Raw genomic sequence first — 57,671 nt, forward strand, 5'->3', positions numbered from 1 at the left:
AGACTGTCACTGGTGTCCGGCATGTGGCTGTTCGGCCTCCAAAATCGGTGCATTGTTCAGAACTATAGCAGAACCCGGGCCCCCTGCATATCGCAGGTGGACCCGGGCACACTTCTTAACCCGACCTCAACTGAATCAAGTGAATAGCCCATGCGCCGGAGCTATGCGCGCAACTCGACTGGGATCCCCTTCTCAGAGGGTAGGATTGTCGAAAAAGCCGCTCGAAAGCAGGGCGATTTTCGACATTCCTACCCTCAATGGAAAACGAAAGCGCTGTTACCCCTACTTGACCTCGATGAGCTCGTAGTTGCTCGTACCGAGGCCGATCTTCTCGCCGTGCTCAATCATAGAGCGCCAGTTGGTGTCGGGATGCGTCATGTTGAAGTGGTCGTGCGCGCAGTGCTCGGGCACGCCACCAGCGGCGTCGAGCTTATCGCGCATCTCGGTGAGCTCAGTGTTGGGCATGGCGGGCATCTTGAGCGCCGCATCGATGCAGGCCTGGTCGATCGCCACGGGATCGAAGCTCGCGAACATACCGATATCGGGCACGATGGGCGTATCGTTCTCGGCATGACAGTCGCAGTTGGGGCTGACGTCGATGGCGAGCGAAATGTGGAAGCTCGGACGATCCTGCACGACAGCTTGCGTGTACTCGGCAATCTTGCAGTTGAGCACATCGACCGCAGCGCCGTAGTCGGGCTTGACGGCGTCCTGGTTGCACGCGCCCACGCAGCGGCCGCAGCCCAAGCATCGGTCGTGGTCGATGTGGGCGACGGGCGTCTCCACCACCTTGCCGTTCTTGAGCGTGCGCTCGCGCGTGGTGGGGAAGCTCACCGCGCCGTGGGCGCAGATGCGCTCGCACGCGCGACACCCGATGCACGCGCCCTTGTGCACGCTGGGCTTGCCGGCGGCGTGCTGCTCCATCTTGCCGGCACGGCTACCGCCACCCATCCCGAGATTCTTCATGCAGCCGCCGAAACCGGCCTGCTCATGCCCCTTGAAGTGCGTGAGGCTGATGACGATGTCGGCGTCCATGAGGGCGTGGCCGATCTTGGCCTCCTGCACGTACTCGCCGTTCTTGACTGGAACGAGCGTCTCGTCCGTACCTTTGAGGCCGTCGGCGATGATGACCTGGCAGCCCGTGGCATACGGGGTGAAGCCGTTTTGGTACGCGCAGTCGATATGCTCGAGCGCGTTCTTGCGGCTGCCCACGTACAGCGTGTTGCAGTCGGTGAGGAAGGGCATGCCGCCCAGCTCCTTAACCACGTCGGCAACGGCGCGGGCATAGTTGGGGCGCAGGAAGGAGAGGTTGCCCAGCTCGCCAAAGTGAATCTTGATGGCAACAAACTTGTTCTCGAAGTCGATCTGCTCGATGCCCGCGCGACGGATGAGACGCTTGAGCTTGTCGAGCTGGCTCTCGCGCCCATGCGTGCGCAGGTTGGTGTAATAGACCTTGGCGGGTGCAGTAGCGGACACAGCGCTCATGGTTCCTCTTTCTCGCTCACGGACACCTTTTGGCTCAAGATTCTACGACCTTGAGTTAGCTTCAACGCAAGAGAGTTCTCGCGTTGCGCTCACAGTCGCGCTGCATCTATCGGAAAGAAATGGCTGTTTTTTTCTTTTAGGCCCCTCTTTCCCGTCCTATCGGAAAAAATCGCTCAATTTGGAGGACGTCATGGCCGAACGAGCCTCTTTGAGCTCGCCAAGGGACGCGGCAGCATCGTAGGCGATTGCAAATACGCAAATGTTGGGCTTTTTCGCCGAAGGAGAAGTACTCGAAAAAACGCCACTTCATCTAGCAGGGCTTTTGCAACCAGATCTACCCGGTCTACTTCAAGTTTGCGAAAATGCCTCAACATTTGCGTATTTGTATCGCGTACGCACTGCAAGAGCCCCCGTCAGCACGGACGCCATGTCTAGTAGCGCGTGCAGACGCCACGCCTACCCTTCGAGCACCTCACGAGCAATCGCGAGATCACTCTTTACCTCGGGATACTCGTCGCCGCGATGCTGTCGTGTCTCATCGCCCTTTGCAAGCAGCAGAACCACGGATCGTTCCGCCGCGGCGAGCACGCTCGCAAGCACCTGCCTCACAGCCTGCTCGCGGTCGAGGATGACCTCGTGGGAAACGCCTGCCGGCGTATTGGAGGCCAACTCGGCGCAGATATCCTCGACGCGCTCGTGCGCGGGGTCATCCTCGGTATACACAATATGGTCCGCATAGGCTCCGGCAACGCGCGGCAGGGCCTCGCGGCGCTCCTGCGCCTTGCCGCCGGGGGCGCCGAACAGGGCAACCACACGACGGTCGGGATACTCGGCCTTCACGGACTTGAACAGGGTCTCAAAAGAGAGCTCGTTGTGTGCGTAATCGACGATTGCCAGCACCTTGCCGTCCGCAGACGACACGAGCTCCATGCGCCCAGGAACGCGAATCTGGGCAAGGCCCGCACGAATGGAGTCGTAGTCCACGCCGAGCAGGCGCGCCATGACCACTGCTGCCAACGCGTTGTCCACGTTGAACAAACCGGGCATGCCGAGTTCGACACGCTCGGCGCACGCCGTCTGCCCACTTGAGGCGCGCTCACGCACGGTGAACGCCAGACCACCCGTGGGCAGCTGGGCAATGTCGGTTGCACTGAACTGCACCTCGACTGTACGGCGATCGTCGGGCTGCCCTTGCGCATGCTCCACTGCGAAGGTGACCACCTGGTCGGCATGCGCGGCGGCGGCAAGCACGCGGTCGACGTGCTCGGTTCGCGCGTTCACCACCGCAATGGAGCACTGATCGAAGATGCGCAGCTTCGAGGTGAAGTAATCTTCGAAATCGGGGTGCTCCACGCCAGAGATGTGATCGCGGCCGATGTTGAGGAAGCAACCGATTTCAAGCGGAAGCCCCAGCACGCGGTCGTACTTGAGGCCCTGGCTCGAGACCTCCATCACCATGTGATCTCGACCGGCGCGCGTAGTGTTATACAGGTGGCGCCACAAATCCGGAGCCTCGGGCGTGGTGTTGTGGCTCTCCTCGTGGACAAAGCCGTCGTCCGTTTCGATGGAACCCAAGATAGAGGCGTCGATTCCAGCTGCCGAGAAGATGGACCTTAGCATATACGCCACCGTGGATTTTCCCTTGGTGCCCGTAATGCCCACGATATGCAGCCCCTTCTCGGGGTTCCCATACACGGTAGGCGCCACGATCGCCATGGCACGGCGAACATCGGACACGACGAGCGCAGGGGTCAATGGAGACACGGCGAGCAACTCCGAAGGGACCCCGAGTTCGGCGCCAACGCCCTCGCACATATATGCGGCGGCACCGTCCTCGATGGCACCGCCGAGAAATGCAGGGCGAAACGCAGCGCCTTTGCACACGAACAGATTGCCCGGCTCAACTATGCGGGAGTCAATGGCCATGCCCGAGACAACGCGCGAAGGATCGCCCACGATCCGCACGGAGATGTCCTGCGCCTCCAAGGCGAGCACCAACTGTTCCAGCGTCAACAGGGGCAACGCCGTAGAGCACTTGTCCGAGGGAGCAAGGGAATCTTTAGGCATGGTGTCTCCTCACTATGCGAATGCGGGCGGAGTTGATGCAACGTCCGCCCGCAGCTTTAGTTCAATCGTTTGCGGATGACAGTCCGCATGGGCGCTACGCGGCGGCGGCAGGCGCGTCCTCGTCGATGAAGTAGCGCTTGTACCAGATGAGGAACGTGAGCGCGGTATAGATCTTGCGCTGGTTGAGCGCGCGGCCCTCGAAATGATCGTCGAGCATCGCCATGAGCTTCCCGGTGTCGAAGAACTCCTCGGCCCACGGGGCGGTGAAGTACTCCTTTACGTAGTCGTAGTACTTCTGCTCGCGCAGCCAGAACTTGAGCGGGACCGGGAAGCCCTTCTTGGGGCGTGTGGCCCACTCGTCGGGCAGGATACGATTGGCGGCGTGACGGACAACCTGCTTGTTGCCGTTCTCGTTCACGCGGAAGCGCGCCGGGATATGCTCGGCGAACTCCATGACCTTCTTGTCGAGGAACGGGACGCGGAGCTCGAGCGAATGGGCCATGCACATCTTGTCGGCCTTGAGCAGGATGTCGCCGGGCAGCCACATGTTCATATCGAGGTACTGGCGCTTGGACAGGTCGCAGAAATTCTGGACGCGGCTGTAGACGGGGGCGCACAGTTCGAACGCGTCGGGGCCGCCGGCGTACTCGGGTCTCACGACGTCGTCGATCTCGTCGGGGCGGTACACGAAGGCCTGGCCCGTGAACCACTTCTCGGGCATCTCCGCCGCCTTGAGCAGGAAGTTCCTGCCCTTGAAGTACGGCTTATCGGCCACGAAGTTTCCCAGGGCGCGACGGATGCCGCGGGGGATAATCCGCTTGAAGCGAGCGATCGAGGGCACGTCCTCGTAGTAGGCGTACCCCGCGAACAGCTCGTCGGCACCCTCGCCGGAAAGCACGACCGTGACCTGCTCGGCCGCGAGCTGGGCGAGGAACCACAGCGGCACGCTCGACAGATTGCTCTGCGGCTCATCCATGTGGTACTGGATCTGGGGGAGCACCTCGAAGAACTCGTCCGCCGTCACCATCTTGCGGTAGTTTTCGATCCCAAGCTTGTCGGAAAGCTCCTTGGCGTAATTCGTCTCGTTGAAGTCCTTGTAGTCAAAGCCCACCGAGAACGTCTTGTCGGGCATGAGGCACGCGGCGATATAACTGGAATCCACACCGCCAGAGAGGAACGAGCCGACCTTGACGTCGGCGATGCGGTGCGCGGCGACGCTCTCGTGGACCACCTGGTCGCATTCCTCCACGTACTCGTCGAACGTCTTGGAATTGTCGTCCGAGAAATCGGCATCCCAGTAGCGGCGCACGTCCATGCGCGCCGCGGCGATGTCGTAGGTGAAGCAGTGCGCCGCCGGCAACTTGAAGACGCCGGCGAAGAAGGTCTCGTCGGTCGCGGGGAACTGCATGGTGAGATACGGACGCAGTGCCTGCTTGTTCACGGCCTTCTTGAAATGCGGATGCTCGAGGAAGCTCTTGATCTCGGAGCCGAACATCAAGTCGCCCTCGTCGGACTGGTAGTAGTAGAACGGCTTGATGCCGAAGATGTCGCGCGCGCCAAAGAGCTTGCCGGAGCGCATGTCGTGCACCACGAAGCCGTACATACCGCGCAGGCGCTCGACCAGGCCCTCACCCCACTCCTCATAGCCGTGCACGAGGACCTCGGTGTCGGCGTTGCAGTGGAACGTGTGACCCGCGGCCTCGAGCTCGGCGCGGAGCTCTTGGAAGTTGTAGATCTCGCCGTTGAACACCACAAAGACCGAGCCGTCCTCGTTGCCCATGGGCTGGGCTCCCGCCTCGGTGAGGTCGAGAATGGACAGGCGGCGGAAACCCAACGCCACGCCATCTTTGATATGGGTTCCGCCCATGTCGGGACCGCGGTGGACAATGCGGTCCATCATCGCCGTGAGAACGCGCTCGTCGTCCTCGACATGGCCGGTAAAACCTACGAATCCGCACATGGACAAACCTTTCTTGCGCAGTTTCCTTAGCAAAAATCACGTATGTCCAAAATTGTATAACGAAGGGCGGGCCGCAACCCACCCTTCAATAAAACAGCGTTGTCAGCGTAAACGATGTGCAGAAGAGGGACTGCCCCTTTTTACACATCCGCCTTCGCGGCTTCCTTGGCGGCCTTGCGTGCGCGGGCCGCGGCGACACGCGCCTCCTGCTCGGGCGTGAGCTGCACCTTCTTGCGAGCGGGCTTCTCCGCCCCGGCACCAGACGCGCCTTCACCCGTGGCGGGCTTCTCCTCAACAGGCTTATGCAGCGTGGTCACCGTCAGCTCCGTGGTGGCAGGCGCGCACGCGGCACCCATGGACAGGCAGTCCTTGGGACATTCGTGCGTGCAGCATGCACACTGAACGCAACGGTACGGATCGATGGACCACGTCCCGCCCTTGCGATCGACCGCGATGGCACCCACGGGACATGCGCGCTGGCACATGCCGCATAGAATGCACGCGTCGATGTCGCACGCCACATGACCGCGCATGTGCTCGTAGGACATGGCCGGCACCTGCTCGGCGGGATATTGGACCGTCGCCGGCTTGCCAAACAGCGAGCGCAGCGTCATTTTGCCTAGTTTGAAGCTACCCATGGAGCGCCTACCTTTCCGTGCAGGAGATGCACGGGTCGATCGTGAGGATGATCATGGGCACGTCCGCGACGTCCACGCCCTGCATAGCGCGCACCATGCCGGCAAGGTTCTGCGAGGTGGGCGTGCGCAGGCGGAAGCGGTCCAGGTACTTGGTGCCGTTACCGCGCACGTAGTAGAAGGCCTCGCCGCGGGGCTGCTCAATGAGCACGTGGGACTGACTGTTCTCCGGCGGGAGCACCTTGGGAAGCGGACGCGAGCCAATGCCGTCATGCGGAATCTTAGCCACGAGCTCCTTGATGATCGCGATGGACTGGAACACCTCCTCGCAACGCACCTTACAACGGGCGAAGCAGTCGCCCTCGGTGGCGATGATGGGCTCGAAGTGCTCCAAGTCGCCGTAGGCGCCAAAGCCGGTGGTGCGCATGTCATGCTCAACGCCGGAGCCCTTCGCGAACGGACCGACCATGGAGAGCTCGAGCGCATCCTCGAAGCTGATGGTGCCCACGCCTTCCAGGCGGCTGCGCACCGAGGAATCGTTCAACATGGTGTCCACGATCTCGCGATAGTCGCGCTGGATGCCGTCGAGCTTCTCACACACACGGCGCAGCATGGCGTCGTCGATGTCGTGAGCCATGCCGCCCACGATGGTGATCGACAAGATGATGCGACCGCCACACGTCTCTTGGAAGATGTCGAGGATCGTCTCGCGCAGGCGCCAGCAGTGGTTGAAGAGGCTCTCAAAGCCAAACGCATCGGCGAGCAGGCCGAGCCACAGCAGGTGCGAATGGATGCGGGAGAGCTCCTCGAGGATGGCGCGCAGGTAGTCGGCACGGCGGGGGATCTCAATACCCAGCAGCTTCTCCGTGGCGCTGGCGTAGCCATAACCATGGCCAAAGCTGCAGATGCCGCACACGCGCTCGGCAATGTAGACGAACTGGTTGTAGTCGCGCTTTTCCACGAGCTTCTCAAGGCCGCGGTGCACAAATCCAATCTGGGGAATGGCCTCGATGACATGCTCGTCTTCAACGACGAGATCGAGGTGCACGGGCTCGGGAAGCACCGGGTGCTGCGGACCGAACGGGATAACGGAACGAGTCGCCATGCCTACTCACCGTCCTTTCCTGCAGCGGCGTCCTTCGCGGCCTTCGCGGCGAGCGCCGCGCGGATCTTCGCCGCCTTCTCGGGATCCATGTTTGCGAGCTTGGCCTCCATCTTGGCGGCGCGCTCCTCTGCCGTCATGGCGGGCTTGGCGGCAGGCGCGGGCGTCGGTGCAGGCGCAGCCGCGTTCACCGCGGCGACGGCGGCGGAATCTGCCTCGGCGGCACTCGTGCCCAGAGCGCGCTCGGCCTGAGCGGCTTCGGCGGCTTCACGGGCCTTCTTTGCCGCAGCCTCGGCCTTTGCCGCGGCGGCAGCCTTCTTCTTGGCGAGCTTCTCGCGCTCGGCCTTCATCTCGGGCGTGATGATCGTCATGGGCTCGGAGGTGGCCAAATTGAAGAAATGGCCGCCAAAATCGAGCTTCATGTTCACGAACCGCACGCCATACAGGTCGTGGGCCTCGTTTTCATACGAGAATGCGGCGAAGTAGAGACCTTGGATCGAGGGGACGCGGCTCGACTCGTCAATACCGTAGACGCACAGGTTGAGCGCGTTTTGCGTGGTCTCGTCATAGAACGTGTACAGCAGGTCGATACCCCGCTCAGTGGTCTCGGCGCACATCTGCACAAAGCGTATGCCCTCGTGCTTGAGCGTTTGCACACGCGTGAGCAGCTCCTCGAGCGGCAGGTCCACAAAGGACGTCGTGTACATCTACGCCTCCTTCTTTTCGTCGGTCTTCGCGGCGGTGGAATTTGCGGTGGAGCCATCGGCATCCTGAGCGCAGGCGCAACCCTTGGGAGGCAGGATGCCCGCGCGCGGCGCGGTGGCGGGATCCTTGCCCTCCGCCATCAGTTTGGCCTTCTCGTCCAAGATCTTCACGGCCTGCAGCACCGCGTCGATGATCGTTTCAGGACGCACGGCGCAACCAGGCGCATACACGTCGACCGGAATGGCCTTGTCCACGCCGCCGATCACGTTGTAGCAATCGCGGAACACGCCGCCGGTGCAGGCGCAGATTCCGCAGGCCACCACGACCTTGGGTTCGAGCATCTGATCGTAGATATGGCGCACGACCTCGATGTTCTGCGCGTTCACAGAGCCGGTCACCAAGAAGATGTCGGCGTGCTTGGGGTTGCCCGTGTTGATAATGCCAAAGCGCTCGATGTCGTAGAGCGGCATCATGGAGTCGAGCACCTCGATGTCGCAGCCGTTGCAGCTCGACCCATCGTAATGGATGAGCCACGGCGATTTCGAAGAGTATCCCATCTCATAGCTCCCTTAGATAAACGGCGTGATGAGCACGTAGAACAGGTTGACGACGCCCATCACGAGCGCCACGAGCCACGCGAGCTTGAGGCAGAGCTGCCACTTGACGCGGGCGAAGTTGTTATCAATCCATACCTCGAAGAACCACACGAGCGCCATCACGATGGCGGCGACTGCGAACGAGATGGGGTTATCCCAAATGAAGAACATGCCGACCCACATGAGGAACAGCACGCTCTCGCACCAGTGCATCACGTCCACGATGGCGAGCGTACGGCCGCTCATCTCGGTGGTGATGCCCTTGACGATCTCCTGGTGCGCGTGATGGCTGTAGGAGAGGTCGAACGGGGACTTACGCAGCTTGATAGTGAGGATGAACAGCAGGCCGATGAAGATCGGCACAAGTACGCAGATGATGGGGCTCTCGAGCGTGGTGAGCGATGCGATGTCGAAGGACTGCGTGGCGGTGAAGAAGCCCACCGTCATGATGAGCAGCATGGGCTCGTAGCTCATGACCTGCAGGCACTCGCGGTCGGCGCCCGTATCGGAATAGGGGGAGCGTGACGAGTACGCCGCCACGATCACGAAGAGCGTGCCGAGCGTGACCAGGAACACGCACATGAGCAGGTTGGAGCCGGAGATGAACAGGCCACCGGCGAGGACCACGAAAATCAGTCCGCACGTGACGTACGCCTCGTCCACCGCATTGACCGTCGCCTGCTCCTTGACGAGGAGCTTGCGCAGATCGTAGTAGGGCTGCAGCAGGCGGGGACCCACACGGCCCTGCATGCCGGCACTCACCTTGCGGTCAAGGCCGTCAAGCAGGCAACCGGCAATAGGTGCGCACACGCCAAAGACCACAACACCCACGGCGATGCCGCCCAGCCCCGGACCCACCAGACGCACGGTGCGCTCGACCAGGAAGCTGCCGCCGGCGAGTACGGCGGGGTCGAAGATGAAGCAAGCGGCGAACCCCATAAGGATCACGGCGGTGCACAGGATGAGGCCGATCGTGCTCAGCGCACCCTCGGGGAAGATGTCGGCCATGTACCAGTTGCGCTTGGACGACGTCATGGTGCGGCCCATCGAGCCGTGGTAGCGACGGCTATCGGGATCGGTGCAGGTGCCGCCCAGATAAACGGCCATACGGCGCTTATTGGTGGCGCGGCCCCACGGCGTGAGCAGCACAATGGCGATGAACACCACGATCACGGCCATGATGAGCATATTGTCCATGTCGATGAGCTGCGGCGCGTCGCCGAACGCAAAGGTGAGGTACGGGGCAACCACGCCCTGGGAGATCAAGGGCAGGCACACGCAGCAGACGAGCAGCAGCGCGGAGATAAAACCGATGGCCGCCCACTCGCTCTTGTGGACACCCGCCTCCTGGTTCTCGGCCTTCTGGGAAACACCCGAGAGCTTGCCCAGCCACTTGGCCCAATAGAAGAAGGTAGCAGCGGAACCGAACGCCAACATGATGAGAAAGAGCACGTTGCCCGTCTCGGCGAAGGACACCAGCGTCGCCCACTTGGAGACAAGCATGCCAAAGGGCGCCACGAACATGCCCATGATGCCGAGCATCATGAAGCGCGTGAGATGGGGCAGGCGGCTGAAAAGGCCATCCATGTCCTCGATGTTGCGGCTGCCAATGCGGTGCTCCACCGTGCCCACGCACAAGAACAAGGTGGACTTGGACACCGTATGGAAGATCATGAGGAAGATGGCGGCCCAAACGGCCTCGGCGGTGCCCACACCCGCGCATGCGGACATGAGGCCCAGGTTGGCGATGGTCGAGTACGCGAGTACGCGCTTGGCGTTGCTCTGCGTGATGGCCATGAAGCTGCACAGCACGAAGGTGATGCCACCCACGAGCACCACCATCGTCGATGCCGCCGGGAACACCAGATACAGGGGGGCAAGCTTGACCAGCAGGAACACGCCCGCCTTGACCATGGTGGAGGAGTGGAGCAGCGCGCTCGTGGGAGTGGGGGCGACCATGGCTCCCAGCAGCCAGCGATGGAACGGCATCTGCGCAGCCTTGGTGAGGCCGGCAACCGAGAGCAGCATGAGGGGCACGATGAGCAGATCCGCCTGGGTGCCCTTCCCCGCCGCAATCAGACTCGTGAGCGACATGGGCAGCCCCGCCGCGTGCACGAGGATGAGCGCGGCGAGGAACGCCAGACCGCCCACCATGTTGAGGTTGATCTGCGTGAACGAGTTCTTAATCGCCTCGGGCGTGCGGGTGTAGCCGATCATGAGGAAGGAGCAGACCGTGGTAATTTCCCATCCGGTGAACAGCCACTCCAGGTTATCCGAAACCACGATCACGAACATGGCCGACAAGAAGGTGAACATGAGCGCCGCGAAGACATGGCGGCGATCGGGGGCATCGGCGGGCTGATGGTGCTGGAAGTCATGCATGTAACCCAACGCGTACACGCAGATGGCGCTACCGACCAGGCCCACGATCAAGATCATGATAAGTGAAAGCGTATCCACATATACGGGCACGGCAAGCATGTGGCTCGGGCCGGCTCCCAAGGTCATTTGGGCAAAGAGCACGATGCCCACCGTCTGAATCAGGCCAAGCGCGAGCGCGATGCGATTCTTGTAGCGAATGGCACTCCACAAGATCACCGCGCACAGCACGATGTCGACTGCCGTCATGACCCAGGAGATCACATAGCTCGTCGACTGCGAAAACTCAAAGCTTGCAATGGCATGCAGGGCACCCGCCTCAACGGTGAACGTCTGCGCGGCAACGAGCACCGACATCGCCGCCGTCACCGCCGCTCCACCAATCGTGATGGGTCGACGCGCCCGCTCGCCCTTAAAGACGAGCAACAGTGCGGCCGTGATCAACGGCACCGCGATCAAACACCAAATCAGTCCCATAGGTCCCTCTCCTCCATTGGGCTGTCGCTCACACGCAAAGCGGCAGGTGTACTGCGGCAGACTATGTCAGACGTATAAGTTTAGTCCTTTCAATCGGCAAGCGGCGTGAGATCGCCAATTGTGCCGTCATTGCCCCATGGCGCCGTCATTCGTGGGACTCCCGCAAGGCGCGATAAAAAATGGGGGTCTACTCGGTCGTTCCGAATAAACCCCACACATATTGTTTTATGACGCCCCATCACGGTGAACATGTCGCTCGATTGCATAATCGTGCGCGCATGACCAATCGTGCGCGCTACGCGCGGGCGGCCTCGATCATCTTGCGGACCGTGTCCTGCAGCTCGGAGAGGTTCTCCTCGCTCGGAATCCACTGCTGGGCAACCACGGGCACCGGCAGCTGGAACTTCGCGTTCTCGAGCTCGGCGTACACCTGCTTGGGGCCGAGCGGAGCCCAACCGTAGGAGCCAAAGGCAAGGCCGATACGCTGGTCGTTCTTGGGCGAAAGACCGCGCATGTAGGTGAGGAAGCTCGCCACGGTGGGCAGCATGTTGGAATTGAGGGTGGGCGAACCGACCGCAACGTACCTGGCATCGCACATGTAGAGCATGATGTCGGAGATGTGCGTGTTCTTGACATCGATAAGCTGGGCGGAAACACCCTCTGCGATAAACGCGTCGCAGATCTCGCGCGCCATGGACTCGGTCGAATGCCACATCGAATCGAAGACCACCACGGCCTTCTCCTCGGTCTGATACGTGGTCCAAGCCTCGTAGCGCTCGAGGATCTCGGGGATATGCGAACGCCAGATGCAGCCGTGGCTGGGGGCGATCATCTTGAGCTCGAGGGCCTTGACCGCCTCGAGGGCCTTGTGTGCCTGCATACCGTAGGGCCACACGATGTTCGCGTAGTACTTCTTGGCCTGCTTGAAGATCTCGCAGAGGTCGTTCTCGTCGTCGAAGCGCTTGGTAGTGGCGTAGTGCTGGCCAAACGCATCGTTGGAGAACAGGATCTGGTCGACGTCGGAATACGTAACCATGTTGTCGGGCCAATGAACCATGGGAGTGGTCACAAAGGTGAGCGTGCGCTCGCCAATGCACAGGGTGTCGCCGCTCTTGACCGGAGTCGCCTCGATGCCAAAATGCGCGCGGACCTCGTTGACGCCCGCCCCAGCGCTGGCATAGATCTGCGCATTCGGGGCGATCTTGTGAATCACCGGCAGGGAGCCGGAGTGATCCATCTCAACATGGTTGGTGATGACCACGTCGATCTTGGCGGGATCGACCACCTGGGAAATGCGCTGGACGAGCTCGTCCGCGAACGTTGCCTTGCACGTGTCGATGAGGGTGATCTTCTCATCCATGATGAGATAAGCGTTATACGTGATACCGCGTTCGGTGGTATAGCCGTGGAACAGTCGCTCGTTCCAGTCGATGCCGCCAACCCACCAGACCTTAGGGGAGATCTCGATTGCATTCAGCATGTTGAATCCTTTCTGCCATGTTTGCAGCCGCTGATTCGAGACAGCATTCTAGCATGTGCGCAAAAAGAGGGCGCGGCATGGGAACATAACCCCATGCCGCGCTCTAACAGCGGAGCGATTAGTCAAGGGGGCGGTTCTTTGGCTTGACGCCGCGGGGCTTATTCACCAAAGCCTCGGCACCATGCTCCCGATACTGGCGGCACCACGTCTTGACGGAGGACTCGCTCGGGATGCCATGCTTGATCATGACCTCGCGCACGGTCATGCCGTTCTCCAAGCGATCCTTCACGGCAGAAAGCTTGAGCTCATAGGGATACACCCGATGGCGCGAACCGGCGTTGAGCACTGCGGCCCTACCGCCAACCGCGTAGGCGCGCGCCCACTGACGTGCGGTCGCATCGGGTATCCCCAACTTCGAGGCAAGGGCGCGATGACCTGCACCCTCCGAAAGCGCGGCGACCGCCTGACGGCGCACCTTAGCACTGTACACTCGTCCTGTTTTTTGATCCACCACGGGGTTCACCTCTCGAGTCGCTCGTTTCTGTTACGTTGATCGGCATATCGGGTATATCGGATTCGTGCCAGTATAGATTGCCCTCATACGTAAGCCCACTTAAAAAACAGGTATATGTCGAAGCGCACAGAGAGAGCACATCTGTGAGTTTATGGACATATGTTACTTCCAAACGAACAGTCCGCAGACCTTCGCGGACGCCCCTCCCCACCTTCTATGCGGAACAGGATTCGCATTCCTCGACCTCGAGTGACTTGCTCCGCACGTAATAGATGGTCTTGACGCCCCGTCGCCAGGCCTCGAGGTACAAATTGAGCACCTGGCGCAGCGTGTAATCGTTCGTGATGTACAGGTTCATCGATTGGGCCTGGTCGATATGACGCTGGCGCACACCCGCCGCCCGCACACTCCACTGCTGATCGATATAGTGCGCCGGCTTGTAGTACCAATACGTGCGAGGCGAAAGGTCCGGGGCAACACGAGGCAGCATCGCGCCCTTCTTTTCTTCCAGGAAGAACTTCCGCATGATGGGATCGATGCCCGGGGTGGTGCCCGAAAGGATCGACGTCGAGCTGGTGGGGGCCACGGCAAGCAGATAGGCGTTGCGCACGCCGTGCTCGCGTACGCGCGCAGCGAGCTCGCGCCAGCGCCCAACGCCCAGACTCGGCTCTCCATCCAGGTACCCGCGCTTCTCGAAGTATGCACCGCTCTGCCAGTCGCTACCCTCAAAGACCCCGTTCGCGCCGCGCTCCTCCGCCAAACGCTCGCTCGCGCTGATCGCGTGGTAGTTGATGCGCTCGAACACCTCGTCCACAAAACGCAGATGCTCATCGCTCTCCCAGCTCACACCGCGTTTGGCGAGCATATGGTGGTACCCCGATACGCCCAAGCCGATCGAACGGTAGCGATGGTTGGTGAGCCGGGCGTAGGGAAGCGCGTAGAAGTTGAGGTCGATGACGTTGTCGAGCGCGCGCACGGCCGTCTCGATCACCCGCTCCATGACGGCGTCGTCCTCCACGGGCAGGCGTCCGAGCGAAAGGCTCGCGAGGTTGCAGACCACAAAGTCGCCCGGACGCGCGGTGGTCACCACCACCGTGTCGCCATCCTCCGTGACAACCTCGCGGGAAACCTCCTGGATTGCACTTGTGTTCTGCGCGATCTCGGTGCAGAGATTGGAGCAGTAGATGATGCCCTCATGCGGATTGGGGTTGGCCCGGTTGACCGCATCGCGCATAAACGCGAACGGGGTACCCGTCTCGACGGCACTCTTGAGGATGAGGCGAACCATATCCTTGATGAGAATGGTGCGTTTGGGGATGCGGGGGTCGGCGACGCAGTCACGGTACCGACGCTCCCACTCCTCGCCGTAGCTGTCCTCCAGCGCGTAGCCTTTCACCATCAAGATGTCGTGCGGGCACATGAGGTGCCAATCCTGATCAAGGCTCTCCTCCGCCATGCGCCAGAACAGGTCCGGATAGCATACGGCGGGGAAAACATCATGCGCTTTCATGCGGTCGTCGCCGTTGTTCGTGCGCAGGTTCAAGAACTCGGGCAGGTCGCGGTGCCAGGCGTCGAGGTAGACGGCCACGGCGCCCTGACGCATGCCGAGCTGGTCGACGGCAACGGCGGTGTCGTTGATCACGCGAATCCAGCGGATAACGCCGCCGGCAACACCCTCGAAGCCGCGGATGGATCCACCCGTGGCGCGGACCTTGCCAAGATACATGCCCATGCCGCCACCGTACTTGCTCACCTGGGCAAAGTTGTCGATGCTGCGGTAGATGCCCACCAGGCTGTCGGGCACGGTGTCGATAAAGCAGCTGGAGAGCTGGTGATCGGGCTTGCGGGCGTTGCTCATGGTAGGCGTGGCCATGGTGACCTCGAGCTTGCTGAGCATGTCGTAGAAACGGCGAACCCATTCGAGGCGCGTCTGGGAGTCCTCGTTCATGGCAAGGTGCAGGGCGATGCCAAGGAACATCTCCTGCGGGCTCTCGAGCGGCGTGTGGTCGTGGGCGTGGATCACGTAGCGCTGAATGAGCAAATCGAGGCCGGAGTAGGTGAACAGCTCATCGCGCGCGGGCTCGAGAAACGACGCGGCCCGATCGAGCTCAGCGACCGAATAGGCCGTGAGGATATACGCCCCATACAGGCCCTGGTCGGTGAGATGGCGGATGAGTTGGCCGAACGTGTCGATGCCGAGCGCGCGGCGCGTCGATATGAGCTCACGGCTGAACGCGAACCCGTGCAGGCGCGCCGCGATGAACTCCCAGCGAGGCGCCTCTTGGCTCGTGAGCTCAACCGCGCCACGGACCAAGGCGGCCATACGGTCCGACGCGGTGGCGTCCGCACCGATGAGGGCGCGGTAGCGCGCGGCAAGCATGGCAAGGTCGTAGACGGGGTCATCGAAGTCCCGCTGGATGCGGGAAAGGGCATCGTCCAATCCGGAGGCAAGGTCGGCGTCTCCCGCAGCGACCGCATTCGCCACATCGGAGCGGACGGAACGCCTCTCGGCACGCTCGTGACGGTACAGGATGTAGCTCTTCGCCACGTCGAAGTGTCCCCGCTCCATGAGGGCGCGTTCGACAAGGTCCTGAATCCCCTCGACGGTCGTGACCTGTTCACGCGCCATTGCCGACTCCACATGCGACAGCAGCGCCGCCAGCTCGTCGGCCGAAACCGCAGGGACAGAGGACGCGCCCGCCTTCCCCAGCGCGACCTCCTCGAAAGCACGACGCATCGCCTCGACGATCTTGCGGCCCTCGTAGGCCTCCATACGCCCATCGCGTTTTTTGATGACGTCCGCTGCGTGCACCATGGCATCTCCTTGCGTTCTCGGTGAAAACACTATATATAGACATCTGAGTGATACGTTCTATCAATATGTCGGGTATATAAGCATAGCCTAACTGTTTCTATTTTTGTATCGTATACTAAAACCACTAAGGATCATACGTGCGCCCAACGGGAAGGAAGGAATTCGCCATGACCATCGAAGATCGCCAGGCACTCGTTAAGAAACCGTTGTTCAACCCCAATGGCGACATCGATGTGCGCGACCGCCGCTTGATCGGCGGCAACACCACCAACCTCAACGACTTCAACAACATGAAGTACCCCTGGGTCTCAAGCTGGTACCGCCAGGCGATGAACAACTTTTGGATCCCCGAGGAAATCAACCTCACCCAGGACGTTAAAGATTACCCGCGCCTCTCCCCCGCCGAGCGCGCCGCCTATGACAAAATCCTGTCGTTCCTCGTGTTCCTCGACTCCCTTCAGTCGGCGAACCTTCCCAACATCGCCGAGTACATCACGGCCAACGAGGTGAATCTCTGCCTCTCGATCCAGGCGTTCCAGGAGAGCGTGCATTCGCAGAGCTATTCGTACATGCTCGACACCATCTGCGACCCCGCCAAGCGCAATGAGATTCTGTACCAATGGAAGACCGACGAGCACCTGCTCGCGCGCAACACGTTCATCGGCGACCTGTACAACGAGTTCCAAGAGCGCCGCGACGCGCGCACGTTCCTGCGCGTCCTCATGGCGAACTTCATCTTGGAGGGCGTGTATTTCTATTCCGGATTCATGTTCTTCTACAACCTCGCACGCATGGGCAAAATGCCCGGCAGCGCGCAGGAGATCCGCTACATCAACCGCGACGAGAACACGCACCTGTGGTTGTTCCGCAGCATCATCCTCGAGTTGCAAAAGGAGGAGCCGCAGCTGTTTTCCGATGAGAACGTGGCGATGCTGAGAGAAATGCTCGAGGAGGGCGTGCACCAGGAAATCGCCTGGGGCCGTTACGTACTGGGCGATGCGATTCCCGGGCTCACGGGCGATATGGTCGAGGGCTACATCAAGTACCTCGGCAACCTGCGCTGGAGCTCGCTGGGATTTGGCCAGCTATATGAGGGCTATCGCTCCGAGCCCGAGGACATGGCGTGGGTGAGCCAGTACTCCAACGCGAACATGGTAAAGACCGACTTCTTCGAGGCGAAGTCCACCGCATATGCCAAGAGCACCGCGCTGGTGGACGACCTGTAGAGAGATGTGCAAAAAGGGGCTATCCCCATTTGCGTATCGTGCAAAGAGGGCGATGGGAGATGTCCCGCCGCCCTCTTTGCGCTCGCAGCACTCAGTGCCGTGTGTCTGCCGAGATTAACTACTCGTCGAACGACTCCCATTCGTCGGCATCTTTGCCACGGCCGACCTTGAAGGCCGCCGCGAGGGCACCCAGGCCCATCAGCGCAAAGGACGCAAGCGACATCGAGTCGCCCATCTGGGGCAGCGTACCGTCGGGGTTCTTCTTCGAGACCGTGCCCTTACCGTTTGAGGTCCCGTTGCCCGTGCCCGTGCCGGCGATGCCGCTACCGTCGTTACCGCCATCGGTGCTACCAGATCCCGCAGGCTTCCAGTCGGGATCGGTCAGAGTGGAGGCGAGGTCGAGCTTACGGTCGGTCAGCACGCTCTCGTCGTGCGTGAGCGAATACAGCGCGCCATGGGCGAGTTCGGCGAGCTGCGGGATGTTCGGGATCATGTCGGCGGGATTATCGCCCAGGAAGCCTAGGACCGATCCCACATTCGAAGCAACGATACCGATCAGGGTAATGGGGCCGCTGCCCTGGTCTTTCACGCACAGGTCGCCAAGCTTGAACTTCACCTTCTTGAGCAAGGTGGTGAGTGCCTTCAAGTTCTCCTCATTGTTGATGGCACCGCGCAAATAGCTGATGAGCGATCCGTCCGCTGTCGGATTCCCCTCGGAATCGGAACCCGCCAGCCGCATGTTCGCAGTCGCTGCCTCGACCCAGCTGGGACACGTCTCGTCACCGTAGAGATGATCGCCATAGGCGAACTTGATGAGGTCGAACAGGGTCTTGCCGTCATCCGAAACCTGCTCGTTGACCAGCACCTCAATCAAAGAACGCAGGAGGTTCAAGGTATCGCCCCTGCCCTCTTGCAAGAGCTGCGCATCGATATTGGCATACAGCGTTGCCATGAACTTCGCAAACGAGGTAGCGTCGATGTAGTACGACCAGTATCCCGCAGCGGCCATGGGAACCGAAGCAGCAACGCCTTCGATTTCGGCGGCCAACGACGGGTCGGGAGACAGCGCGAGCACCTGCGCGGAACTCGTAACCCCATCCAGCTGCTCGAGAATGATTCGCTGTTGGGCCGCGTCCGACCAGATGCCGAGCGTTCCGTAGCTCTTGAGAAGGAAGCTCAAGTCTCCGAGCACGACGGCAAGCGCCTCGTCCTGGGACTGCGGCAGCATGGTGAGCAGCATGTTGAACAGCGCCGGGTCAAGGCCGTCGGCGGTGCCATCGCCCACATTCAGGCCGCCCAGCAGCCCGGCCAGCGCGGGCTTGACGCCCCCGTTCGCAACCATATCGTCGATCGCCGGCGACACCAGGGCATCGGCGATCATGGTCTTGACCACGTCGACGGTAAGGAGACGTTCCTCGCCATACGCCGTGATATCGGCGATCTTCGTAGTAGCTTTGGTGTCGAAATCGACGTAATCCACCGAACCGAGCGGATGGTTCTCGACGGCAAGGGTCGCCTCGACATTCGCCGTCCCCTCCTCGCGCTTCCAAGAGAGCGTGGCGAAGCGGATGTCACTCGGATAGGTAACGGTCGCGCAGGTCTCGATATCGTAGAGGGTGTTGCCCGCCTCGGTGGTGATACTCGCGATGTCGTTGGCGTGCATGTGGCCGGTAAAGACCGCCGAGACTCCCGCATCGGCGTAACGGCGCTGGCAATCCTCGTAGTTATCGACCAGGTACTCGCCCATGAGCTCGGGCTCCATGGAGAAGTGCGGGATCACACCGTGGTGCTGGGTCACGAACACGATATCCCCGGCCGCGCGGGCCTGCTTGGCCTGGCTCTCCACCCACGCGAGCAGCTTCTCCCCCACCACACCAGACGTGACGTGCTCATCGCGGCCGAGCCCATTCTGGTCGGCGGAATACTTGCCGGAGTCGACCACGATGAGCGTGACGCCCTTGGCGGGGCGCACCACGTAGGAGAGGCTGCCGCCCTGACTGCCGCCCTCATCGAACTTCGCGATCGCGTCGTCGTAGCCGCAATCGGCGTACAGCTCCTTGAACGCGAGCGGGTCGACGAGGTCGGTGTGCTCCGCCTTGCCGCTCGAGAAATCACGGCCGTTGTCGTCGTTATTGATGTCATGGTTGCCGTTGATCACGCAGAACATGGCCTGCTTGCCGGCATTCGCCAGCTGCTTCTTGGCCGCCGCGAGCTTCTCGTGCATGCCCTGATGGCAGACGAGCTCGCCGTCCTTCGTGAGGTCGCCGGAAAGGATCACCAGATCGGGCTGATACGCCACGATCTCGGCGAGGGCCTTATCAACGATGGCGCCTGACTCGCGAAACATCTTGCGGTCGGAGTTCTCGGCGATAGTGAAGTCACCGCAATCCGCGTACAGCTTCTGGGAGAAGTAGTGCACGTCGGAAAGGTGCACGATCTTGATCTGGTTGGGGTAATCCGTGCCAGCCTCGATCGTCTCGGCCGCTGCCTCATACGGATCGGCGGACATCGCGACAGCCGTGGCACCCGCCCCGACCACCGAGAACCGAACGAAATTCCTGCGACTGATTTCCTTTTCCAGCATGCATCGACTCCCATCGACGAAAACGGCAACAAAAGGGCCGCCATGGCGACCACCGCGTTCAGTATGGGAGACATCTGTTAGCTAGCTGCATGCCGTGCCGTCAGCTCAAGGCAAGGTTACGGTAAAGAATGTCAGGTTTTATCCAGGAACGTAAGGCTTTTATTCACGGCGGGTGACCTCGGGCGAGACCTCAAATGAGTGCCTGTCCCCATATTGAGGCAAGGCGGGCGCACCGCTGGATGCGCCCGCCTCTCACCAATCACACCGTGGATGCATTGCCACGCGTGTCGCCCGAGCTACCTGCCCTGGGTGCGGTTGTGCTCGTAGATCTCCACAAGCTTTTGCTGCACGTCGTAGGGCACCTGCTCGTAGCCGGCGGGCTCCATGGTGAAGTCACCGGTGCCGCGCGTGAGCGAGCGCAGACGCGTGGCGTAATCGACGAGCTCCGCATACGGCACGGTCGCGGTGACCACAGTCTCGCCGCGGTCGCTGGAATCCATGCCGGTCACGCGACCGCGGCTGGCGGAAACATCGCCCATGACCGCACCGGCGTAGCTCTCGGGGATCGTCACCTTGATGTTCTCCATGGGCTCGAGCACCACGGGATCGGCATCCTCGCACGCCTTCTTGAGGCCGATGCGCGCGGCGGTGCGGAACGCCATCTCGTTGGAGTCGACCGGGTGGTAGGAACCGTCGTAGCAGGCGACGCGGATGCCGGTGAGCGGATAGCCCGCGATCACACCGTCCTTCATGGTCTCCTGGACGCCCTTGTCCACCGCGGGGATGAGCGCGCGCGGGATGCGACCGCCCACGACCTCGTCCACGAACTCGTACTCGGTGCCGTCGAGCAGCGGCTCCACGCGCAGGTAGCAGTCGCCGAACTGCCCGGCGCCGCCGGTCTGCTTCTTGTGGCGGCCCTGGGCGCTCGCCACACGGCGGATGGTCTCGCGGTACGGGATACGCAGCGGAACGATGTGCGCGGCGACCTTGGTGCGGTCCTCCAAGCGGTTGAGCAGGACGCTCACCTGAGCCTCGCCCACCGCGGAGATAATCGTCTGGGCGGTCTCCTCATCGCGGTCGATGCTCATGGTCGGGTCGGCCTCGCACGCCTTCTCGATGAATGTGAAGAGCTTGTCCTCGTCGGAGCGGTTCTCCGCCTCGATGGCGATGCGGTACTGGGAGTTGGGGAACGCGAACGCCGCCGCCTCGACCTTACCGGTCACGGACAGGGTGTCGCCCGTCTCAGCGCTCAGCTTGGGCACCACGATGATGTCGCCCGCGTAGGCGTGGCCGACCTCGGTCATCTCGCGGCCGCACATCACGTAGAGGTGCGTGAGGCGCTCGCCCTTGCGGGTGCGGGCATTGACGAGCTCCATGCCGGGCTCGATGGTGCCGGTGAGCACCTTGAGGAAGGACAGGCGGCCCTGCTGGGGATCGTTCAGGGTCTTGAAGTCGAAGACGACGGGGCGCTCATCCTCGCTGGAAATCTTGAGGGTGTCGCCGTCGATGAGCGGCATCTCGCCGTAATCGGTGGGCGCGGGGAAGTAGGTCGCGATATCGTCCATGAGGGAGTTGACGCCCTGCTCCTTGATGCAGGAGCCGGCGAACACGGGGACGAACAGGCGCTTGGCGATCGCCTTGGCGAGCAGGCCCTCGACCTCGTCCTGAGTGAGGGACTCGCCCTCGAGGTACTTCTCCATGAGGTCGTCGTCGGCCTCCGCCACGAGCTCGCACAGGGTCTCGTGGGCGGCCTCGGCGCTGTCGCGGAGCTCCTCGGGAATCTCCGATTCGGTCTGCTTGGTGCCATCGCAATGGCGGGCCTTCATGCGCACAAGGTCGATGATGCCGTTGAAGTCATCGCCCGTGCCCCACGGGAGCGTGACGGCGCCCAGGCGCGTGCCAAAGCGCTCGCGGAGCATCTCGAGGCACATGTCGAAATCGGCGTTCTCCTTGTCCACGCGGTTCACGAACACGGCGCGCGCGAGGCGCAGATCCTCGGCCGCGTACCAGAGTTTGACGGTGGTGGGCTGCGGGCCCTCGGCGGCGTCGACCACGAACAGGGCCGTCTCGCACACGCTCATCGCCGCATAGGCGTCGCCGATGAAGTCGGGGTAGCACGGGGCGTCGAGCACGTTGATGCGGGCGTTCTTCCAGTCGATCGGCGCGATGGAGGTCGAGATTGAGAACTCACGCTTGACCTCCTCGGCATCGTAATCGAGCGTGGGCTTGGTGCCGCCGTGACCGCCCAGGCGAGCGGTCTTGCCGGAAAGGTGGAGCATGGCCTCCGCGAGCGAGGTCTTGCCCACCCCGCCTTGGCCTACGAGCACCACGTTCCTCACATTGCCAGTCTTGGGCGCACCCATGGGACACCTCCCTTTCCCAGCGCGCTGCGAGCGCGCCGAAAATGCGTGCGAGGTGCCCTGTGCATCCCCGCACGACAGCCGTATGGCATGAGCCTACCCAGTTTTACACGCGGATATATTGGCCTTTCGACCAGCGTGCACTCAGGCACGGTAAAGGGCTTGACGCGCGATACAAGCTATCGAGAAGCGGTACGGGTGCAAACAGGCCAAGCGCCGGGTAAAACAGATCGCATTCTGAGAGAGCCTGCAGCTACCCCTGCATCAGCGAACGGCGCACCGATGCGAGGACATCGAAACTGTTGGGAGCCACATCAAACGTGGACAGGAAGTGCACGAGCGCAGTGGCTGCGTTGAAGATACCGGCGTCAACCAGGCCTATCGCCGCCATCGCCGCCTGATCCCGCAGCTGGCTGACCGGCGCCACCGGTACGCCCTCGGCGCGGAGCAGGGCCACCGCCTCGTCGCGCGCCGGAGGACGGCCCAGGTGCGCCTCTTGCATGAGCTCGCGCATCTCCGCCTGCGTCTCGCCATAGAAGAACGAGTCGCGCGCCACCATGGCATAGCAGGCAAGGCCGAGCGACGGATCGCCACCCTGCCAGAAGAGGAAGCCCAAGCGGTAGTAACCGCAGGCGATATCGTTGGGATCCACCGCGACGCGCATGCCGTCGAGGATGACGCGGGCCGCATCGGAGTCACGGCCGGCCTCGCGATACGACAGCGCAAGCGTGTGGTATGAGACGAACGACGTGGGCGCCAACCGGACAAGTTCCTCGCCCAAACGAATCGCGTCCTCGTTGTTTCCCTGGTCACGGTATAGGCGGCATAGCAGGGAGCGCGCGTCGAACGCGGTATCGGGAATCTTGCGATACGTCGTCGAAGGATCCTCGTCGAACAGCCCAACTGCGATGCGTGCAATCATGTTCGAGCAGTACAACGGGCGCGCATCGCTCTCTTGCAGTACGTCCGCGGCATCGTAAGCGGCGATGATGTCGGAGACCTCCGCGGTCGCCGATGCCGCGGCGGCATCGCCTTGCGCAGCCTGCTCGTGCACCCTGTCGCAAAGCTCGCGGTACCTGTCGCGCAGGGGATCGTCGCCCACGTCGAAGATATCGAGCTCGGCGACGGTCTTGGCGCGCAGCGGGCCGACCAGGTGCGCAGGGAGCGAACGCTTGTCGTTCGCCATCTTGATATCGCGGTTGGGCAGGCCGGCATCGATGCGCTCGACCGGCACAAGCGAGCCGTCCACGTCCCGCTCCATGTTGATGGCGCGAAGCGAGAGCATCTTGATGAGCTCCTCGACGGACAGCGACGCCTCGAGGATCGCACCCGTCTGGATTGCCGGCACCGTCTCCATGGTGAACAACTGGCGGCTGAATTCGGCCGAGCACACCACCGCTCCGTCGATGTCGCGCTCGTGCGTCGTCACCACCGCGCGAATGACGCCGACGCTGGATCCGAAGGCGATGGCGGCGAGCGCCATGCTCAGGCGGAGCAGGTAGGCCACCTGCATGTCATCGCACGTCAGCGCAGTGCCAGACGCCGGAAAGGCACTCGCTACGGGAACCGTGACATCGATGGAGAACACGCCCGCCGACGCATCGCAGCCGAACAGGTAGTCGAAGCCAAACGGCGCGCGCAGCCCCTCCGCCGCCGCGGCGAAACGAGTGCGCACGTCCCACTCTCCGCCGCGCGCGGCATCTGTACCAAGCAGGCTGCTGTAGTCACTCTTGCGGTCGCTCGCGCGGATCGCGGTGCGGGCCACCTCGGCAAAGGAGCTCAGGGACTGGAGGGCCGCCCGCTCGCACTCATGCTCGCTGATGACCCCCACCATGGGCGAGGATTCCTCACCCAGATAATGCTCCATGAACACAAGGCGATTGAGCGCGCCCTCCACCGCCTGGAGGGTGTCCACCTGCTGTGGGGTCAGCTCGCGCTTGTCGCAGCCCGTCCAAAACAGGCCCGTCGAGCCGAGCCGGCGCAGGTCGATGTCGTGCGCGGCGGCGATTGGGCGCACGCCCTCGGCACCGGCATCCATCAACGTGCGGGAAGCGAAGCGCTCGAAATCACTCGCGCCCTCGCGCCTGCCGCGATACACGATCTCATCGAGCGCATCGGGATACGCGGAGCCGATCATGCCGTCGAGGATGTCGCCAACGGTCAAGAACGAGCTGGCGTCGCCCCGCTCCTTTGACAACACGTGGTACAGCACAAAGCACGCGGCGCCCATCTCATCGATGTCGTATGCCCCCTTGCCATATGCGCCCATATCGTTCATCGATGTGGCAACCGTGAGCTTATAGTCCTGAGGGCGCTGGGTGAATCGTACGACCTTGACCGGCCTACCCTCGGGGCGAACGTAGAAGAACGCGTCGCCCTCGTCGTCCTTGGACATCCCCGCATCGGCGTCGCGCGAGGGGCGCTCGGATAGAGGCTCGTCGCATTCGTAGACAGCGCCCCCGAGGGCAAGCCAGGCGTGGATTTTGACTTTACGTGATGCCACCGGCTCGACTAGGTAGCCCATGCTCTTCTCGGGCTGGGGCCTGATCGATTCGACGATCATGAACACGCGGCCCCGCTCCTGCCCGGGGAGCTCCCTGAGCTGCGTGGTCTTGGCAAACAGGGGAAGTTTGAACAGCTTATCCGACATGGCGACCGCTCCCATTCTCCCGCACGATCGGGCGGGTGTAACTGCTCACTCCATCCTATCAAAGCATGCGGTGCCCGCCCGCCACTCCCGCGAGCGGAAGCGCGCGCCGTCCGGGAGATCCTAGGCGTCGTCTATTCGCCCACGCGAGTCAGGAAAGCACGGGTACGCTCCTCGCGGGGGGCGTCGATCACCTGCTCGGCGGGGCCCTCTTCCACAATCACGCCGCCGTCCATGAACACCACGCGGTCGGCGACCTCACGCGCAAAGTTCATCTCGTGTGTCACCACAACCATGGTCATCTGCTCGGCGGCAAGGCCCTTGATCACGCGCAGGACCTCAGCGGTGAGTTCGGGGTCGAGCGCGCTTGTGGGCTCATCGAAGTAGAGGATCTCGGGGTTCATGGCCAGTGCGCGGGCGATGCTCACGCGTTGCTGCTGGCCACCGGAGAGCTGGCAGGGGACCTTGTCCTCACACCCTTCGAGCCCCATCTTGGCAATGAGCTCCCGGGCGCGCTGCTCTACCTCCCCCGCCGGGCGCTTCTGCACGCGCAACGGGGCATCGGTGATGTTACGCATCACCGTGAAGTGCGGGAAAAGGTTGTAGTTTTGAAACACCAGGCCGAATCTGCCGCGCGCCTGCTTGAGCGCCTCCCCCTTGGCGTAGACCGACCTACCGGAGGCGCCTTCCGTCGCAACGGCAAGATCACCATAGGACAGGGCGCCGCCATCGAGCGTCTCGAGCAGCGTCATGCAGCGCAGCAACGTGGACTTGCCGCCGCCGGATGGGCCGATAATGGCAACGGCCTCGCCGCGCTCAACCTCGAGCGAGATGCCGCGCAGCACCTCGGTACCCCCGAATGCCTTGCGAGCGTCTTTCATAGATACGACAGGCATATGAACCCCTTTGAAATTGCCGAGGGCGGATGCAGCGCACGGACCTTAGACGATGCGCGCGTCAAAGCTAGTCGTGGTAGTAGGAGAGCATCTTCTCGATGCGGCCCAACACCAATTCGACAGCGAAATTGAAGACCCAGTAGATCGCGGCGGCGATTGCGAAGGGCACCATACTCACCTGCGAGGCAACAAGGGCCTTGGCGGTGGAGAACATCTCGCCCACGCCAATGGCAAATGCCAGGGACGTGTCCTTCACCAGCGTGATGACCTCGTTGCCAATCGCCGGCATGATGCGCTTGACCACCTGTGGCAGCACGATGTAGAGGAAGGTCTGCGCCTTGGAATACCCCAAGACCTCGGCGGCCTCATATTGGCCGCGGGGGATGGATTGCAGGCCGCTGCGATAAATCTCGGCGAAATACGCGGCATAGTTGATGATGAACGCGACGATGGCCGCCTGCCACTTGGAGTCTGTGGTGAGCTGAATGCCGAACACGTAATACGGCATGAAGTAAATGGCGAACATCTGCAGCATGAGCGGCGTGCCACGCATAACCGAAATATAGGCGCGCGTGATCCCGCGCACGACCTTGAAGCGGCTCACGCGCAACAACGCCACCGGAACGCCAAGCGGAAGCGCACCGATGAGCGTAAACGCGAAGATCTGCAAGCTGGTGAGAAAGCCCTCTCCCAGCATTTGAACCATAGTCGTGATTTCCAAGATATCTCCCGGTCTGTTTCTACCGCCTGAACGACTCTACCATGCAAACGCCCTCCGCAGCAGGCAATCGCGCCTCCAACCACGCGAACGGCTTTTCCAGGTGCCTCAGATCGGCGCGAACGCAAAGGCGCGGTGTGCGGATACGGCCCAAGCAACGCGCAAGGCTTTTCTAGGTGCCCCAGGTTCGCCCGAACGCAAGAGCGCCCATCACCAGCGGGCTTCCCAGGTGCCCCAGATCCGGCCGAACCCAAAGGCGCGGTGTACGGTGGTACATAAGCCTTTGGGTTCGGCCGGAGGTGGGGTGCTTGGGGAGGCCGACTATTTGAGCTGCCAGTTGTCCATGCTCAGCCCCTGATCAGCGTACTTGGCCGCGATCGTCTCGACTGTACCGTCCTCGTACAGCGCCTTTAGCGCCTCAGTCACGGCCTTCGCGGTCTTGGTGTCGCCCTTCTTGAAGCCGACGGCGTAGTTCTCCTCGGAGAGGCACTCGTCGAGCATGACATAGGCATCGGGCTTGGCGGCCATCTGATACCGCGCGATGGAGAGGTCGCAGGCGACGGCGTCGACGGCGCCGGACTCGAGCTGCATGAACGCCGTGTTGTACTCGCCGATGGTATCGAGCGAGGCGAAGGTGGCGGCGAGGTCGGCGGCATCGCCCTCGAGCACATCCTCGGCGGCGGAGTCAACCTGGGTCACGACGGTCTTACCGGCGAGGTCTTCCTGCGAAGCGATGCCGCTGTCGGCGCGAACCACGATGACCTGTGCGTTGAGCATGTAGGGATCGGAGAAGGTGTAGTCCTTCTCACGGCCCTCCATGGTGAACCCGTTCCAGATGCAGTTGATGGCACCGGAGTCGAGCAACGTGTCCTTGGCGTCCCAGTCGATGGGCTCGAGCTTGATCTCCCAGCCCTCCTTCTCGGCGACCGCCTGGGCAAGATCGAGGTCGAAGCCGGTGTACTCGCCATCATCACCCACATAGCCATAGGGCGGGTAGGACTGGTCGAAGCCCACAATCAGCTTGCCCGTGGCCGCAGCGGAGGTATCCGCCGCTGCCTTGGTGGCAGAGCCGGCGCTAGAGCCCTCGTTGGTGGCGGCCGGCGTGCCACCGCAGCCGGCAAGCAGCGTGAGCGAGAGGGCAGCAGAGGCGACGCCCGCCACAAGAGAGCGACGCGTCATGGAGCGGGCGGCGGTCACGGAGAGGGTCTTCTGGTCCTTATTCATACTGTGTCCTTTCCCCTGTATGCACTTTACTTAACTAAAGTGTGATGGTCAACGGTTGGAAGAATAACACTTTAGTTTGACGAAGCGCAAGGAACACCATCGAGATTGCCGCTCTGTTACGGGGCCACCTCATGAGATGTGTACAATGGGGCCTGGCCTCAATGTACCAACTTCTTTGGCGAATGGATTGCCCATGGCGAAGCAGAACAAACCGGCATCCGCGGATCGCAAGGCACCCTGCCCGATCATGCGCCAATGCGGCGGATGCGAATGGCTGGGGCTCCCCTACCGCAAGCAGCTCGCCCGCAAGCAGCTCGCCATGTCCGACCTGTATCGGCCTCTCATCGAGCGCTTTGGATGGCGTGTCGATGTCGACCCCGTACTCGGCATAGGACCCTCGCGCGAGACGGGGCCCGTCACCGTGGCGGATGCACCACTCCCGGCACCGCGGTCGTTTCGCCACAAAGCGGCCACGCCCTTCGCCCCCGGCGCATGTGGCGAAGTACGCAGCGGTTTCTTCGCCCGGGGAACGCACGATATCGTCCCCTGCCCCGCCTGCGCCGTTGAAGCGCCCGGGGCGCGTGAACTCCTGGGCGACGTCGCGCGTTTCGCAACCGAACTCAACATCCCCGCTTACGACGAGGACCTCCGCCGCGGCCAGCTTCGTTACGCCGTGCTCCGTTGCGGATGGCGCACGAAGGAGGCGATGCTCACCCTTGTCACTCGCACGCGCGAGGTGCCGCACCTCGAGGAGCTTGTCGAACTCGTCTCCCAAGCCCATCCCAAACTGGTGACGATCGCCCAAAACGTCAATCCACGCGTTACCAACGCGATCCTGGGTGGCGAAACGCGCATCCTACACGGCGAGCCCCGCATGCGCGACGAGCTGCTCGACTGCACATTCGAGATCTCCCCCGTCTCCTTTTACCAAGTCAATCCGCAGCAGACAGAAGTGCTCTACCTACAGGCAATCGAGGGCATGGACCTGCAAGACGGCACCGTGGTCCTCGACGCGTACTGCGGCAGCGGCACCATCGGCATCGCCGCGGCCGCTCACGCCCGCAAACAGGGCGTTCGCATACGCCTCGTGGGCGTGGAGCGCAATGTGGAGGGGGTGCGCGACGCCGTGCGGAACGCACAGATCAACGGCCTGGCGGACACGGCGGAATTCATCGCCCGCGACGCGACCGAGTACATGAGAGAGGCCGCCGACGCGCACATGCACGTGGATGTGGTCGTTATGGATCCTCCGCGGGCGGGGTCGACGCCGGAATTCATCGAAGCCGCAGCGGCGCTCGCCCCGCGGCGCATCGTCTACATCAGCTGTAACCCGGTAACGCATGTGCGCGACCTCGCGGTTCTCGGCGAGAACGGTTACCGCGTTGAACGCCTCACGCCCGTGGACCTCTTCCCCCACACAAGCCATACGGAGATGGTTGCGACCCTCACGCGAGCGCACATCTAAACGGCACCGCTCTCCGTCAGGTCATCCTCGTCAATCGCGTTCATCCAAGCGATGTACGTACTCGGATAATGGCTGTAGAGCATGCGGACCGGATCGACGCGCGCGGCGACGGACGCAAAGACCGCACATGCACCGCGTGGGGTCACCAGCTCCTCAACCGACCCGATACCCTGCGCGACGTCGGTCAGCACCGCATCGACCACGTGTTTGTCGGACGGGTCGGCGCCGCACGCCACTCCAACCGATTGCTCATACAAGCGCTCCATCGCGGTGCGGAGCTCATCGAATCCCTCTGCATCAACCGCGGGGAGTGCCTTGTCGATGCCGTAGCGCTCGTATCCCCATGTACGCAACGGCAGGTAGGGCATGATGTCGGAAGGATTCGCGATGTTGAAGATATTGGCGTATCGCGCATCGTGCGCCTGGGCGTTGAGCGTGGTGGCGGGAGAAGCGAACGTGTAGGCGTACACCCGGTCAATGCCGGCGAGGGAATCGGCGCCCGCAACAGATGAGGTGACGGTCCCGGCCCGGCAGTCGTCGATTTCCGCGGCGGCGAGGTTCGCGATTGCACCGCCCCTGCTGTGGCCCACCAACAGCACCGAAACCTCCGCGCCATCGCCAGCGGACTCATCCGCCCATGCAGCCACCTCACCGCAGATCTCCCGCGCGGCACGGCAATATCCGCCGTGGTCGCTCGTCTCGTCCGTTGCGAGATCGAGGTTGCTCAGCCATTCGGACCCGTAGCTTCCCCGTATGCTCACCAGGATCACATCGCGGGGCGAGCCCTCTTGGCCGTCACCGCCCGATAATGCCAGACGTTTGCGGGCGATCGTGTACGCCACGCCGTCGGCATCGTCCGTCACCAGATTGAGGACCTCGTCCAGCACCTCGCTGCGAAACCGATACGAATCGGTGCACACCTCGTCAAAGCCGAGTTGCGCCAGAGCCTCTTCCATATACGCGGGCTGGTTGCTCCCCGACTGGTAATAACCAGACTCGGAATACGCCAGGGCCGCCAAAACGGAACTCGCCCGCGCGAGCTCATGGTTGTACACATGTTCGTCTCCGGTGAACCACGAATCATCCCACGTCACGCTTGTGGACGCCTCCCCGCTGCCGGGAGCATCGAGGCTCGTGTAGGTGAGCTCGGCGCTAAAACGCGCGGGCAGCGGAGCCTCTTCGCCATACGCCGCGGGCAGAGCGGAAGAAGCCGTCACGTTCGCACGCGTAGACTCCTGGACGCGGCGCGTATACAGACGAGCGGAAGCGGTGAGCGTCCCTGCGATCAGCAGCAAGAGGCACGCCAGCGGAACGCGGCGCAGCACCGCGCGCACTCTGCCCGATCGTCTTGCCATGAGCCGCCTCCCTCGCATCGGGCTTCAGAATATCAGGCGCGCTCGCTCGGCGTGTGACGAAAACCTTACATTTTGGTGGGGGTTTCTTAAGAAGCTATGATTGCTCTCCCAGCACCTGAGACAGATCGCATACACCCGAGGCGGCAAGTTCGCGCAGGAACGGCTCGCGACCGCGGTTCATGATGAGCTCCTCGGGGAAATGGATCTCCTCGAGCATGCGCTCGACCGCGGAGAACCGCCCAATCTGCGGGGCGATGTGCGCGTCGCTCGACACGGCGATACCCACGCCCATCTCGGCGCAACGCTCGGCGATCTTGCGGCACACGCCCTCGTGCTTGCTACCGCCCTCCAGCGAGTGCTCGTTGACCTCGATGAGCTTATGGTGCTCCTTGGCGCAGGCGAGCACCGTGTCGAGGTCGTACGGCAGGCCCGAACGGCCCGTGTGGCCGAGGATGAAGACACGCGGTTGTTCAAGCACGGCGACGTACATGTCGGTGATGTCGGAGATCGAGCAGCCCTTGGCAAAATCCGTGTTGTGGACGCTCGCGATGACGTAATCCGCCGATTCGGTCACGCGCTCGAACAGCGAGCGCTCGCTTGCATACGTGCCGCCGGTGATGCTCTCGCGGCAGGGGATATCCTGGCCGAACAGCGACCCGTCGAGCCCTTCGATGTCCGCCTCGCAGCCGTGCAAGACGGTGACGCCCTCCCAGGTTCGCGGCCAAATCACCGTGTTGAGGAAGAACTGGAAGTTGCGAATATGCTGCTCGGGGTAGAGCATGCTGCTCAAGTGGTCGGTCGATCCCAAGATCTCGAGGCCGGCGGCAGAGGCCGCCCGCACGTTCTCCTGGATGGTCGAATACGCGTGGCGCGAGTAGAGCGTGTGCGTGTGGACGTCTCCCAAGATACGGTATGCCATGGTGCCTGCCTTCCTCGATTGCGGACTCCGTACATGATACCCGCACGGAAAGCACCCGTGCATCTGGGGCACGGACGCATGGCAGATGGCGACGAACGAGCAGCGCGACGCAATGCCCGGAGGAGCCCGGTTCTAGCGATACGAATCCATGAGCGCTTGCCAAGCGGGCAGCGAGCGCTCGATGGTCTCGTAGCTCACGCAGTAGCCCACGCGCACCCAACCCGGGGTGCCAAAGCTATCGGACGGCACGGGCAGCAGCTCGAACTGGCGGGCGCGCTCGCAAAACGCCTCGGCATCCGGCTCAAGCGCACGAACCCACAGGTAGAAGGCACCCTGCGGCTCGACCATTGAGTACCCCATCTCCCCCAGGGAATGCATGAGCGCGCGGCGGTTACGGTCGTAGGCCTCGACATCACAGGGCTCGTCAACGCAGTCGATCACCACGCGCTGGAACAGCGACGGCGCACACACGAACCCCAGAGCGCGAGCGGAGCCCGCCACCGCCGCCATGACGCGGGCGCTCTCATGACAGCTGGGGGGCACGAGCACCCAGCCCACGCGCTCGCCCGGCAGCGACAGCGACTTGGAGTAGGAATAGCACACCACCGTATGCTCGTAGATGGACGGAACCCACGGGACCTCCGCACCGTACGTGATCTCGCGATAGGGCTCATCCGAGATGATGAAGATGGGGGCCTCTCGGTCGCGATTCACCTCGAGCAGGCAGTTTGCAAGGCGCTCCAGCACATCGCGGGAGTAGACCGCGCCCGTGGGATTGTTGGGCGAGTTCACGATGATGGCCGCCGTGCGCGGGGTGATGGCACGCATGATGCTACCCACCGAGAGCTGGAACGTGTAGGGCTTCGCCGGTGCCTCCACACACGTGCAACCGCACGACTCGATCCACACCTTGTACTCGGGGAAATACGGGGACACCACGACGACCTCGTCACCGGGGTTGGTGAGGGCATGCAGCGTGCAGGAGATGGAGGCGGCGGCGCCCACGGTCATGAACACATCGGAGGCCTCATACGCCGTATCGAACCGACGATTGAGCGACGCCGCCACCGCGGCACGCGCAGCGGGCAGGCCGGGCGCGGGCGTGTAGCCGTGCAGCTCCTCGGGGCTCAGCTCGGCAAGCGAGCGTTCAATGGAAGCGCGCACGGCATCGGGCGCGGGGATGCTCGGGTTGCCAAGGCTGAAGTCGAACACGTTCTCGGGACCAATCTGGGCCTTGCGCTCGCATCCGTACGCGAAGATCTCGCGAATCTTCGAACTTGCCGCGCCGTATGCGTACATGGTCTCGTTCAACATAGCAGCCCCGTTTCCGTGCGGTTGGTTTTGCCCCATGATACCCACGACGGCGAAGCAATCTGACACGTTGCTTCGAATTAACTGAAATTTGCGAGAGAGATGCACAGCATGGCGGCCTAGGTGTTAAGTGCCAAAACGTTGCTTACACCAAGGTGGTAACAATTGGACGCATTTTACGCATTCTCGTCCGCTATGAAGCAGACGAATATCGAAATAGCAACCGAATTGAAAAAGTGGGCCTTCGCCAAGGAAGACCCGCTCTGGGATGGGCAGCGCATTATGGAAAACTACCCAGATATGCGATGGTTCGAATCCGCTTTACTTCAGATCGGGCCAGAAGTCCTTGTTGGCCTCGATCATGTCGTCGAGGACCTCCTTGGCCACCGTCATGGACGGCACCGTCTTGTTGAGCGTGAAGGCCTGGAGCGCCTTCTCGTAGGAGCCCTCGATGCAGGCCTCGACCACGAGCTTCTCGGAGTTGAGCTGCTGCATCATGAGACCCTGCTGGAACAGCGGAATGTTGTCGCGGGAAATGACCTCGGGGCCGTTCTTGCCGATATAGGCGGGCAGCTCGACCATAGCGTCATAGGGCATGTTGGGAATGGCGCCCTTGTTCTGGCAGATCACCAGGAAGCGGGCCTTGGTGTCGTTCTTCAACGCGACGGCCAGATCGGCAATCCAGTCACCGTGGCTGCCGGCGTAGAAGGTGCTCTCGTCGATCTCACCCGTCTTCTCGTACCGGTCGATACCGGCGAACAGATTGGCCTCGCGGGTCTCCTCCACCTCGTTGGCGCGGGTGCGCTCGGGGTTGGAGTGCTCCACAAACTCCTTCTGCTGCAGGTAGTAGTTGAGATAGGTGTTGGGCAGGTACTCCGGGAAGAGCTCCATGATCTCGTAGACGCCCTTCCACACGTAGTACCAGGAACCCTTCGTATGACGATTCTGCTTACTCTCGTCCTCGTTGTCGGTGTTGGACTTCATAAGCGAGCTCATGCCCTTGAGGTAGCTGCTCGGCAGCAGGATCTCATGCTCCTTGATGTAGGCGCGCAGCTGCGGGAGCACCTCCTCGCCCTTGTGGCGGATGCTGGTGAACCAGCCGAAGTGGTTGAGGCCGAAGTAGTCGTACTCAACGTCCTTCTTGTTGATTTCGAGCGCGGCGCACACGAGGTCGATGATGGCGATGGGCATGTCGCAGATGTTGATGATGCGGGCATTGGGGCGCATCTTGCGGCAGGCTTCGGACACGATTGCCGCCGGATTGGAGTAGTTCAAGATCCAGTAGCTGGACTTTGCGTACTTCTCCACATCGTCGATAAGCTCGATCATGGGGAAGATGGTGCGCATTCCGTAGGCGAGGCCGCCGCAGCCGCAGGTCTCCTGACCCACGCAGCCGTGACGCAGCGGGATCTTCTCGTCCTGCTCGCGCATGGCGTAACCGCCCACGCGCATCTGAGCGAACACGAAATCGGCGTCGGTGAAGGCCTCGGCCTTGTCGGTGGTCACCGTGAGCTTGATGTCGAGTTTGAGGTCCTCATGCAAAATCCAGTCGACGAGCACGCCCACTTTGCGCTGGCGTTCCTCGTTGATGTCGTACAGACGGATCTCGTCGACCTCGAGCTCGTCCTTGCGCAGGGCGATAGACTTGACGATGCCGGGAGTGAAGGTGGAGCCGCCACCAGCCAGAGTAATGATCATTGAAGTAACGCTTCCTTTCGTGACACGAATTACGAGTGCGAACTTCGCTTGCCTAAATGGGTGCCCGGATGGCACCCCCATGCGGGGCCGAGCGGGCTTGCGCGCCCGGCCCCGGTTTCCCACCGCCGTTAGGGAAACATGACGGTATGGGAGCCGATTACATCTTCTCGAGCGCGTCCTCGACGGCGCCGCGCACGCTGGCGACCTTCATACCGAAGATAATCTGAACGTCGTTGCCCTTGCGCACGATGCCGCTGTTCTCCATGCGGTTGATGAAGTCCTCGTTCACGAGGCTCTCGTCGGCGACGCTCACGCGCAGACGGGTGAAACAGTTCTCGACGGACTGGATGTTTTCCTTGCCGCCCAGGCCCTTGATGAGGTCGAGGATGGCATCGTCGCCGGCGGTGTCGACAGCGGCCGCCGGAGCTGCGGCGTCGGGGGCGGCCACGGCGGAGGCGTCGTCCTCATTGCCCTCGCGGCCCGGGGTGTGCAGCTTGAGCTTCTTGATGAGAACGGTGAAGATGACGAAGTACAGGGCGGCATTGACCACGCCGAGCACAAGCATCATGGGCCAGTTGGTCTTCTCGACACCCAGCACCAGGTTGGACACCACGATGTTGATGATGCCACCCGCGGTGGAAGCCGGGATGTTGAGGACCTGCAGCAGCACGAGGCTGATACCGGACAGGATGGAGTGGACCACGAACAGGACGGGAGCCGAGAACACGAACAGGAAGTCGATGGGCTCGGTGATGCAGGTGAGGACCGCGGTGATCATGAGCGGGATGATGACGGCGCGGGTCTTGTCCTTGTTCTGCTTATAGGCGGTCACGATGAACGCGGCGCCGATGCCCAGGTACGGCCACAGGTTGTTGAAGGTGTAGCTGTTGAAGTAGGTGCTGGGAGAGAAGGGCACGCCCTCCATGGCCATCTCGGCAACGCGTATGGGGTAGGCGCCGGCGATGACGGTCTCACCCAAGGCGAGGGTGCCGCCCACATCGGAGAACTGGAACGGGGTGTAGATGAGGTGATGCAGGCCGAGAGGAACAAGCAGCTTGTTGAGCATGCCGTACACGAACAGGCCGATGCTGCCGCTCTCCTGGATCATGCCAGCGAGCGACGCGATGGCGCCCTGAACGGGCGGCCACACCACGCAAGCACCGGCACCCAGAACAAGGGAGATCACGATCATGATGAGGAAGGGGAAACGCACGCCCGAGAACATGGACAGGGCCACGGGGAACTGCTTGCCACCGAACTTGTTGAACACCCAGCCGGCAAGGCAACCGAGCACGATGCCGCCGAACACGCCCATGTCGAGGACCTGGATGCCGAGGACGGAGGACTGGCCGGTGCCCACGAGACCGAGTTGCGTGGGCTCGGCGAGCATGCCCATCGCCTCGAGCACGATGTTGTTGGCGTTCAGGAACAGGAAGAACGACATGAGGCCGATGAGAGTGGCATGGCCCTTGTCCTTCTTGGCCATGGCGCCCGCAATGCCCGCGCAGAACAGCACGGCCAGATTGTTCACGATGAACATAAGGCTGTTGTAGATCACCTTGCCGCTGACGGCGAACACGGGAAGCTGCAGGAACGGAACGGCAGCCACGATGGTCTGGTTGGTGAGGAGGATACCCAAGATCAGCACGGTGCCCGCCACGGAAAGATACATCAACGGCTGCACGATGGACTTGGAAAACACCTCCAACGCGCTCTTCAGATTTGCCATTACCCAAAACTCCTTTCTTCTTGCCCGCGCTCTACTCGGCGGCGGATGGGGCCGCTGGCGCTTCGGCGCGTGCGGCATTGACGAGATTCATGATGTGGTACACCAGGTAACCCTTCTCGGCGTCCGCGACCGCGCACCCGTAGGTGCTCGCCACGTGCCCGCCAATGCGCTCGGTGCACTCGAACGCGGCGGGATACTGGTCTTTACCCAAATGGAACAGGAAGGTGTCCTCCGACTGCACGACGCTCTTGTCGAGCACGCGCTGGGCGAAGAACTGCAAGTGGCGCAGGAAGCGCTCGTATTGGATGGACTCCTCGTCGTACACGAGGTCGAATGCCTCGGCCACGATACCCAAAATCTCATTGATCATGCTGATGGACAGCATGAGGTGGTCGGCGCGCTGCCGCATGGTGGCGTTCACGATGTGAAGCGTTATGAAGCCCACCTCGCCCTCGGATACGCGAATGCCCAGGCGGTCCTCGATGATGTCCTGCGCGCGGAGGGCCAGGGCGAACTCCTTCTTATAGAACCGGCGAGTCTCCATAAGAAGGGGATTGTCGCAGGGAACCTCAGCGCGCTCACGCTCGATGGCCATGGAGATATGGTCGGTCAGCGCGATGAGGACGTTGTCGTCGACATCGCTTCCCAGCTCCGCGCGGAGCATGGCGACAATATCCTCGGCAACGGAGAGATACTCGCTGGGAATGCCCTTGATGAGACGCTCGAGGCGGTTGAGCGAATCGGGATCGTCGAGGGTGAATACCTTCTCAACGGCGGATGTGTCAAGCTCGTCGCCGCGCGAGCGGCCGAACGTGATGCCGCGGCCGATGGCGATGCGCTCGACGCCCTCGTCCTCGACCATGGCTACATTGTTGTTGTAAATGCGCTTGATGACCATAACCGCTCCCGCGTGTATCCCGTGCCCGTCTTGGCGATACGCCTAGGCGAAGCTCAGCACGCGCTCACCGAAGGCGACGGAGCCCGGCTCGCACGTAGCAACGGTAAGCCCGGCGGGAACCTCGGCGGCGATCACCATCGTGGTGTCATCGTAACCCGCGGCGGCAATCTTGTCGCGGTCGAACGTCACGAGCAGCTGGCCCTGCTCGACGTAGTCGCCCTGGGCGACGTGGGCGGTGAAGCCCTCGCCCTTCATGTCGACCGTGTCGATACCGATATGCAGCATAACAGCCACGCCGCTCTCGTTCTTGATGGCGAGCGCATGGCACGTGGGGAACAGCGCCTCGACCGTGCCCGAGAAGGGCGCGACGAGCTCACCGGAGACGGGCTTGATGCCAATACCGTCGCCCATGGCCTTGCTGGAGAATACCGGGTCGGCGACCTCGGCGATATCCATGGCGGTGCCGGGAACCGGGCACAGCGCCGAGATGCCAGTTGCAGCTGCCGGCGCGTCCTCGGTGGAGGGTTGCTCCGCGACAGCGTTCTCGTTATGGGAAGCGGTTTTTTCCGCGGCCTGCTTGCCGCCAAAGAGATTGGAAAGGAAACCCATGGTTCTCACTCCTTCGCCGCGTCGCGGCATAAAAATAACCCCACCAAACAGACTGCCGGCATGGCCGCGAGCAGTCCAAGAGTTTGGTGAGGCCCAAGAGTGGTTCGAGGTAACCTTCCGCATTTCTTGTTTGCAGGCGAGAGTATAAAAACCAGAAGGCCCCATCGTCAAGTTGATGGAGCCTTCTTTTTCTTGTGAACGGTCTGATTTTCCCGGCGAGCGGCATGGGCTACTTGGCTGAAGGGTCGGCCCCAACGGAAGCATCCCCGTCGGGGGCACACGGCTTGCTGACGCCCTCGTCTGCAACGGCTGCCTGCGCGAACGCAGCCGCCTCGGCGGCGATCTCCTCGTCGCTCTGGCGCGGCTTGGCGCGACGGGCGCGCTCGGCCTCGACAACAGCGGGGTCGGCACCGTTGGCGGCTGCCTCGTTGCGCGCCTCCTTGGCGGCAGCGATATCGCCCTCGCGCTCCAGATACGCATCCCACTCGTTGTTGAGCAGGGCATCGACGGCCTCGCCCTCAACGGTCTCGCGCTCAAGCAGAACCTTGGCCATAAGGTCAAGTTGATCGCGGCGGGCAGAGAGGATCTCGGCTGCGCGTTCATGCGCCTCACGCATGATGCGCTGGACCTCGGTATCGATGCGACGAGCCGTCTCCTCGGAGTAATCCTGATGGTCGGCGTAGTCGCGGCCGAGGAACACCTGATGCTGGGCCTCGCCGAACACCTGCGTGCCCAGCTCCTCGCTCATGCCCAAGCGCGTGACCATCTCGCGAGCCAGCTTGGTGGCGCGCTCAAGGTCGTTGCTCGCGCCAGACGTGATGTCCGTGCACATGAGCTCCTCTGCCACGCGACCGCCCAGGAACACGGCGAGCTCGTCGAGCATCTCGCGACGCGTCTTAAGGAAATGGTCCTCGGCCGGCAGCTGCATGGTGTAGCCGAGCGCTTGGCCGCGGCTGATGATCGAGATCTTGTGCACCGGGTCGGCGTTGTCCAAAACGTGGCCCACCAGTGCGTGACCGCTCTCGTGGTAGGCGATGGTCGTACGTTCGGCCTCGCTCATCACGCGGCTCTTACGCTGCGGACCCGCCATGACGCGTTCCATGGACTCCTCGATCTCGTCCATCGAGATGAGCGAGCGGTTGCGGCGGGCGGTGAGCAGAGCCGCCTCGTTGAGCAGGTTCGCCAAGTCGGCACCGGCAAATCCAACCGTGAGCTGCGCGAGCTTCTCAAAACTCACGTCCGTGTCGAGCGGCTTGTTCGCCGCGTGCACGCGCAGGATCTGCTCGCGGCCGCGTACGTCGGGGCGGTCGACCGTGATCTGGCGGTCAAAGCGGCCCGGACGCAGCAGCGCCGGATCGAGCACATCGGGGCGGTTGGTAGCGGCGATGAGGATCACGCTCTCGCTCTCCTCGAAACCGTCCATCTCGACGAGCAACTGGTTGAGCGTCTGTTCGCGCTCGTCGTGACCTCCGCCCAGGCCCGCGCCGCGCTGACGACCCACGGCGTCGATCTCATCGATGAAGATGATCGCCGGAGCCTGCTCTTTGGCGTTCTTAAAGAGGTCGCGCACGCGCGAGGCACCCACACCCACGAACATCTCGACGAACTCGGAGCCGGAGATGGTGAAGAACGGCACGCCCGCCTCGCCTGCGACTGCCTTGGCAAGCAGGGTCTTACCCGTGCCGGGAGGACCAACCAATAGCACGCCGCGCGGAATCTTGGCGCCCAATTTACGGAAGCGCTCGGGGTCGGCGAGGAAGTCACGGACCTCCTCGAGCTCCTCTACTGTCTCATCGATGCCCGCAACGTCCTTGAACTTGACCTTGGGACGCGTTGCCGGAGTCGTCTTGGCGTTCGTCTTGCCAAACTGCATGGCCTTGTTGTTGGCGCCCATCATCTGGCGCATGAAGTACATCATCGCGATGATGATTACGGCGGTGGGCAGAATTGCCAGCAGCAGGTTCATCAATGCATCGGGATCCTCGGTATCCACCTTGTACGTGGTCTTGGGATGCTCGGCCATGAGCTCGGCCAGCGAATCGGAGCCCACATAGGTGGAGGTGAACGTTTCCAAGTTCTTCTTGGACCGGCTCTCGCCCTCGGGCCAATACGTGCCGCTCACCGTACCGTCGATCACCGTATAAGTTGCCTCGTCAACGCGACCTGCCTCCACGGCGGCAACAAAATCACTGGTAGCGAGCTCCGTGGGCTTATCACCCTGACGAAGACCGCCACCGAGATTCCAAAACGTGTAACCAAGCAGAATGCAGGCGAAGGCAAAGTAGATCCATCCCGTGCGCGAGGGACCTCCCGCCCCTTCGGGTCCACCAAAGGGCCCGAAGCCATTGCCGCCCCGGTTACCACCATCGTCCGTAGGACCCACTCCCTGCGGGGGCGTTGGCCCGCCATTTCCATTGCCGGACCCGCCTCCCTCAGCAAGGAGGGCGACGGGTCCCCGTGCGTAATCGTCTGTGCGATCGGTCATGCTATGCGTAAACCTCCGGTTTGAGAACGCCCACATAAGGCAGATTGCGGTAATGCTCGGCATAATCCAAGCCATAGCCCACCACAAAGGCATCGGGGCAGTGCGTGCCCACGTACTTGGGATCGATGGCCGCCTGCTTGCCCTCGACGTCCTTCCACAGGAAGGTGCAGACCTCGAGCGAAGCGGGACCACGGCTGGCGAGGTTCGCCATGAGATACTTGAGCGTTAGGCCGGAATCGAGAATGTCCTCGACGATGAGAACGTCGCGACCCTTGATGTCGATGTCGAGGTCCTTGATGATGCGCACGATGCCCGAGGACTTGGCGCCGTCGCCGTAGCTCGACACGGCCATGAAGTCGATGGAGAGCGGAGCGTCGATGGCGCGCATGAGGTCGCCCATGAAGACGACCGCGCCGCGCAGGACGGCGATCAGCACAAGGTCCTTGCCCTGGTAATCCTCGGAGATCTGCGCACCCAGGCGCTTGACCATGGCGGCGATGTCCTCCTCCGAGAACAGGACCTTCTCAACATCGGGATGAATCGTTTCCATGGATACCCTTTCATGGCGCGTATGCAGATAATTGCAGCATACCCGTTTGGGAGTTACTGCACGTCCGCAACGGGACGAAATGTCAATTTTACCAAGACTTTGCTGGTGGCGGTGCATTTAAAGCGATCGTCCAAACGAACTGGTGCCACCCACACGATCGCACCGCCGGGGGAAGTCCGCACCACGGGCGTGTACGCGCGCTCGGAACGTGGAATTTGCGCCTCATTAAGGAGATCCGAAAGCTTCTTGCTGCGCCCGCACATGCCAAAGGGGCAGAGCATGTCGCCCGGCGCCGGGACATCCACCCACAGGCGCAGCCCGTCTCGACTCGGCACGGACGAGCCCGCAACGCCCCAACGCTGGTCCTCCGCCAAGCGCGGGAGATCGTGCGCCGCATAGCCGAGCGCCGCCGCGTCGATCAGCACCGATGCGGGCGCGTCGCTTGTCGCCGAGAGCGCGTCCCCACGTGCGGACGACACCTCCCGCGCCAAGGCGACGCCGTCGGTGCCGGCGGGAAGCTCCACCAACTCCGCCTCGACCACGCCACCTGCCGCCGTGCGCAACTGCCCGGGAATCGCAAGCCAGCCTGCAGTGGCGCGTTCGCGCTCCTCGGGCGTTCGCAGGGCGAGCGTGCCGAACTCGATGCGCGCATCGATTCCCGCCGGAAGGGTCACGGAGCCCTCCGCGCGAGCCACGCAGGCAAGGACCGCCTCCACATGGCGCATCTCCAAACGCGCCTCGGTATCGAGCTCGCGTACGGCCAGGCGCACGATGCGTCGCGCGATGGCAACCTCCGCCGCCGCGAGACGCGCGGCGTCGAGCACGATGAGCCCCGCAGCCCGACGGCGCTCGCAACCGCGCAGGGCAGTCGCGGCGAGCTGAGACATGAACGCGTCCTCGTCGCCCAAGATGTCGCACGCCGCGCTCACGCTGCGCTCCACGTTCGGATTGCGTTCCTGCGCAACGGGCATGAGGCGGTGACGCACGTAGTTGCGTAGATACCTCGTGTCTTGGTTGCTCGCGTCCTCGCGCCACGGCTGGCCGGCGACCTCCAAATAGCGCACCAGCTCCTCATGCGTTCGGTCGAGCAGGGGGCGCACGATGATGTTTCGCCGGCGCGGGATGCTCGAGAGCCCAGCCGCGCCGGAGCCTTTGATGGCATTCATGAAAAACGTCTCGGCTCGATCGCTCGAGGTGTGAGCCGTGAGAATCCGCGCGGCGGAGCGAGGGGTTCCCGCTTTTCGCGAGAGCTCCCCTACATACCGGCGCGCTGCGGCATAGCGAACCTCGCGTGCGGCACCCTCGAGGTTTTGCCCGCCCAGATCGGCAAAGCTCGCGTGCTCGACGCAAAGCGGCACCCCCAGCTGTTCGCAGAGGGCGCGCACGAACTGCTCGTCGCCATCGGACGCCTCTCCCCGCAGATGATGATTCACGTGAAGCACATGGAGGCGCTCGCGAGCGATGCGCGTGCGGCCCCTACCGTCGTCCATATCGAGCGTTCCCGTGCACGCCAGGAGCAACAGCGCCGTTGAGTCCGCACCGCCTGATACCATGAGGACAACGGGGGCGCGCCGCTCGAGCGCCCGAGCGGCGGGCGCCGTGGCGCGTCGCGTGCCATACCGTTGGGAAACTGTGGGCATGTCCCACCCCTTCTGCCATATCCACCTGTACGCATTGTATCTGCGAGGAGCCTGTAACGCCATGAAGCAACCAGTCGCAACGCCGTTCCCGCGTCCCCTTCACCTTCACATCCTCGGAAGCGGGTCGCAGGGCAACTGCGCCCTCATCGAAGGGCCTCAAGGGCTCATCATGATCGATGACGGCTTTTCCCGCCGGGAGGTGCTCACCCGCATGCACGACCTCGACCTGAACGAGGACGACGTGCGTGCGCTTATCCTCACGCACGAGCACAGCGACCATGTGAGCGGCGTGTCCGTGTGGGTCAAACGCTTCGACGGGCCTCTGTTCGCGAGCTCGGGCACGGCGGAAGCGCGCAAATACCTCGCCTGCCTGCCTTTTGAGACGTTCATGCCGGGCGAGGTCCTCGAAGTCGCCGGAGTGCGCGTTGAGACCTTCCCCACCTCGCACGACGTCGTCAATCCGGTGGGTTTTAGATTCTCCTGCAATGGAGACTCGATCGGCTATGCCACCGATACCGGCACCCTGCCGCCTGGCGCCATGCGTCTGCTTGCCGATGTGCGCATTCTCGCGCTTGAGAGCAACCACGACGTGCCGATGCTCCGCACCGGCTCCTATCCTCGCTACCTGCAGGACCGCATCATCTCCGAACGCGGGCACCTCTCCAACGCGCAAGCCGCCGAGGCGCTACCGCAGCTGATCACCAGCCGAACCGAGCACGTGGTCGCCATGCACATCTCGCAGGAGAATAACCGCCCGAGCCTCGCCGTGCGCGCACTGGCCGAAGCCGTAGGGGCACAGCTGGACGACGAGCTGGGCTCGAGCGCCACACTCGACCGAGGCAGCGAAAAGCCGGCGCTCCGCATCCGAAGCGCCGGCCAAAACCGTCCGATATCAATCTTCTAACGCGCTGCCACGTTAGTCGATGGAGATCTTCGTGACGTTCTTCTTCTCGACGAACTTGGGCACGTTAACCGTGAGGACGCCGTCGGCAAACGTGGCGGACAGGCCCTCGCTCGCCGCGTCCTTGAGATAAACGCCGCGCGTGGCGCTATAGGAAGTGAACTCGCGCTGGAGGTAGTTCTTGCCCTTGTCCTCCTCCTTCTCCTCAACGTTGACGGAGATGGACAGACGGCCCTCGTTGAGCTCAACGTCCAGATCGTCCTTGGTGACACCGGTGAGATACGCCTTGACCTCGTAGGCGTCGCCCTTGTCCTCAACGTCGATGGGGAACGCTTTCGCGGCAAGCGCCGTGCGCGGGATGTCCATCATGTCGTCGAAGATGTCGAACAGCGAGTTGGTGGAAACGGGGAGGACGCCATAACCCTGACGATACGGAACCATTGCCATAATCGATCACTCCTTCGTGATGCGCGCGGGGCGGGGTGTCTCGCGCCTTTGCGCGTGCCCTTTGGGGCGCGCGTCTTTGTTTGACAATCCGGTTATGCCCGCATCGCCGCCTATTATTCACAGACGCACAAGTTTTTTAAGCGTCATATTGTCATCATATCTAAGTGTACTTGACTTAGATATCTTTTCTCGATGCTTCGGTGGGGTTCGCGGGCGCTCCGTCCGCTGCCCCCTCTCAATTCAATGCCGCAAATCGGTAGACGTGCTCGCCTGTTCGGCCTCGCGTAGCTTGGAGCGGTACGCAGCCGCGATCACGTCCACGCATCCCTGGCGCCCAAGCTTGGCGCGGTTAACCACGATATCCTTGCCATCGGTCATCTTCCATTTGCCCGCAGAGTAGCGCTTGTAGAACGCCTCGCGCGCATGCTGGCGCTCGCGCACGAGCTTGGCGCCGGCGCGCTTGTCCAGCCCGCGCTTGCCGCGCACGATCTCAACGCGTGCATCGAACGGCGCCGTCACCAGCACCGCGATGTGGTTGGGGTTGTTGCGCAGCAGGTAATCGGATAGGCGGCCCTCGATGATGCAGCTACGCGTAGCCGCCAAGTCCACGATCACCTGGCTCATCGACTTGAAGAGCTTGTCCGAGAGCGTGCGCGAATCTGCGCGGTCGGGCAGAAACGCCATGAACTCCGCGGCCATGCGCTCGTCGTACTCGGCAACCTTGTCGAGCGCCTCACCCGCGCGCGTGGCGGAGCGCACGAGCAGCTCGTTGTCATAGAGCGGGATGCCCAACTCGACGGAAAGCATCTTGCCGATCTCGTGGCCCTCCGCGCCGTAGTCGCGCGCAATGGTGATGACCACGGGCTGATCGGCGCGCGCCTCCTGCTCGGCAGCGAGCCTACGCTCGAAACGATTCTTTAGGTAACCCATTCCTTCTCCTTACGAGAGAACCGATTAAAGCTCAAGGCGCATCCGGGCGCCCCAGATTGGCGTGCAGGGAAAGACGCTCGCCCGCTGCGAGGCGCCAGGCCCGTGCGAAAACGGCCAACTGAGCACCAAGGCGGGGTGTCCGGGCGCGCCGACTATGCCGCGATGGCCTTACGCTGGTACCGGCGGACCAGCAGCGAGATGCCAAAGTTCAGCGCAAAATACAGCGCGAACACGAAACCGTATAGCATGAGCACCTGATCGAGTGCGATCGCGTGCGCCATGACCACATTGGTGGTGTACATGAACTCCGCCACGTTGATGCCCGAGAGGTACGAGCTGTCCTTGATCACCGTGGTGCACTGGCCGAACAGCGCCGGCGTGATGGTGCGGAACGTCTGCGGCAGGATGATGTAGCGCATGGTGGCAAAGAAGCCAAAGCCCTGGCTGCGCGCCGCCTCGAACTGTCCGGCGGGGATGGCGTTCAGGCCCGCGCGCACGATCTCGGCCATGACGGCGCTCGTAAACAGGGTGAACGCGAGCGTCGAGATGAAGATGTCAATGCCCTGCACCGTGAAGTAGATGAACAGGATCCACAGCAGGTTGGGCGTACAGCGGAACAGCTCGATGTAGGCGCTCACCAGCCAACGGAACGGACGGGGCGCGTAGCTCTTGATGAGCGCGAGCACCGTGCCCAGGATGACCGAGCAAATGATGGACAGCACCGAGATCTCGACGGTCTTGACGAAGCCACCCAAGATGTAGATGAGATTGGTCGCGTTGAAGATCTCCATCGCCTACGCCTCCTTTCCGGTAGCCGGGGCGGGCACGGCAGCGGCATCCGTAGCGCCGGCGACGTCCGTCACGCCGGGGATGACCTTGGCGCGCGGGCGCTGCTTGCTGCGGCGCTCGAGCCACTGACCGAGCATGGCCAAAGGAAAGCAGATGATGAAGTACATAAAGCAGCAGACGATGTATCCCTGCAGGTACCCATAGAGACTCACGAAGTTGTCAGAGCGGTACATGAGGTCGCCGCCAGCGACCAGCGCAAGCACCGAGGTGTTCTTGACCAGGTTGAGTGCTTGGTTGCACAGGGGCGGCAGGATGATCTTGAACGTCTGCGGCAACACGATGTACGCGTATGTCTGGACGCGGGAGAAGCCCTGACTCTGCGCCGCCTCCATCTGGCCGCGCGGGACGGCCTCTATGCCGGTGCGGATGACCTCAGCCACGTAGGCAGCGTGGTACAGGCCCACACCGAGGGCACCGAGCGCGAACGGGGCGATGCGCACGGGCTGCGCCGCGCCGGTGATGGCCTGCAGGAACTGCGGGCCGGCCATGTACATGAACAGCACCTGCACGGGCAGGGGCGTGTTCTGGTAGAACTCAACGTATACGCGGGAGATGCCGCGCAGGATGCGCGAGCGCGTGGTGGACAGGACGCCGAGCAGTGTGCCCAGCAGCAGGGCGAGGGCGAGGCCCGCGGCGACGACGCGCAAGGTCACGCCAAAGCCCTCCCAAAACGGTCCCATGTTGGCGAACGTCAGCGTCCAGCGCTGGGGATCAAGTAGTCCTTCGAGCATTTACACCAACCCCCACTTTTCGATCTCCTCGTCGAGCCAGCCGCTCGCCGCGCAGTCCTGCACGCACTGGTCGACCACGGCGGACAGGTCGCTGCCCTTCTTCGTGGCAATGCCGTACTGCTGCTCGCCAAACTTCACCTCGGGCTCGAGCAGCTCGACCGTCTCGTTCATGTAGCCGGCAAGCGTGGAGCGGTCCATGGCGAAGCAGTCGATGTTGCCCGCGTCGAGCGAGCTCTTGATGATGGGGTAACCGGAAAACGCCAGGAACTCCGGAGTCGCGTCGATATCCTCGTCCACGAGCATCTGCTCGATGAGGCTCTGCGTGGTGGCGCCCTGGCTCACGCCGATAATCTTTCCATCGAGGTCGGCGATGCGGGCGAAGCCGCTGCGCTTCTTGACCATAAGGCCCACGTAGTCGGTGCGGTACGCGGTGGAGAAGTCCCAGCTCTCGCGACGCTCGGGCGTGATGGTGTAGGTGGCGCACACCACGTCGAGCTGGTCGTTGTCGATGAGCGGACCACGGGTCTTGGGCGTGACGTCGGTGAACGCCACGAGCTCGCGCTCGCGCGCCTCCTCGTAGCTCACGCCAAAGATGGCGGCGGCGACCTGGTAGCACAGGTCGATCTCCATGCCCTCGTAGGCGCGAGCGGCGGGGTCGTAGTAACCGTAGCCTGGCACGTCCTTCTTAACGCCGGCGTTCAGCTGCCCGCGCGCCTTAATGGCGGAGAGCTTGGAGCCGGGCGTGGCGACGGACGAGGAGCCGGCGCTGGCTCCGTCCGCACCGCAGCCCGTCAGCGCGCCGGCTCCGGCGAGCATTGCCGCGGCAGCGACGCCGCGCAGAAGCGAACGACGGCTCAAGCTGGGCTCGATTCCGCATCGAGTACCCGTGCAGGAGACGCCGCGGCCATTGGCGACGAGCCCATCGCCGGCGCCGGGGGCGAATGGCAGGCGGTCGCGCCACCCGTACGTCATCATGTCCTTCATACACATCCCCTCGCCTTTAGTGCAGGATCTTCGCGAGGAAGTCGCGGCAACGCGGGTTCGTCGGATTGTCGAAGAAGTGCTCGGGCGTGCCCTCCTCGAGGATGCGGCCGTCGTCCATGAAGATGACGCGATCGGCGACCTGGCGGGCGAAGCCCATCTCGTGCGTCACGCAGATCATGGTGATGTTCTCCTGCGCGAGCTCGATCATGACGTCGAGCACCTCCTGGACCATCTCGGGGTCAAGTGCCGAGGTGGGCTCATCGAACAGGATGATGGGCTGCTTGGTACACAGGGCGCGGGCGATGGCGACGCGCTGCTGCTGGCCGCCGGAGAGGTTCTGCGGGTACTCCCCTGCCTTGTGGGCGAGGCCCACGCGCTTGAGAGCCGCCATGGCGGCGGCGTTCGCCTCCTCCTTGGATTTCTTTTGCAGCTTGATGGGCGCGAGCGTGAGGTTGCCCAGCACGGTCATGTTCGGATACAGGTTGAACTGCTGGAACACCATGGAGCTGTACGTACGGGCCATCTCCAGGTGGTTCTTCTTGGTGAGCGGCGTGCCATCGATGATGACCTCACCGCTGGTGGGCTCCTCCAAGTAATCGACGCAGCGGATGAGCGTCGACTTGCCCGACCCAGACGGTCCGATGATGACGACCTTCTCGCCCTCCGCGACCGTGAGGTCGATGTCCTTGAGGACATGCAGGTCGCCGAAGTATTTGTTCAGGCCGTGTATCTCAATCATGTTGGCCATGCGATCCCCCCTTATTTCCGTGCAAACAAGAGCCTGTTATACCTTATTTCCCCAGCTACGCGCAACATTATGGATTTCAAAACCATTTCGATACCGTTTCTGGCGCAGTCGGATGGGGCAACGCCGGAACGCCCACCCGCGCCGGAGGGATGTGTAAAATGGGGATACGTCCCTATTTTGCACATCCCTCGCAGCCCGCTTGCGAGAGCGCCCCCTCACATCGCAAAATCGCATGAGATAACTGCTCCCAGCTGGGAATAATGAGCGACAGACGTTTCTTTTTTGAAAAAGGAGTCCCCATGCCCGCACTGATCACCCATCGACTGTTCGGCGAGGAAAGCATCGAGCGTCTTCCCAAAGGGCTCATAACCTCAGATGACGAGCGCGCCGCCTTCCTGCTCGCCAACCAGGGCCCCGACCCGTTCTTCTTCCGGGTCCGCACGCCCCACATGGGCACTTGCATGGAACTCGCGCGCGTCATGCACCGCAGCCGCATGTCAAAGCAGCTTGCCGCCTTGCGCGACGGCGTGACACACCTGCAGCCCGCCGATGCGGGCGTTGGCCGCGCATGGACGCTCGGCCTACTCTCCCACTACATTCTGGACCGCAACGCCCATCCCTTTGTATATGCGCAGCAATGGGACATTCAAGAGGCGGACGATGACCTTACGGGCGCGGGAAGCCAAGTTCATGCAGTGATCGAAAGCGACCTCGACGTGCTCATGCTCCAAATCAAGCGCGATGGGGCGACCGTGGCGGACTATCCGCCCGCCGGCGAGCTCGTCACAAGCGCCCGCATCGACAAGGTGGCGGGCGCGCTCACGAGCTTTGTCGCGAACAGCGTGTACGGCATAAGCGTAGGCGCGAATGAATACGGTGGTGCCGTGGCGGACATGCAGCTCGCCTACCGCGTGATCGAGCCGGCTGGCTCTGTACGAACGTGCGCCCTCGCTCGCCTCGAAGGCCTCGTCAAAGATTACTCCCTGCTGCAGGCGCTGGCGCATCGCGTGACCGCCGAGCCGCCGGCGGGCGCAGGAAACTTGGCGCGCAACGAATGGACCGACCCCTTCACTCAAGCCGTTCGCGCGGAAAGCTTCCCGGCACTGTTCGAGCGCGCTCTCGACGATTACCAACAAGCTGCCGCGCGGTTCATCGGGACGGGCGATACGGCGGCGGTGACGGGGCACGTCAACTACTCGGGACGCACGCTCGACGCCACCGAAGAGTTCGACCGCGAAGAGTAGCGACCGGCCAGGCGCAGCGAAACACCATATGAGAAAGGGGAGGTTCGCGCCTCCCCTTTCTTTGCGCCATATGTTCTTACTCGCCGCATTTACTGCATCGCGTTGAGGATCTCTGTCTCGGTATCCTCCGTTGCGGACCAGCTGCCCTCGTCGTCCTTCTCATACGAGAACGTGCACTCGGTCTCGGCGGGCTCGGCGTTCTTGACCGCATCCATCAGAATCTGGCCTGCTTGGGCGTACAGTACCTCCTCGCTGCTCACGGTCGATAGGTCAAGACCGTTCACATACTCCTGGAACTGCGAGGCAAAATCGGCCATGATCGCGGTAAGGGACTTGATCTTGACGATCACCTTGGCGTCGGCGGTGCCGGCCTCCTCGTCAACCACGACCTCCTTGATCTCGTGACCAAAGCCGTCCAGATACGCCTCGGCGAATTCTTTGGTGTCGAGGCCGAGCTGCTCGAACGCACCGTCGGAGCTCGCGACCATGGCATCCATCAGGTCCTCGTTGTCGGCGGAGACCTCCGAAAACGCCTTCTCGACGTCCTCACGAATGAGCTCCTCGACCGAGGGGCCGCCGCACGCGCTCAGCAGCACGGTGCATACGACCGCGATTGCCGCCAAGGGCATGACCCAGAACTTCTTCTTCATCGCTTCCTCCCGATGCCGGTGACGGGTCATTCTCTTACGCACTCGAACGCCAACCCATCAAATTACCCTGATGGTATCAGACCTCCGAACACCTGAGGGGATGCCCCTCAAATCGCCGCCCGGGCGGCAAGCGCCAATCGGCAAACGGAAATCCTATTCGCGGGCGCCGTACTGCTCGTAGTAGGCATCGATGGCTGCCTTGAGCTCGTCGTCGATCACCACGCGGCCGGCAACTTCGCGGTTATACAAGTGCTCGGTCACCTCGGCCATGGACACGATGCTCGCCACGGGGAAGCCGTACTTGGCCTCGATCTCCTTCTGCGCGGTGGTCACGCCACCCTTGCCGACCTCCATGCGGTTGAGGCTCACAATGAGGCCCTTGACCTCGACGTTCGCGGCGTCCATGAGCTTGGGGTAGGTCTCATCGATGGACTTGCCCGAGGTGGTCACGTCCTCGACCATCACCACGCGGTCGCCGTCCTTGAGCTCATAGCCCAGCATGCCGCCCTTGTCGGCGCCGTGGTCCTTGACCTCCTTGCGGTCGGAGCAGTACTTGACCTCCTTGCCATACAGCTTGTGCATGGCGATGGCGGTGACGACGGACAGCGGAATGCCCTTGTAGGCAGGACCGAATACGACGTCGAAGTCCAGGCCGAAGTTGTCGTGGATGGCACGGGCGTAGTACTCGCCCAGGCGCATGAGCTGCTCGCCCGTCACGTAAGCTCCAGCGTTCATGAAGAACGGGGACTTGCGGCCGCTCTTGAGGGTGAAGTCGCCGAACTTGAGCACATCGGACTCAACCATGAACTCGATGAACTCCTGCTTGTAAGCCTCCATGAGGCCTCCCTTCCCATAGCATGCGCCGCCCGGTCCAATGCGGGCGTACGCGTGCCAAGCACGTGTTTTACCGCCTTAAGGGTACCAGAAAGAACCCGCCCCGCGCTTTGGCCGGAGGGCCACCGCGGAACGGGTGGAATTGTAAGGTTGAGTAGCTAGACTGTGCGACGCTTGAGGCTACTCCTCGTCGCGCTCTTTTTTTGCGAGCGAGAGGAAGGAGCCGCCGGCCACGGCGAGACCCGTCGCGCCCACAGCGACCATCGAGATGATGTCGCCCGTGCCGGGCAGGCCCTCCTTGGAGGAGCCACCCGAGGTCGATTGCGCGCCCGTTGTCTTTGCAGACTCGGCCTCGTATTCCTCGGATACGACCTTCCCGCAGGTATTGCAGGTGCGCTCGCGAACGCCCTTTTCGGCCTCGGTAGCCTGCTTGGTAATGCGCCACTCCCCAAAGTCGTGGGGAGCGATGTCGAACGCCGTACCGCAGACCTCACAAACCTTCCAGTGGTCGGTGCTGTTCGCCACCCAAGTATCGCTCGTGTGCGCTTCCTCGGAACCGTGCCCGGTGCAGGTCTCGTCCTCGCACGCATGCCAATGGGTCTTCCCGTCATGGCTCCAAGCCTTAACGAATGTGTGCGTGTGCGCGCTCTCATCCGAATCGTCCCCGGCATCGTCGGTAGAGTCGAACGAGTCGTCGTCGGGAAGCTTGTCGTCCTCGGAAGTCGTGCCGCCATTGGAGGTGTTGCCCCCCTGGTCGCCGGAGCCGGAGTCGCCCGCGCCGTCGCCGGTCGAGGTGTCGCCAGTCGACGCGTCACCGCTTTCACCAGTACCGGCGTCGCTGCCCGAGCTGGAGCCACCGTTGTTGCCGTCGCTGGCACTGCCGCCGCCGGTGTTACCGCCGTTATCGGAACCACTGTCACTCGTCCCACCGGAGGGGCCGGAGGTTCCCTGGTCGCCCGCGCTGGGGTTGTCCGGAGTGCCCACGCTGGGTTCGTTCGGCGCACCGGTGCCGGGGCTCTGTTGGGCGGCGCCGCCACCATTCGACGCATCGCCGCCCTGCTCTTGGCCACCCGCGTTCTGCTCCGCATCATGCTGGTCCAGGTACGCCAGGCACGCGGCCTTCTCCTTCTTATAGCGGTTCTGCCAGCCCTGGTGATACTGCGGCTGCTTGGGATACCACTCCGCCACACGGTTGACCACCGTATCACACAGCGCCGTGACCAGCTCGCGGTCGCTCATCGCGTTGTTGATGTTCGCGGCCTTAAAGAACTTCTGCACGCCTCCCTGGCCGAACAGGTTGCACATGCCCCACACGAGCCCCTTGACGCAATCGGCTCGGTTGCGCACGTCAACGCCATAGGTATTGAGCAGCGAGCTCTGAACCGGCAGGTAGTAATTGTTGTATGCGTAGGCGTCCTGCAGAGCCGAAAACTCGGCGGGATCCGCCGCATAAGCCGCGTGCCACGCCTCGTTCAGAATCTGCGCCGGAGCGGTGAGCTGCCGAGTCGTGTAGTCGTACATGCTGTACGACGGATTCGAGAGTGTATCGCGCTGAGCAATGACCGCCTGGAACATGGCGTACTTGGTGGGGTTGTAGCTGTATACCTGTTGGATGAACGACAGGAGGCTGTAACGACGATCGAACTGATAATAGCCCATCGCGTTGTAACCGTCGCCGTACGAGAGACCCTTGTCGTAATTGCAGCCGCTCTCGTACTTGGTAAAGTACTTCATCTCGTCCGACAGCGCGACCGGGGTAAGCGTGGAGCCAGAGCGCACGGAGGCGAACGTCGTCACCCCTTCGGAGCCCTCGTAATAGTCCGCCTTGTCGTAGTCGCCCGGCAGGGGCACTCCCATGCCGTCGGGATCGGAATCCGTCATGGGAGTGCTGTTGGAAGTAGTCGCCATCGCCGGCAAGGTGACGCTGCCGAGTGTGAGTGCAGCGGTGAGGCCAGCGATTACGGCCTTGTTGCGTGACTGAGCCATCAGTCCTCCTTGGTTTGCCCCCGTAAGGGAAGTGCGTTTGCGATTCGTTTGCGGCAAAGCCACAAGAAGCGATACGAACAGTATGAAGAACCCGCGCCCCATGGACAAGAGAAACCGATGGCACGTTCACAAAACCCTCCGGCCACGAACGGCTACGAACGCCCAGCCCGGTCGTCACGAACCCGCCTGCGCACCAGCACACCTCCCGTCGCCACCAGAAGAGATCCGACGAACGCACACGCGGCGATGGCGGAAGGCACGGCAGGATCGCCCGTCCCAGGCAGGCGAGATCCGTCCGTCTTTCCATCTCCACTTCCACCGTCGGGCGAAGCGGGTCGGTCACCCGAATCTCCGGGATCGGAAGGGTCAATGGGATCGGTGGGGTCCTTCGGCTCGGTATAGCTGTTCACAAACACCACGGACTGATCGCGGGCCGGGTTGCCATTCGCGTCGAGCAGCGCATGGGAGACCGAAAGCGTGCCGTCTCCGCTGTCCTTCACCGTGGTCTGCACGCGGTGGGCCGCATCGTCGTACGTCACACCGTCGGCCGACCCGTGCACCTCGCGCAGCACGTAGCTGTGCACGCCGGGGCCGTCATAGGCGATCGGCCGCATGCCCACAGAGCCATCCGCCGCATTGACGCCCTCAGAGACGACCCTCTCCACTCCGTCAACGGTCTCGATCAGCTCAAAACTGAACTCGCCTTCTCGCAGGTTGCGCCCGCCCAGCGTCTTGGTGATGGCAATGGCGTCGCTCACAGATGAAGGAGAGGTAGGCACGACGGAATACGTGTTGGTGAAGGAGAAATTCGCGCCGCCCTCGATCTTGGAGGCGATCGCCGAGATGGTGCCATCCCCGTTGTCGGTCACCGTCACCTCGACGGTCTTGATATCGGGATCGTTGGCGATTCCGGGCACCGTGCCGCTCTCGGAGATTGTGTAGCGAAAGACCCTGGTGCGCTCGGCGGGAGCAACCTCAGACGTGGGAGTCACCTCAGACGGAACCTCCGCCTCGGACGATGCGCCCATCTCGGACGGAGCGCCCGCCTCGCCACCCGAGGCGTCGCTGCCTCCAGACACGCTCTCCCCATCCAGAGGATCGGCACCGAACACATCCTCCATGGTGTAGGTGATCTCGCCAAAGGAGACGTTGCCCGCGGCATCGTTACGCACGGTCGCATCGCCCGGCATCGGTGCACCCTCAAAACCCTCGGCTGGAGCGAGGGTGAACTCATACTTTCCGGCGATGTCGCTCAAGGTCGGCGCGTTGTCGCCCGACTCCACGTCGAGCACCTTCGTGCCGCTGAGACTCACCGTCGTGGTGGCACCGGATCCATAGGCGTTCTTGAACGCCAGAACGTCACCCGAACCTTCCGGATACGTGACAGCCGCGCTCAATGCACCCGTCCCGTCATCCGTCACGCTCACGGTGACTGCAAAGGAGGTCGCAACACCGGCGATACCCTGGTCAGCCAAGCCGTCGGTGACCTCGGACACGGAGTACTGATAGGTGTATGTCACCGCGTTGGAATCGCCTGAGGCGGATGCGGTCGCCTTGCCGGCATCGACATCGGCGCACAGCTTGTCCAACGTATAGGTGATGTTGTCGAATGCAACCTTGCCCGAAGCGTCGTTTACGCCCGTCGAAACGGGGCCGTCGCCCGTCGCGGCGGGAGCGGCATTGCGCACCTCGAAGGCGAATTCACCATCGACCAGGGGGCGCCCTGTCAACTGCTTGGTGGCGTTGATCGCAACCGAGACATCCGCTTCAATCGGCGCGTAGGCGTTCGCGAACGGCACGCGCGCGGCGTTCTCCCGAGAAACCTCCTCGCCCGAAACATAGGTGTACACCGACAGATAGCTGTCCTTGACCACCTGCGTGACGACCTTGATGCGGCCATCCTCGTTGTCCCTCACGGCGATGGTCACCGTGTAGACAGAATCGTCGTATGCCACGCCGTCGGCGGTGCTCGGTATGACCTCGCGCACCTCATAGGTGTAGGTTTTCCCGATGTGCCCCTGTTCGAAGGTGAGCCCGCCCGAGGGAACAAGCGACACCGTGGCAGGATCGTCGGCGTTCGCCTGCGCGTCGGGGATGGCGATGGTCTTGCCCTGTGCAATCTCCTCATCGGTCATGCCGAGCAAAGCGCCCGCATCGCCCGCGGAGGTCAGCTGCTGAGTCGTGCCATCGGGCCGGGACACCTCCGTCGCCTTGGGCGTCACGGTGAAGGAGAAGTCGCGTGTAAGCCAGCTCGCGGCGTTTTTATAGGTGAATGTCTTCTCGATAACCAATCCTCCGGCGGCACCGTAGTCCAGTTCCACTGCCTCGTACTTGTTGGCGAAGTTGACCGTGGGCATGACTCCGCCCGCGGCAGCTCCGTTCTCGGTGGAACCGCGCACGACCTCGTCGCCCAGACCCTCAAGTACCGCTTCATCGAGCAGCTTCGCCCGCTTGGAACCGTCGCTCCCCACCAGGTCGGAAGTCTTGGGCCCCTTGGCGACCGCATACTCGGCATGGAGCGCCGAGGCATCATCCGCATCGGGCACCACGCGCAGTACCACATAGCCCGCATTCGCATCGTCCTCATATCCCACCGTCCCGGGATGGACGGCGGCCTCGGTCACACGGAAGATATGCGGGCAGCCGATCTGCTCCTGCGTCAGCTTGCCCTCAAAGAACACATCACCGTAGTCCTCGTTGAACGAGAACTTCTCGCCAGCGGCGGCAGTGCCGCACTTCATGCTCTCGGAACGGCGGCTGTCCTCGATGACATTGCCCGAGGAATCATAGGCGGTGCGCTCGACTGTGAACTCATACGAATTCTCAAGCAGGTCATGACCCTCCATGACCTTGGTCACGTCGATGCCCGCGAACGCGCCCGTTGCGCGGTAGATGTTGGTGAAGGATGCCACGATCTTTTGCTCGGTGGCGACTGCCCCCGATGCATCGAGGACCGTTGCGACGAGCTTGCCCGTCCCGTCATCCGCCACCTCGACCGTTACAGAGCGGGGTGCGGTGTCGTACGCCATGCCCACAGCCGAACCCGGGCGCTCGGCCAGGGTGAGCACATATGTTCCGACCTTCGAGAACGCGACATTGCCGATCGGCATGTTCAACGGCTCACCGGATGCGAGTGCCGTGCCTGCCGGGGGCTCGAGCTCATACACACCCGCCTCCTGGGCGTCCTCTTGCCCGGGCAGGTCGACCGCCGTCGCATCGCCCGAAGTCACGGCCACGTCGAAGATGAACTTTTCCCCATTGCCCCATGAACGGCCGTCGACCGCCTTGGACAGCTCCAACGGCAACTCCGTGGGAAGAGCCTGGTACGTGTTGGAAAAGTACGGGAAGCCCCGATCGGTCAGGTCGCCCTCATCAACGGGGACGAACTCACCCTGCTCGTTCTTGATGCTCCACGAGACACCCACCGCGAGGTCCCCCGCGGGGTTCGTGTCCGCCGGATTGCTCACGGCGTATTCCACGCGGTACACCTTGGAGTCATACCTCATGCCGTCGACTGTGTAGCCGGATTCGGCCGTCGCCCCCGCGGGCATGACCTCCGTCAGCTCGTACACATACGTGTGGCCGGCGTTGGACTCCGTGCTGAAGGTGAAATCACCGAACGAGGCCTCGCCCGCGACGACCACGGGCTGCTCGATGGGCCACGCGGAGCCATCCTCCGGAGTTGCCGCGTTACGGGGGCGGGGCATGCTCGCCAGCGTGATCTCGTCCGTATTCGTGGTGCCATCCACCGTGTCGCTCACGGGCCTCAGCGTGAACTTGAACTCGTTTCCGGCGAGGGTATGTCCGCCCGAGGTGTCCGTAAAGACCTTGAACGCCTGGAGCGATGCGGTGGCGGTGTCGTTTTGGAATGTGTTTTTGATCACGACGGTCATGGCACCGTGCGTCGCGGAGGTGCCGTCCTCGTCAAACGTGACGGATCCGACGAGTTGATTATCGACAGGAACCGCATTGCCCACATCGTCGATCAGCATATCGAGGACTACCTTGGTCACCCGCATGGTGCCGTCGCCGTTATCGACCGTCGTGGCGGCCACGCGGTAGAGCGCATCGGAATACGTCACGCCGGGCACGCGCTCGCCCGAAGCCACGGACGGGTCGACCTCATAGATATAGCTCACGTGGTCGCCGGGCGCATCGTATCTCGGCAGCCCAAAGGTCGCGGTATGATCCGGCGTGTCCTTGGTGATGGTCACACTCGCCGTGTCGTCCGCGGCAACCTGGGCACCCCCGCCGGCGGGCTGGACGGAGGGCAGGCCCATGACCACGGTGTACGCATCCGCCTCGATCCACACGTCATCCGTTCGACCCGTAAGCACCTTTTTAGCGGAGATCTTCGCGGCGTCCGGCAGCACGACCGGCTTGACTTCATAGAGATTCGTGAACACCAAGACGTCCGCCACCGCATCCGCGACCGCCTCGATCTCATCCCCCTGGCCTGCGACCTCCTCGCCATTGAGGGTGCGCGAGACCAGCGTGAAGCCCTCGGGCATCTGGGGCGCATTCGCCGCGTTCAGCAGGCCGAACAGGTTGAACAGCGTGGGCGATTCGGCAGTCGTCACCTCGCGGACCGTGTACCTCACATCCTCGGGCACGCCGTACACGCGTATGGTCTGGTCGGCTTTGAGCGTCACCACGCTGCCAGTCTCTATATCGAGGTCGGCATCGCCCACGGGACTGCCATCGGCCTCGAACACACGCGCCTTGTACGTAAGCGCACCGTCGGAACCCGCGCCGTCGAACGTGAACTCGAAGGGGAAGGCGGCATCCGGGTCGGGAGCAAGCCCCGCGGCTGCGGACACCCGCTTGGTCACCTCGAT

General features: G+C 62.5%; 42 protein-coding genes (2 of these 42 only partly in view). 4 read left to right on the forward strand and 38 right to left on the reverse strand.

Annotated elements, in window-relative coordinates:
• From trhA to ACX9NZ_RS07865, 12 genes are all read right to left on the reverse strand, one after another.
• A protein-coding gene (trhA, locus tag ACX9NZ_RS07810) for a PAQR family membrane homeostasis protein TrhA (protein WP_233545988.1) crosses the window boundary here: on the reverse strand, positions 1-23 show its beginning. 802 nt of this gene lie to the left of the window's left edge; only the first 23 of its 825 coding nucleotides appear in the window; its start codon is at positions 21-23; the stop codon falls past the left edge of the window.
• 259 nt (positions 24-282) lie between these two features.
• Positions 283-1,485 (reverse strand): DUF362 domain-containing protein, encoded by a 1,203-nt coding sequence (locus tag ACX9NZ_RS07815; RefSeq protein WP_407496476.1) that lies wholly within the window; start codon positions 1,483-1,485, stop codon positions 283-285.
• A gap of 456 nt (positions 1,486-1,941) precedes the next feature.
• The gene (locus tag ACX9NZ_RS07820; protein WP_407496478.1) at positions 1,942-3,552 is read right to left on the reverse strand and encodes a Mur ligase family protein; all 1,611 of its coding nucleotides are present in this window, start codon (positions 3,550-3,552) and stop codon (positions 1,942-1,944) included.
• 94 nt (positions 3,553-3,646) lie between these two features.
• Entirely contained in the window at positions 3,647-5,512 is a 1,866-nt protein-coding gene (asnB, locus tag ACX9NZ_RS07825; RefSeq protein WP_118652327.1) for an asparagine synthase (glutamine-hydrolyzing), read from the reverse strand.
• A gap of 140 nt (positions 5,513-5,652) precedes the next feature.
• Positions 5,653-6,150 (reverse strand): 4Fe-4S dicluster domain-containing protein, encoded by a 498-nt coding sequence (locus tag ACX9NZ_RS07830; protein WP_118652325.1) that lies wholly within the window; start codon positions 6,148-6,150, stop codon positions 5,653-5,655.
• A 7-nt stretch (positions 6,151-6,157) separates the two neighbouring features.
• A complete protein-coding gene (locus ACX9NZ_RS07835; protein ID WP_118652323.1) occupies positions 6,158-7,252 on the reverse strand; it encodes a hydrogenase large subunit in 1,095 nt (364 codons plus the stop codon).
• Positions 7,253-7,254: 2 nt separating this feature from the next.
• Entirely contained in the window at positions 7,255-7,956 is a 702-nt protein-coding gene (locus ACX9NZ_RS07840; protein ID WP_118652321.1) for an NADH-quinone oxidoreductase subunit C, read from the reverse strand.
• Positions 7,957-8,511 (reverse strand): NADH-quinone oxidoreductase subunit B family protein, encoded by a 555-nt coding sequence (locus ACX9NZ_RS07845; protein WP_233545986.1) that lies wholly within the window; start codon positions 8,509-8,511, stop codon positions 7,957-7,959.
• A gap of 12 nt (positions 8,512-8,523) precedes the next feature.
• Positions 8,524-11,406, reverse strand: coding sequence for a proton-conducting transporter transmembrane domain-containing protein (locus tag ACX9NZ_RS07850; protein ID WP_118652319.1), 2,883 nt, complete (start codon positions 11,404-11,406; stop codon positions 8,524-8,526).
• Positions 11,407-11,701: 295 nt separating this feature from the next.
• Positions 11,702-12,886 carry an FprA family A-type flavoprotein gene (locus tag ACX9NZ_RS07855; RefSeq protein ID WP_294160012.1) on the reverse strand — a complete coding sequence of 395 codons (1,185 nt, stop codon included), beginning with the start codon at positions 12,884-12,886 and terminating at the stop codon, positions 11,702-11,704.
• 118 nt (positions 12,887-13,004) lie between these two features.
• Positions 13,005-13,376, reverse strand: coding sequence for a helix-turn-helix domain-containing protein (locus tag ACX9NZ_RS07860; protein WP_407496482.1), 372 nt, complete (start codon positions 13,374-13,376; stop codon positions 13,005-13,007).
• 238 nt (positions 13,377-13,614) lie between these two features.
• A complete protein-coding gene (locus ACX9NZ_RS07865) occupies positions 13,615-16,215 on the reverse strand; it encodes a ribonucleoside-diphosphate reductase subunit alpha (RefSeq protein ID WP_407496484.1) in 2,601 nt (866 codons plus the stop codon).
• A 167-nt stretch (positions 16,216-16,382) separates the two neighbouring features.
• Here ACX9NZ_RS07865 and ACX9NZ_RS07870 point away from each other — a divergent pair, with 167 nt between their 5' ends.
• A complete protein-coding gene (locus ACX9NZ_RS07870; protein WP_407496486.1) occupies positions 16,383-17,441 on the forward strand; it encodes a ribonucleotide-diphosphate reductase subunit beta in 1,059 nt (352 codons plus the stop codon).
• A 118-nt stretch (positions 17,442-17,559) separates the two neighbouring features.
• Here ACX9NZ_RS07870 and ACX9NZ_RS07875 read toward each other — a convergent pair whose 3' ends face one another.
• From ACX9NZ_RS07875 to ACX9NZ_RS07900, 6 genes are all read right to left on the reverse strand, one after another.
• The gene (locus ACX9NZ_RS07875) at positions 17,560-20,025 is read right to left on the reverse strand and encodes a metallophosphoesterase family protein (protein ID WP_407496488.1); all 2,466 of its coding nucleotides are present in this window, start codon (positions 20,023-20,025) and stop codon (positions 17,560-17,562) included.
• 296 nt (positions 20,026-20,321) lie between these two features.
• On the reverse strand, positions 20,322-22,388 hold the full coding sequence (locus ACX9NZ_RS07880; RefSeq protein WP_294121586.1) for an elongation factor G: 2,067 nt from the start codon (positions 22,386-22,388) through the stop codon (positions 20,322-20,324).
• A gap of 250 nt (positions 22,389-22,638) precedes the next feature.
• Complete coding sequence (locus ACX9NZ_RS07885; protein WP_407496490.1) at positions 22,639-25,035, reverse strand: tetratricopeptide repeat protein; 2,397 nt, start codon at positions 25,033-25,035, stop codon at positions 22,639-22,641.
• 131 nt (positions 25,036-25,166) lie between these two features.
• Complete coding sequence (locus ACX9NZ_RS07890; protein WP_294121582.1) at positions 25,167-25,928, reverse strand: amino acid ABC transporter ATP-binding protein; 762 nt, start codon at positions 25,926-25,928, stop codon at positions 25,167-25,169.
• A 67-nt stretch (positions 25,929-25,995) separates the two neighbouring features.
• Positions 25,996-26,649 carry an amino acid ABC transporter permease gene (locus tag ACX9NZ_RS07895; protein WP_118652299.1) on the reverse strand — a complete coding sequence of 218 codons (654 nt, stop codon included), beginning with the start codon at positions 26,647-26,649 and terminating at the stop codon, positions 25,996-25,998.
• A gap of 318 nt (positions 26,650-26,967) precedes the next feature.
• Positions 26,968-27,870: an amino acid ABC transporter substrate-binding protein gene (locus ACX9NZ_RS07900; RefSeq protein WP_294160023.1), complete on the reverse strand. Its 903-nt coding sequence runs from the start codon at positions 27,868-27,870 to the stop codon at positions 26,968-26,970.
• Between the two features lie 193 nt (positions 27,871-28,063).
• Here ACX9NZ_RS07900 and rlmD point away from each other — a divergent pair, with 193 nt between their 5' ends.
• On the forward strand, positions 28,064-29,335 hold the full coding sequence (rlmD, locus tag ACX9NZ_RS07905) for a 23S rRNA (uracil(1939)-C(5))-methyltransferase RlmD (RefSeq protein ID WP_118652296.1): 1,272 nt from the start codon (positions 28,064-28,066) through the stop codon (positions 29,333-29,335).
• On the opposite strand, the gene ACX9NZ_RS07910 is transcribed toward rlmD, so the two are convergent.
• The 10 genes from ACX9NZ_RS07910 to tilS all read right to left on the reverse strand — a co-directional run bounded on the left by ACX9NZ_RS07910 (position 29,332) and on the right by tilS (position 42,529).
• Positions 29,332-30,690, reverse strand: coding sequence for a lipase family protein (locus ACX9NZ_RS07910; RefSeq protein WP_233545981.1), 1,359 nt, complete (start codon positions 30,688-30,690; stop codon positions 29,332-29,334). The genes rlmD and ACX9NZ_RS07910 overlap by 4 nt on opposite strands.
• A 94-nt stretch (positions 30,691-30,784) precedes the next feature.
• Positions 30,785-31,609: a phosphatase gene (locus ACX9NZ_RS07915; RefSeq protein ID WP_118652290.1), complete on the reverse strand. Its 825-nt coding sequence runs from the start codon at positions 31,607-31,609 to the stop codon at positions 30,785-30,787.
• Between the two features lie 132 nt (positions 31,610-31,741).
• Positions 31,742-32,923, reverse strand: a complete 1,182-nt coding sequence (locus ACX9NZ_RS07920) for a pyridoxal phosphate-dependent aminotransferase (RefSeq protein ID WP_118652287.1) — start codon at positions 32,921-32,923, stop codon at positions 31,742-31,744.
• A 318-nt stretch (positions 32,924-33,241) separates the two neighbouring features.
• Positions 33,242-34,618 (reverse strand): 6-phospho-alpha-glucosidase, encoded by a 1,377-nt coding sequence (locus tag ACX9NZ_RS07925; protein ID WP_294160029.1) that lies wholly within the window; start codon positions 34,616-34,618, stop codon positions 33,242-33,244.
• Positions 34,619-34,775: 157 nt separating this feature from the next.
• A complete protein-coding gene (locus tag ACX9NZ_RS07930) occupies positions 34,776-36,347 on the reverse strand; it encodes a PTS transporter subunit EIIC (protein ID WP_118652281.1) in 1,572 nt (523 codons plus the stop codon).
• A 31-nt stretch (positions 36,348-36,378) separates the two neighbouring features.
• Entirely contained in the window at positions 36,379-37,245 is an 867-nt protein-coding gene (locus tag ACX9NZ_RS07935; protein WP_294121570.1) for a PRD domain-containing protein, read from the reverse strand.
• A 42-nt stretch (positions 37,246-37,287) separates the two neighbouring features.
• Positions 37,288-37,854, reverse strand: coding sequence for a PTS sugar transporter subunit IIA (locus ACX9NZ_RS07940; RefSeq protein ID WP_294121567.1), 567 nt, complete (start codon positions 37,852-37,854; stop codon positions 37,288-37,290).
• Positions 37,855-38,083: 229 nt separating this feature from the next.
• Complete coding sequence (gene ftsH / locus ACX9NZ_RS07945) at positions 38,084-40,339, reverse strand: ATP-dependent zinc metalloprotease FtsH (RefSeq protein ID WP_407496491.1); 2,256 nt, start codon at positions 40,337-40,339, stop codon at positions 38,084-38,086.
• Between the two features lies 1 nt (position 40,340).
• Positions 40,341-40,889: a hypoxanthine phosphoribosyltransferase gene (hpt, locus tag ACX9NZ_RS07950; RefSeq protein ID WP_118652269.1), complete on the reverse strand. Its 549-nt coding sequence runs from the start codon at positions 40,887-40,889 to the stop codon at positions 40,341-40,343.
• Between the two features lie 53 nt (positions 40,890-40,942).
• Entirely contained in the window at positions 40,943-42,529 is a 1,587-nt protein-coding gene (tilS, locus tag ACX9NZ_RS07955) for a tRNA lysidine(34) synthetase TilS (protein ID WP_294121561.1), read from the reverse strand.
• 61 nt (positions 42,530-42,590) lie between these two features.
• On the opposite strand from tilS, the gene ACX9NZ_RS07960 reads away from it, so the two are divergent.
• Positions 42,591-43,433 (forward strand): MBL fold metallo-hydrolase, encoded by an 843-nt coding sequence (locus tag ACX9NZ_RS07960; protein WP_118652263.1) that lies wholly within the window; start codon positions 42,591-42,593, stop codon positions 43,431-43,433.
• Positions 43,434-43,445: 12 nt separating this feature from the next.
• Here ACX9NZ_RS07960 and ACX9NZ_RS07965 read toward each other — a convergent pair whose 3' ends face one another.
• The 6 genes from ACX9NZ_RS07965 to ACX9NZ_RS07990 all read right to left on the reverse strand — a co-directional run bounded on the left by ACX9NZ_RS07965 (position 43,446) and on the right by ACX9NZ_RS07990 (position 48,119).
• A complete protein-coding gene (locus ACX9NZ_RS07965) occupies positions 43,446-43,877 on the reverse strand; it encodes an Hsp20/alpha crystallin family protein (RefSeq protein WP_118652260.1) in 432 nt (143 codons plus the stop codon).
• A gap of 240 nt (positions 43,878-44,117) precedes the next feature.
• Positions 44,118-44,807: a cytidylate kinase-like family protein gene (locus ACX9NZ_RS07970; protein ID WP_118652257.1), complete on the reverse strand. Its 690-nt coding sequence runs from the start codon at positions 44,805-44,807 to the stop codon at positions 44,118-44,120.
• Between the two features lie 152 nt (positions 44,808-44,959).
• Positions 44,960-45,598: an amino acid ABC transporter permease gene (locus ACX9NZ_RS07975; RefSeq protein ID WP_118652254.1), complete on the reverse strand. Its 639-nt coding sequence runs from the start codon at positions 45,596-45,598 to the stop codon at positions 44,960-44,962.
• Positions 45,599-45,601: 3 nt separating this feature from the next.
• Entirely contained in the window at positions 45,602-46,387 is a 786-nt protein-coding gene (locus tag ACX9NZ_RS07980) for an amino acid ABC transporter permease (RefSeq protein ID WP_118652251.1), read from the reverse strand.
• Positions 46,388-47,371 (reverse strand): transporter substrate-binding domain-containing protein, encoded by a 984-nt coding sequence (locus ACX9NZ_RS07985; protein ID WP_294160036.1) that lies wholly within the window; start codon positions 47,369-47,371, stop codon positions 46,388-46,390.
• 16 nt (positions 47,372-47,387) lie between these two features.
• On the reverse strand, positions 47,388-48,119 hold the full coding sequence (locus ACX9NZ_RS07990; protein WP_118652248.1) for an amino acid ABC transporter ATP-binding protein: 732 nt from the start codon (positions 48,117-48,119) through the stop codon (positions 47,388-47,390).
• A 299-nt stretch (positions 48,120-48,418) separates the two neighbouring features.
• On the opposite strand from ACX9NZ_RS07990, the gene ACX9NZ_RS07995 reads away from it, so the two are divergent.
• Positions 48,419-49,363 carry a zinc dependent phospholipase C family protein gene (locus tag ACX9NZ_RS07995; RefSeq protein WP_294160040.1) on the forward strand — a complete coding sequence of 315 codons (945 nt, stop codon included), beginning with the start codon at positions 48,419-48,421 and terminating at the stop codon, positions 49,361-49,363.
• A gap of 89 nt (positions 49,364-49,452) precedes the next feature.
• On the opposite strand, the gene ACX9NZ_RS08000 is transcribed toward ACX9NZ_RS07995, so the two are convergent.
• The 4 genes from ACX9NZ_RS08000 to ACX9NZ_RS08015 all read right to left on the reverse strand — a co-directional run.
• A complete protein-coding gene (locus ACX9NZ_RS08000) occupies positions 49,453-50,013 on the reverse strand; it encodes a hypothetical protein (protein ID WP_294160041.1) in 561 nt (186 codons plus the stop codon).
• Positions 50,014-50,166: 153 nt separating this feature from the next.
• The gene (gene pyrE / locus ACX9NZ_RS08005; protein WP_294121551.1) at positions 50,167-50,850 is read right to left on the reverse strand and encodes an orotate phosphoribosyltransferase; all 684 of its coding nucleotides are present in this window, start codon (positions 50,848-50,850) and stop codon (positions 50,167-50,169) included.
• 177 nt (positions 50,851-51,027) lie between these two features.
• Entirely contained in the window at positions 51,028-52,833 is a 1,806-nt protein-coding gene (locus ACX9NZ_RS08010) for a VgrG-related protein (RefSeq protein ID WP_304291990.1), read from the reverse strand.
• 152 nt (positions 52,834-52,985) lie between these two features.
• Positions 52,986-57,671, reverse strand: the 3' portion of a protein-coding gene (locus tag ACX9NZ_RS08015) for a Spy0128 family protein (RefSeq protein WP_407496494.1). Its footprint extends 1,653 nt past the window's final position; the window shows 4,686 of its 6,339 coding nt (coding positions 1,654-6,339); its start codon lies off the right edge, out of view; the stop codon is at positions 52,986-52,988.

The organism is Collinsella sp. BM28, from assembly GCF_054551995.1.

Coding starts and splice junctions, on each gene's coding strand:
- ACX9NZ_RS07815 (WP_407496476.1), bottom strand. CDS start 1,485: ATGAGCGCTGTGTCCGCTACTGCACCCGCCAAGGTCTATTACACCAAC.
- ACX9NZ_RS07820 (WP_407496478.1), bottom strand. CDS start 3,552: ATGCCTAAAGATTCCCTTGCTCCCTCGGACAAGTGCTCTACGGCGTTG.
- asnB (WP_118652327.1), bottom strand. CDS start 5,512: ATGTGCGGATTCGTAGGTTTTACCGGCCATGTCGAGGACGACGAGCGC.
- ACX9NZ_RS07830 (WP_118652325.1), bottom strand. CDS start 6,150: ATGGGTAGCTTCAAACTAGGCAAAATGACGCTGCGCTCGCTGTTTGGC.
- ACX9NZ_RS07835 (WP_118652323.1), bottom strand. CDS start 7,252: ATGGCGACTCGTTCCGTTATCCCGTTCGGTCCGCAGCACCCGGTGCTT.
- ACX9NZ_RS07840 (WP_118652321.1), bottom strand. CDS start 7,956: ATGTACACGACGTCCTTTGTGGACCTGCCGCTCGAGGAGCTGCTCACG.
- ACX9NZ_RS07845 (WP_233545986.1), bottom strand. CDS start 8,511: ATGGGATACTCTTCGAAATCGCCGTGGCTCATCCATTACGATGGGTCG.
- ACX9NZ_RS07850 (WP_118652319.1), bottom strand. CDS start 11,406: ATGGGACTGATTTGGTGTTTGATCGCGGTGCCGTTGATCACGGCCGCA.
- ACX9NZ_RS07855 (WP_294160012.1), bottom strand. CDS start 12,886: ATGCTGAATGCAATCGAGATCTCCCCTAAGGTCTGGTGGGTTGGCGGC.
- ACX9NZ_RS07865 (WP_407496484.1), bottom strand. CDS start 16,215: ATGGTGCACGCAGCGGACGTCATCAAAAAACGCGATGGGCGTATGGAG.
- ACX9NZ_RS07870 (WP_407496486.1), top strand. CDS start 16,383: ATGACCATCGAAGATCGCCAGGCACTCGTTAAGAAACCGTTGTTCAAC.
- ACX9NZ_RS07875 (WP_407496488.1), bottom strand. CDS start 20,025: ATGCTGGAAAAGGAAATCAGTCGCAGGAATTTCGTTCGGTTCTCGGTG.
- ACX9NZ_RS07880 (WP_294121586.1), bottom strand. CDS start 22,388: ATGGGTGCGCCCAAGACTGGCAATGTGAGGAACGTGGTGCTCGTAGGC.
- ACX9NZ_RS07885 (WP_407496490.1), bottom strand. CDS start 25,035: ATGTCGGATAAGCTGTTCAAACTTCCCCTGTTTGCCAAGACCACGCAG.
- ACX9NZ_RS07890 (WP_294121582.1), bottom strand. CDS start 25,928: ATGCCTGTCGTATCTATGAAAGACGCTCGCAAGGCATTCGGGGGTACC.
- ACX9NZ_RS07900 (WP_294160023.1), bottom strand. CDS start 27,870: ATGAATAAGGACCAGAAGACCCTCTCCGTGACCGCCGCCCGCTCCATG.
- rlmD (WP_118652296.1), top strand. CDS start 28,064: ATGGCGAAGCAGAACAAACCGGCATCCGCGGATCGCAAGGCACCCTGC.
- ACX9NZ_RS07910 (WP_233545981.1), bottom strand. CDS start 30,690: ATGGCAAGACGATCGGGCAGAGTGCGCGCGGTGCTGCGCCGCGTTCCG.
- ACX9NZ_RS07915 (WP_118652290.1), bottom strand. CDS start 31,609: ATGGCATACCGTATCTTGGGAGACGTCCACACGCACACGCTCTACTCG.
- ACX9NZ_RS07920 (WP_118652287.1), bottom strand. CDS start 32,923: ATGTTGAACGAGACCATGTACGCATACGGCGCGGCAAGTTCGAAGATT.
- ACX9NZ_RS07925 (WP_294160029.1), bottom strand. CDS start 34,618: ATGATCATTACTCTGGCTGGTGGCGGCTCCACCTTCACTCCCGGCATC.
- ACX9NZ_RS07930 (WP_118652281.1), bottom strand. CDS start 36,347: ATGGCAAATCTGAAGAGCGCGTTGGAGGTGTTTTCCAAGTCCATCGTG.
- ACX9NZ_RS07935 (WP_294121570.1), bottom strand. CDS start 37,245: ATGGTCATCAAGCGCATTTACAACAACAATGTAGCCATGGTCGAGGAC.
- ACX9NZ_RS07940 (WP_294121567.1), bottom strand. CDS start 37,854: ATGGGTTTCCTTTCCAATCTCTTTGGCGGCAAGCAGGCCGCGGAAAAA.
- ftsH (WP_407496491.1), bottom strand. CDS start 40,339: ATGACCGATCGCACAGACGATTACGCACGGGGACCCGTCGCCCTCCTT.
- hpt (WP_118652269.1), bottom strand. CDS start 40,889: ATGGAAACGATTCATCCCGATGTTGAGAAGGTCCTGTTCTCGGAGGAG.
- tilS (WP_294121561.1), bottom strand. CDS start 42,529: ATGCCCACAGTTTCCCAACGGTATGGCACGCGACGCGCCACGGCGCCC.
- ACX9NZ_RS07960 (WP_118652263.1), top strand. CDS start 42,591: ATGAAGCAACCAGTCGCAACGCCGTTCCCGCGTCCCCTTCACCTTCAC.
- ACX9NZ_RS07965 (WP_118652260.1), bottom strand. CDS start 43,877: ATGGCAATGGTTCCGTATCGTCAGGGTTATGGCGTCCTCCCCGTTTCC.
- ACX9NZ_RS07970 (WP_118652257.1), bottom strand. CDS start 44,807: ATGGGTTACCTAAAGAATCGTTTCGAGCGTAGGCTCGCTGCCGAGCAG.
- ACX9NZ_RS07975 (WP_118652254.1), bottom strand. CDS start 45,598: ATGGAGATCTTCAACGCGACCAATCTCATCTACATCTTGGGTGGCTTC.
- ACX9NZ_RS07980 (WP_118652251.1), bottom strand. CDS start 46,387: ATGCTCGAAGGACTACTTGATCCCCAGCGCTGGACGCTGACGTTCGCC.
- ACX9NZ_RS07985 (WP_294160036.1), bottom strand. CDS start 47,371: ATGAAGGACATGATGACGTACGGGTGGCGCGACCGCCTGCCATTCGCC.
- ACX9NZ_RS07990 (WP_118652248.1), bottom strand. CDS start 48,119: ATGGCCAACATGATTGAGATACACGGCCTGAACAAATACTTCGGCGAC.
- ACX9NZ_RS07995 (WP_294160040.1), top strand. CDS start 48,419: ATGCCCGCACTGATCACCCATCGACTGTTCGGCGAGGAAAGCATCGAG.
- ACX9NZ_RS08000 (WP_294160041.1), bottom strand. CDS start 50,013: ATGAAGAAGAAGTTCTGGGTCATGCCCTTGGCGGCAATCGCGGTCGTA.
- pyrE (WP_294121551.1), bottom strand. CDS start 50,850: ATGGAGGCTTACAAGCAGGAGTTCATCGAGTTCATGGTTGAGTCCGAT.
- ACX9NZ_RS08010 (WP_304291990.1), bottom strand. CDS start 52,833: ATGGCTCAGTCACGCAACAAGGCCGTAATCGCTGGCCTCACCGCTGCA.